The organism is Limisphaera sp. 4302-co, assembly GCF_049537155.1.
In the GTDB taxonomy this organism is placed as follows: domain Bacteria; phylum Verrucomicrobiota; class Verrucomicrobiia; order Limisphaerales; family Limisphaeraceae; genus Limisphaera.
Genome location: NZ_JBMVQZ010000007.1, coordinates 114,935 through 172,328 on the forward strand (window position 1 = coordinate 114,935; position 57,394 = coordinate 172,328).

49 protein-coding genes, 1 tRNA gene and 1 other RNA gene (2 of these 51 cut by a window edge) are annotated in these 57,394 nt (G+C 66.3%); 26 read left to right on the top strand and 25 right to left on the bottom strand.

Annotated elements, in window-relative coordinates:
• On the bottom strand, positions 1-184 hold the 5' portion of the coding sequence (locus ACPDIX_RS08810) for an LptF/LptG family permease (protein WP_423431417.1). Its footprint begins 932 nt before the window's first position; the window shows 184 of its 1,116 coding nt (coding positions 1-184); the start codon lies at positions 182-184; its stop codon lies off the left edge, out of view.
• A 70-nt stretch (positions 185-254) separates the two neighbouring features.
• Positions 255-1,256 carry a deoxyhypusine synthase family protein gene (locus ACPDIX_RS08815; protein WP_423431418.1) on the bottom strand — a complete coding sequence of 334 codons (1,002 nt, stop codon included), beginning with the start codon at positions 1,254-1,256 and terminating at the stop codon, positions 255-257.
• A gap of 295 nt (positions 1,257-1,551) precedes the next feature.
• On the opposite strand from ACPDIX_RS08815, the gene ACPDIX_RS08820 reads away from it, so the two are divergent.
• The 4 genes from ACPDIX_RS08820 (at position 1,552) to ACPDIX_RS08835 (ending at position 5,718) form a co-directional block, all read left to right on the top strand.
• Positions 1,552-2,364, top strand: a complete 813-nt coding sequence (locus ACPDIX_RS08820; protein ID WP_423431419.1) for a TSUP family transporter — start codon at positions 1,552-1,554, stop codon at positions 2,362-2,364.
• A gap of 32 nt (positions 2,365-2,396) precedes the next feature.
• Positions 2,397-3,689, top strand: coding sequence for a cellulase family glycosylhydrolase (locus ACPDIX_RS08825; protein WP_423431420.1), 1,293 nt, complete (start codon positions 2,397-2,399; stop codon positions 3,687-3,689).
• 302 nt (positions 3,690-3,991) lie between these two features.
• The gene (grpE, locus tag ACPDIX_RS08830) at positions 3,992-4,897 is read left to right on the top strand and encodes a nucleotide exchange factor GrpE (protein ID WP_423431421.1); all 906 of its coding nucleotides are present in this window, start codon (positions 3,992-3,994) and stop codon (positions 4,895-4,897) included.
• 17 nt (positions 4,898-4,914) lie between these two features.
• Positions 4,915-5,718, top strand: coding sequence for a WecB/TagA/CpsF family glycosyltransferase (locus tag ACPDIX_RS08835; protein ID WP_423431422.1), 804 nt, complete (start codon positions 4,915-4,917; stop codon positions 5,716-5,718).
• Between the two features lie 36 nt (positions 5,719-5,754).
• On the opposite strand, the gene lipA is transcribed toward ACPDIX_RS08835, so the two are convergent.
• From lipA to gcvH, 3 genes are all read right to left on the bottom strand, one after another.
• Positions 5,755-6,699, bottom strand: a complete 945-nt coding sequence (gene lipA / locus ACPDIX_RS08840) for a lipoyl synthase (protein WP_423431423.1) — start codon at positions 6,697-6,699, stop codon at positions 5,755-5,757.
• Positions 6,700-6,705: 6 nt separating this feature from the next.
• Positions 6,706-6,969, bottom strand: a complete 264-nt coding sequence (locus tag ACPDIX_RS08845; protein WP_423431424.1) for a glutaredoxin family protein — start codon at positions 6,967-6,969, stop codon at positions 6,706-6,708.
• A gap of 69 nt (positions 6,970-7,038) precedes the next feature.
• Positions 7,039-7,425, bottom strand: a complete 387-nt coding sequence (gene gcvH / locus ACPDIX_RS08850; RefSeq protein ID WP_423431425.1) for a glycine cleavage system protein GcvH — start codon at positions 7,423-7,425, stop codon at positions 7,039-7,041.
• A gap of 268 nt (positions 7,426-7,693) precedes the next feature.
• Here gcvH and ACPDIX_RS08855 point away from each other — a divergent pair, with 268 nt between their 5' ends.
• From ACPDIX_RS08855 to ACPDIX_RS08905, 11 genes are all read left to right on the top strand, one after another.
• The gene (locus tag ACPDIX_RS08855; RefSeq protein ID WP_423431426.1) at positions 7,694-8,398 is read left to right on the top strand and encodes a carboxypeptidase regulatory-like domain-containing protein; all 705 of its coding nucleotides are present in this window, start codon (positions 7,694-7,696) and stop codon (positions 8,396-8,398) included.
• Between the two features lie 76 nt (positions 8,399-8,474).
• Positions 8,475-9,671, top strand: coding sequence for a COX15/CtaA family protein (locus tag ACPDIX_RS08860; protein WP_423431427.1), 1,197 nt, complete (start codon positions 8,475-8,477; stop codon positions 9,669-9,671).
• Positions 9,672-9,682: 11 nt separating this feature from the next.
• Complete coding sequence (cyoE, locus tag ACPDIX_RS08865; protein WP_423431428.1) at positions 9,683-10,606, top strand: heme o synthase; 924 nt, start codon at positions 9,683-9,685, stop codon at positions 10,604-10,606.
• A 27-nt stretch (positions 10,607-10,633) separates the two neighbouring features.
• Positions 10,634-12,442 carry a cytochrome c oxidase subunit I gene (locus ACPDIX_RS08870; protein WP_423431429.1) on the top strand — a complete coding sequence of 603 codons (1,809 nt, stop codon included), beginning with the start codon at positions 10,634-10,636 and terminating at the stop codon, positions 12,440-12,442.
• Between the two features lie 39 nt (positions 12,443-12,481).
• Positions 12,482-13,258, top strand: a complete 777-nt coding sequence (locus tag ACPDIX_RS08875) for a cytochrome c oxidase subunit 3 (protein WP_423431430.1) — start codon at positions 12,482-12,484, stop codon at positions 13,256-13,258.
• A 4-nt stretch (positions 13,259-13,262) separates the two neighbouring features.
• Positions 13,263-13,598 (top strand): hypothetical protein, encoded by a 336-nt coding sequence (locus ACPDIX_RS08880; protein ID WP_423431431.1) that lies wholly within the window; start codon positions 13,263-13,265, stop codon positions 13,596-13,598.
• Positions 13,599-13,602: 4 nt separating this feature from the next.
• A complete protein-coding gene (locus ACPDIX_RS08885) occupies positions 13,603-13,812 on the top strand; it encodes a hypothetical protein (protein ID WP_423431432.1) in 210 nt (69 codons plus the stop codon).
• Positions 13,809-14,087: a hypothetical protein gene (locus ACPDIX_RS08890; RefSeq protein WP_423431433.1), complete on the top strand. Its 279-nt coding sequence runs from the start codon at positions 13,809-13,811 to the stop codon at positions 14,085-14,087. The genes ACPDIX_RS08885 and ACPDIX_RS08890 overlap by 4 nt, the downstream gene beginning before the upstream one ends.
• Positions 14,084-14,836: a cytochrome c oxidase subunit II gene (locus tag ACPDIX_RS08895; protein WP_423431434.1), complete on the top strand. Its 753-nt coding sequence runs from the start codon at positions 14,084-14,086 to the stop codon at positions 14,834-14,836. Before ACPDIX_RS08890 ends, ACPDIX_RS08895 begins: the two co-directional genes overlap by 4 nt.
• 394 nt (positions 14,837-15,230) lie before the next feature.
• Positions 15,231-16,736, top strand: a complete 1,506-nt coding sequence (locus ACPDIX_RS08900; protein ID WP_423431435.1) for a hypothetical protein — start codon at positions 15,231-15,233, stop codon at positions 16,734-16,736.
• A 318-nt stretch (positions 16,737-17,054) separates the two neighbouring features.
• On the top strand, positions 17,055-18,425 hold the full coding sequence (locus ACPDIX_RS08905) for an esterase/lipase family protein (protein ID WP_423431436.1): 1,371 nt from the start codon (positions 17,055-17,057) through the stop codon (positions 18,423-18,425).
• A gap of 57 nt (positions 18,426-18,482) precedes the next feature.
• On the opposite strand, the gene ACPDIX_RS08910 is transcribed toward ACPDIX_RS08905, so the two are convergent.
• From ACPDIX_RS08910 to lgt, 3 genes are read right to left on the bottom strand one after another with little or no spacing between them, the layout of a single operon-like run.
• The gene (locus ACPDIX_RS08910; RefSeq protein ID WP_423431437.1) at positions 18,483-19,064 is read right to left on the bottom strand and encodes a thioredoxin family protein; all 582 of its coding nucleotides are present in this window, start codon (positions 19,062-19,064) and stop codon (positions 18,483-18,485) included.
• 51 nt (positions 19,065-19,115) lie between these two features.
• Entirely contained in the window at positions 19,116-20,084 is a 969-nt protein-coding gene (miaA, locus tag ACPDIX_RS08915) for a tRNA (adenosine(37)-N6)-dimethylallyltransferase MiaA (protein ID WP_423431438.1), read from the bottom strand.
• A gap of 23 nt (positions 20,085-20,107) precedes the next feature.
• A complete protein-coding gene (gene lgt / locus ACPDIX_RS08920; RefSeq protein ID WP_423431439.1) occupies positions 20,108-20,899 on the bottom strand; it encodes a prolipoprotein diacylglyceryl transferase in 792 nt (263 codons plus the stop codon).
• A 490-nt stretch (positions 20,900-21,389) separates the two neighbouring features.
• Here lgt and ACPDIX_RS08925 point away from each other — a divergent pair, with 490 nt between their 5' ends.
• Positions 21,390-26,603, top strand: coding sequence for a beta strand repeat-containing protein (locus ACPDIX_RS08925; RefSeq protein WP_423431440.1), 5,214 nt, complete (start codon positions 21,390-21,392; stop codon positions 26,601-26,603).
• A 235-nt stretch (positions 26,604-26,838) separates the two neighbouring features.
• A complete protein-coding gene (locus ACPDIX_RS08930; RefSeq protein ID WP_423431441.1) occupies positions 26,839-28,197 on the top strand; it encodes an SGNH/GDSL hydrolase family protein in 1,359 nt (452 codons plus the stop codon).
• 136 nt (positions 28,198-28,333) lie between these two features.
• On the opposite strand, the gene ACPDIX_RS08935 is transcribed toward ACPDIX_RS08930, so the two are convergent.
• Together ACPDIX_RS08935 and ACPDIX_RS08940 are read right to left on the bottom strand one after the other, a co-directional pair.
• Positions 28,334-29,224, bottom strand: coding sequence for a CbiX/SirB N-terminal domain-containing protein (locus ACPDIX_RS08935; protein WP_423431442.1), 891 nt, complete (start codon positions 29,222-29,224; stop codon positions 28,334-28,336).
• A 229-nt stretch (positions 29,225-29,453) separates the two neighbouring features.
• Complete coding sequence (locus ACPDIX_RS08940) at positions 29,454-30,599, bottom strand: pyridoxal phosphate-dependent aminotransferase (RefSeq protein WP_423431443.1); 1,146 nt, start codon at positions 30,597-30,599, stop codon at positions 29,454-29,456.
• Between the two features lie 464 nt (positions 30,600-31,063).
• Between ACPDIX_RS08940 and ACPDIX_RS08945 the strand changes: the two genes are divergently transcribed.
• From ACPDIX_RS08945 to ACPDIX_RS08955, 3 genes are all read left to right on the top strand, one after another.
• Positions 31,064-31,140 (top strand) — tRNA-Asp (locus ACPDIX_RS08945).
• Between the two features lie 298 nt (positions 31,141-31,438).
• Positions 31,439-32,809, top strand: coding sequence for a 3-isopropylmalate dehydratase large subunit (locus tag ACPDIX_RS08950; RefSeq protein ID WP_423431444.1), 1,371 nt, complete (start codon positions 31,439-31,441; stop codon positions 32,807-32,809).
• Positions 32,810-32,906: 97 nt separating this feature from the next.
• A complete protein-coding gene (locus tag ACPDIX_RS08955) occupies positions 32,907-33,746 on the top strand; it encodes an alpha/beta fold hydrolase (protein ID WP_423431445.1) in 840 nt (279 codons plus the stop codon).
• A gap of 19 nt (positions 33,747-33,765) precedes the next feature.
• Here the strand turns inward: ACPDIX_RS08955 and ACPDIX_RS08960 are convergent, their stop codons facing one another.
• The 4 genes from ACPDIX_RS08960 to argH all read right to left on the bottom strand — a co-directional run bounded on the left by ACPDIX_RS08960 (position 33,766) and on the right by argH (position 38,240).
• Complete coding sequence (locus ACPDIX_RS08960) at positions 33,766-34,110, bottom strand: DUF2752 domain-containing protein (protein ID WP_423431446.1); 345 nt, start codon at positions 34,108-34,110, stop codon at positions 33,766-33,768.
• A gap of 411 nt (positions 34,111-34,521) precedes the next feature.
• Positions 34,522-35,442, bottom strand: a complete 921-nt coding sequence (locus ACPDIX_RS08965) for a radical SAM protein (protein ID WP_423431447.1) — start codon at positions 35,440-35,442, stop codon at positions 34,522-34,524.
• 223 nt (positions 35,443-35,665) lie between these two features.
• Positions 35,666-36,682 (bottom strand): phytoene/squalene synthase family protein, encoded by a 1,017-nt coding sequence (locus ACPDIX_RS08970; RefSeq protein WP_423431448.1) that lies wholly within the window; start codon positions 36,680-36,682, stop codon positions 35,666-35,668.
• Between the two features lie 145 nt (positions 36,683-36,827).
• Positions 36,828-38,240, bottom strand: coding sequence for an argininosuccinate lyase (gene argH / locus ACPDIX_RS08975; RefSeq protein WP_423431449.1), 1,413 nt, complete (start codon positions 38,238-38,240; stop codon positions 36,828-36,830).
• 490 nt (positions 38,241-38,730) lie between these two features.
• Here argH and ACPDIX_RS08980 point away from each other — a divergent pair, with 490 nt between their 5' ends.
• Together ACPDIX_RS08980 and ACPDIX_RS08985 are read left to right on the top strand one after the other, a co-directional pair.
• Positions 38,731-39,885: an outer membrane beta-barrel protein gene (locus tag ACPDIX_RS08980; protein WP_423431450.1), complete on the top strand. Its 1,155-nt coding sequence runs from the start codon at positions 38,731-38,733 to the stop codon at positions 39,883-39,885.
• A gap of 102 nt (positions 39,886-39,987) precedes the next feature.
• Positions 39,988-40,344, top strand: a complete 357-nt coding sequence (locus ACPDIX_RS08985; protein WP_423431451.1) for a glycogen-binding domain-containing protein — start codon at positions 39,988-39,990, stop codon at positions 40,342-40,344.
• A gap of 205 nt (positions 40,345-40,549) precedes the next feature.
• Here ACPDIX_RS08985 and dnaE read toward each other — a convergent pair whose 3' ends face one another.
• Positions 40,550-44,224, bottom strand: coding sequence for a DNA polymerase III subunit alpha (gene dnaE / locus ACPDIX_RS08990; protein ID WP_423431452.1), 3,675 nt, complete (start codon positions 44,222-44,224; stop codon positions 40,550-40,552).
• A 271-nt stretch (positions 44,225-44,495) separates the two neighbouring features.
• Here dnaE and ACPDIX_RS08995 point away from each other — a divergent pair, with 271 nt between their 5' ends.
• Positions 44,496-44,897 carry a YlbF family regulator gene (locus ACPDIX_RS08995; RefSeq protein WP_423431453.1) on the top strand — a complete coding sequence of 134 codons (402 nt, stop codon included), beginning with the start codon at positions 44,496-44,498 and terminating at the stop codon, positions 44,895-44,897.
• A 75-nt stretch (positions 44,898-44,972) separates the two neighbouring features.
• On the opposite strand, the gene ACPDIX_RS09000 is transcribed toward ACPDIX_RS08995, so the two are convergent.
• The 3 genes from ACPDIX_RS09000 to ACPDIX_RS09010 form a co-directional block, all read right to left on the bottom strand.
• On the bottom strand, positions 44,973-46,007 hold the full coding sequence (locus tag ACPDIX_RS09000) for an NAD-dependent epimerase/dehydratase family protein (protein WP_423431454.1): 1,035 nt from the start codon (positions 46,005-46,007) through the stop codon (positions 44,973-44,975).
• Between the two features lie 4 nt (positions 46,008-46,011).
• Positions 46,012-47,076 carry an N-acetylmuramoyl-L-alanine amidase family protein gene (locus tag ACPDIX_RS09005; RefSeq protein ID WP_423431455.1) on the bottom strand — a complete coding sequence of 355 codons (1,065 nt, stop codon included), beginning with the start codon at positions 47,074-47,076 and terminating at the stop codon, positions 46,012-46,014.
• A 175-nt stretch (positions 47,077-47,251) separates the two neighbouring features.
• Positions 47,252-48,727 (bottom strand): MiaB/RimO family radical SAM methylthiotransferase, encoded by a 1,476-nt coding sequence (locus ACPDIX_RS09010; protein WP_423431456.1) that lies wholly within the window; start codon positions 48,725-48,727, stop codon positions 47,252-47,254.
• Between the two features lie 331 nt (positions 48,728-49,058).
• Here ACPDIX_RS09010 and ACPDIX_RS09015 point away from each other — a divergent pair, with 331 nt between their 5' ends.
• The 3 genes from ACPDIX_RS09015 to rnpB all read left to right on the top strand — a co-directional run bounded on the left by ACPDIX_RS09015 (position 49,059) and on the right by rnpB (position 51,069).
• Positions 49,059-49,382, top strand: coding sequence for a glycogen-binding domain-containing protein (locus ACPDIX_RS09015; RefSeq protein WP_423431457.1), 324 nt, complete (start codon positions 49,059-49,061; stop codon positions 49,380-49,382).
• Between the two features lie 165 nt (positions 49,383-49,547).
• Positions 49,548-50,558, top strand: a complete 1,011-nt coding sequence (locus tag ACPDIX_RS09020; RefSeq protein WP_423431458.1) for a lipid A deacylase LpxR family protein — start codon at positions 49,548-49,550, stop codon at positions 50,556-50,558.
• 67 nt (positions 50,559-50,625) lie between these two features.
• Positions 50,626-51,069, top strand: an RNA gene (gene rnpB, locus ACPDIX_RS09025) — RNase P RNA component class A.
• Positions 51,070-51,800: 731 nt separating this feature from the next.
• Here the strand turns inward: rnpB and ACPDIX_RS09030 are convergent.
• The 7 genes from ACPDIX_RS09030 to ACPDIX_RS09060 form a co-directional block, all read right to left on the bottom strand.
• Entirely contained in the window at positions 51,801-53,999 is a 2,199-nt protein-coding gene (locus ACPDIX_RS09030; protein ID WP_423431459.1) for a multiheme c-type cytochrome, read from the bottom strand.
• A 589-nt stretch (positions 54,000-54,588) separates the two neighbouring features.
• The gene (gene rplI, locus ACPDIX_RS09035; protein WP_423431460.1) at positions 54,589-55,176 is read right to left on the bottom strand and encodes a 50S ribosomal protein L9; all 588 of its coding nucleotides are present in this window, start codon (positions 55,174-55,176) and stop codon (positions 54,589-54,591) included.
• Between the two features lie 26 nt (positions 55,177-55,202).
• Positions 55,203-55,634 carry a single-stranded DNA-binding protein gene (ssb, locus tag ACPDIX_RS09040; protein ID WP_423431461.1) on the bottom strand — a complete coding sequence of 144 codons (432 nt, stop codon included), beginning with the start codon at positions 55,632-55,634 and terminating at the stop codon, positions 55,203-55,205.
• 25 nt (positions 55,635-55,659) lie between these two features.
• Positions 55,660-55,968 carry a 30S ribosomal protein S6 gene (locus tag ACPDIX_RS09045; RefSeq protein WP_423431462.1) on the bottom strand — a complete coding sequence of 103 codons (309 nt, stop codon included), beginning with the start codon at positions 55,966-55,968 and terminating at the stop codon, positions 55,660-55,662.
• The gene (gene pth, locus ACPDIX_RS09050) at positions 55,965-56,573 is read right to left on the bottom strand and encodes an aminoacyl-tRNA hydrolase (protein WP_423431463.1); all 609 of its coding nucleotides are present in this window, start codon (positions 56,571-56,573) and stop codon (positions 55,965-55,967) included. Before pth ends, ACPDIX_RS09045 begins: the two co-directional genes overlap by 4 nt.
• A gap of 48 nt (positions 56,574-56,621) precedes the next feature.
• Positions 56,622-57,332: a 50S ribosomal protein L25 gene (locus ACPDIX_RS09055; protein ID WP_423431464.1), complete on the bottom strand. Its 711-nt coding sequence runs from the start codon at positions 57,330-57,332 to the stop codon at positions 56,622-56,624.
• Between the two features lie 26 nt (positions 57,333-57,358).
• Positions 57,359-57,394: the final stretch of a ribose-phosphate diphosphokinase gene (locus ACPDIX_RS09060; RefSeq protein WP_423431465.1), read on the bottom strand. Its footprint extends 909 nt past the window's final position; the window shows 36 of its 945 coding nt (coding positions 910-945); its start codon lies off the right edge, out of view; the stop codon is at positions 57,359-57,361.

Here is a 57,394-nt window from a genome sequence, read left to right on the forward strand (position 1 = left end):
CGAGGAATTCCGGCATGCGCCAGCCGTAGTACGCCAGCACCTGCTGCCAGGAAAGGTGCCGGCCTTGAAAATCTTCCATGCGTCCGAGCAGGTCGGCCGTGATCCAGACCAGCAGAAAGCCGGTCAGACAGGCCGCCAACGGCCCCGCCAACTCGCGAAGCAGATACCGATCCAACAGACGCACGGGCGCCCAGCCTACGCGGCGCTTTGTCCCGGGCGCAAGCCCCCCACCGGTAGGGACCGGGTCGGCCGGCTCACCAACCCAGGACCCGCGCAAAGATGAGCGGCGCGATCACCGTGGCGTCCGACTCGATGATGAACCGCGGCGTTTCCGGTGCCAGTTTGCCCCAGGTGATCTTTTCGTTGGGGACCGCCCCCGAATAGCTGCCGTAGCTGGTGGTCGAGTCGCTGATCTGACAGAAGTAGGCCCACAGGGGGACGTTCGTTCGTTTGAGGTCCTGTCGCAGCAGCGGCACCGCGCAGATGGCGAAGTCGCCGGCGATGCCGCCGCCGATCTGGAAGAAGCCGACCGGGTGCCGGGCCGAGGTTTCCTCGTACCACCGCAGCAGTTCCAGCATCGCCTCCAACCCGCTGCGGATGATCCGGACCTCCCGGAGGGTGCCGTCGGCCACGCGGGCCACGAACAGGTTTCCCAGGGAGGAATCCTCCCAGCCGGGTACGAAGAGAGGCAGGTCCTTCTGAGCCGCCGCCAGCATCCAGCTGTGCCGCGGATCGGCCTGGTAGAGGGGCTCCAACTCCCCGCTGCGCAGCAGATCGTAGAGGTACTCGTGCGGGAAACGCCGTTGCCCGGTCTTTTCCGCCGCCTGCCACCGGGGCAGCAGGCGATCGTGAATCTCCATCATGACGCGCTCGGGGATGCAGACGTCCGTGACGCGGTTCAGGCCGCGCCGCATCAGTTCCAGCTCGTCGGCCGGCGTGAGGTCGCGGTACTCGGGGACCTGCACGTAGTCGCGCTGCCCGATGAGGTTGAAGAGGTCCTCCTCCAGATTCGCCCCGGTGCAACAGACGGCGTGGATTTTGTCGCGCCGGATCATCTCGGCAAGCGAACGGCCCAGCTCGGCCGTGCTCATGGCCCCGGCCATCGCCAGGAACATCCGGCCGCCCCGCTCCAGCAACTGCACGTAGGCGTCGCTGGCGCGTTTGACCACCGCGGCATTGAAGTGCCGAAAATGTTCCTCGATGAACGTGCTGACCGGTCCCTTCGTAGTTTTCAAGCCGCTCTGATTGTCTGCCATTTCCGCTTCCCTGTGAGCGTGACTCGTTGTTCAGGTCATGGCGCCCGCAGCGAGGACGCCGCGCCGAGGATGCGGTGGAATTGTTCCAGATCAACCGTCGTTTGTGAATCAAAAGTGTCGCTGGCGCACAAAGAATTTCTGGTGCTGCCGTCGGGCCCGCCGATTTGTCGTCCCGGCCGTCCCGGAGCTGACGCGGTGGAGCAGGCAGAGGTTGGAACGCATGGGGCGCGTGAGGTCTGTCTGCACGTTGTGCACTGGCGGACCGGCCGAACTCGTCGTTAGCCTGCCGCGACGGATGGAACCGTGGACCTGGATCGCGTGTGTGGCTGCCGCAGGCGCGGCCGGCTGGGTGGACGCGATAGCCGGTGGCGGCGGCTTGTTGACCGTGCCGGCGCTGCTGGCCGCAGGCGTACCTCCGCATGAGGCGCTGGGTACGAACAAGCTTCAGGCGGTGGCGGGCTCCGGCATCGCTGCCGTCCAGTACGCCCGCGCCGGTTTGGTGAAGCCCGGCGGTTGTCTGCCCGGCATGCTGCTGGCCGGGACGGCCGCCGCGGGAGGGGCCCTTGCGGTGCAGGCCGTGGAACCCGTCCTGTTGCGAAAGCTGATCCCGCTGCTCTTGCTGCTGGTCACGCTGTGGACGGCCCTCCGTCCCCGGTTCGGCCTGCATCCCCGCCCGCAGCGGCGGGTGCCATCCGGGTTCGAACCGCTGGCCGCCGTCTTGCTCGGGTTCTACGACGGGTTCTTCGGACCCGGCACCGGCACGTTTTGGGCGGCCGCCCTGGTGACGGGGGCCGGACTCGATCTGGCCCGCGCCACCGCCCGCACGAAGTTCATGAACTTTGCCAGCAACGCCGGCGCGCTTGCGGTGTTCGCGGCCGGCGGGGCGCTGCACGTGCCGCTGGGTTTGTCCATGGGCCTTGCCCAGGCTTGTGGGGCGCGGCTGGGCGCGTCCATGGCCGCCCGCGGCGGTCCACGCTTCATCCGACCGGTGTTCCTTGCGGTGGTCGTCGCGTTGATCGTGCGACTGATCGCGGAGACCTGGCAGTCCGGGCCCGCAAGTGACACGCATGCGGACCTCCCGGACGGCATCCGCGCAGCCCGGTCTTGACAACAGAGGATCCCCCCGCCTTGGGTGGGGTCATGAAACCGGTCGTCGTCTCCCTCGGCGTGGCCCTGGGGTTGCCGTGCATGGTGGCTGGACAATTGCCCGCGCTTCGGCTGCCCGAGGGCGTGGGCGTCAATATCCACTTCGTCACCGGCCACGAACGGGACCTCGACCTGATTGCAGCGGCCGGGTTTCGATGGGTCCGCATGGATTTCACCTGGGAGGCCGTGGAACGGCTCCGGGGCGAGTACGATTGGCGCGGCTATGACGAACTGACGCGAAACCTTCGCCGGCGCGGTTTGCGCGCCCTCTTCATCCTCGATTACTCTCACCACCTTTACGAGGAGAGCGTGCAGACGACCAACCCCATCACCGGCCGGCCCGAAACCAACGTGGCGTCGCCCCGCAAACCTGAAAGCGTGGAAGCGTTTGCCCGATGGGCCGCAGCCGCCGCCGCGCGATACGCGCGCCAGGGCGTGGTCTGGGAGATCTGGAACGAGCCCAACATCTTTTTCTGGCGGCCGCATCCGAACGTGGACGATTACATTCGGCTGGCCCGTGCCACCTGCCGGGCCATCCGGGCAGCCGAACCTCAAGCCGCCATCATCGCTCCGGGGATCTCCGGCTTCGATCCCCCGTTCATGGAAAGGTTCCTCGCCTCCGGGATCCTCGAATACCTCGACGGCGTCAGCGTGCATCCGTACCGGTTTCGGCGACCGCCCGAGAGTGCCGCGGCGGAGTACCGCCAGCTGCGCCAGCAGGTGGACGCGCACACCCCTGCAGGCCGCGCGGAACCCATCCCGATCGTCAGCAGCGAATGGGGCTGGTCCACCGACGGCAAAGACGTCTCGCCCGATACCCAGGCCGCCTTTCTGGTCCGGCAACAGCTTTTCAACCTCTCGATGGGAGTGCCGCTCTCCATCTGGTACGACTGGAAAAACGACGGTCGTGACCCGCATGAGCGCGAGCACAATTTCGGGGTGGTGGACGCGGATCTGAATCCGAAGCCGGCCTATCGGGCGGTCCAAACCCTGGTGCGTGAACTGGCTGGTTACGCGGTGGCCGGACGGTTCCCTCTGGAACGTGGTTCGGACTGGGTGTTGGTCCTCACCAACGACGCGGGCATGACCCGGCTGGCGGCCTGGTCGGTGGAACCGCCCTCCACCGTGACGTTGCAGGTGGAGGGAAAACCGCCGCCGGAAGGCTGGCGCGTGGTGGCCGGGGACGGTCAGGAAAACCGCCTGCCTGCGACGAGCCGCGGCCTGACTCTGGAACTGCGGGCCCTGCCGCAGTACGTGGATCTCGGCAAGGGCCGGCTGCTGCGCTGAACCTGCGTCCCAATCCGGTTTAGCCGCACCGTGCGGTCCGCGCCTCTCGAGAGGCTGCGCCAAGAAGTCCGTGCCTGGGTGGATGTCAGAGTGGCCGGGGCCGGGATCCTGCCGGTCACGCGACTGTCCCGCTCCCTCGTGGTCGGGCCGGGCGCGTCTGACATCCGTGTCCGCTGTGCGACCGGCTGAGCTGACGGTGAAGTCCCGGGAACCATGAGCCACCGGCTTGCAGACGGGTGTGCAGCCGGGGCGCCGGGCCTGGACCCTTGAAACGGCTGAGGGGGACGGGCAGACTGCGCGGCATGGACGCATCGGAAGCTCCACGGATTCGCCTCTGGCCGTTTTTGCTGGGCGACGCGGTCCTGTTGGCAGCGGCGGTGTACTGGGTTGCGCAGGCGAAGTTCCCGCTGAGCGCGGCGGTCGTTTGGGGCAGCACCATTTGTCTGGTGACGGGCGCGGCACTGGGTGTGGCGCCTTTCTGGCTGGAGTACCGGGCGCTGTGCCGGCGCCTGGAGACGGCCACGCTGGCCGAAGGACTCCTGCAGGCGCGTCATGCCGAGGCGGCCGCGCGGCGGATCGCCGAGGCCACCGACAACTGGCAAATGATCCAGGACCAGGCCGCGCGCACGGCCGCGCAGGCCAGGGAGATCGCCGAGCGCATGGCTGCGGAAGTCCGCGAGTTCACCGCCTTTCTGGAAAGGGCCAACGATACCGAAAAGGCCACCTTGCGGTTGGAGGTGGAAAAACTGCGCCGGGCCGAGGGCGAGTGGTTGCAGGTCCTGGTCTGGATCCTCGACCACGTGTACGCGCTCTACACGGCCGGGCTGCGCTCCGGCCAGCCCCGGTTGATCGAGCAGCTCACACAGTTCCAGAACCATTGTCGGGACGCGGCACGACGCCTGGGCGTGGTACCGTTCGAAGTCCCGCCGGGCGAGCCTTTTCAGCCCGAACGCCACCAGACACCTGACGGCCAGACGCCGCCGGAGGGATCGGTGGTCCGGGAAACGCTGGCCACCGGCATCCTGTTCCAAGGACGGCTGGTGCGGCCGGCGGTGGTGGCGGTGGAACCTCCGGCGTCTGATCAGACCGCCCGCCCCGACGCAAAGCCGCCAGCCACCGAACAGCCCGAGCTGACCGCCCCTGCCGGAACGCCGAACAACCCCCTGCAGCCGGACCCGGCGTCGGACAGCCCCGCCACGGGCGGTTGAATGAGGATGCTTCGCTCATGAGCGGATCCCTCGGCCAGGCCCGTTACGTGCATGTGCTGGGAGCGCCGCTCCTGGTCACCAGCTATGCCGACCTCACGAGGCGGTGCGTGGATTGGGCGGGGCGGACCCGGCCGACCACGGTGGCGTTCTCCAATACCCAGATCGTCACGCTCATCCGACACGACCCGGCCTTCCGGCGGGTGATGGAGACCTTCGACTGCCTGGTCTCCGACAGCACGCCGCTGACCTGGTGCATGAATCTGGCCGGGGCGGGCCTGCGCGATCGCGTGTACGGGCCGGCGTTCATGCGCTACTTCCTGGAGTGCGCACCGGCGGGCAGCACGCATTATCTGGTGGGCGGGAGCGAGGAATGCGCCGAACGCCTGTGCCGGCGCTTCACGGCAGCCAATCCCGGCCTGCGTTTCGTGGGCGGCTATCACGGTCGTTGCCTGCCGGACGGATCGCTGGACCCGGCCGACGAAGAACGGGTGCTGGCGGAAATCAACGCCCTGGCGCCGGATTATCTGTGGATCTGTTTTGGCGCGCCGAAGCAGCAGCGGTGGGCCGCCCGGTACAAGCCGCACCTGCGCCGCGGGGTGGTGTTGGTGGTCGGGTTTGCCTTCGAGGCCAACGCCGGGCTCAAACCCGATGCACCGCTCTGGATGCAGCGGGCGGGATTGACCTGGCTGTATCGGATGGCGACCGAGCCGCGCCGGTTGGGACCGCGCTACGTCAAATACAATTCGCTCTTTCTGTGGTACCTCGTGTGGGACGGGGTGCGCGGCCGTGCGTGGGGTTCCTGGCCGGCCCCATCCTCCTGAGCGGGCCGGCGTGCCCGTGCCGCGGTGGCCATCGGCTCAGTGCGGTGCACCCGGGCCGGCCGAAGCTGCGGGTTCCACGTGAAAATCATCCGCGTGATAGGAGCTGCGAACCATGGGCGCGCTGGCAACATGGCGGAACCCCAGGGCCCGTGCCTGCTCGCCGTACCACGCGAATCGGTCGGGCGGGACGTATTCCATGACCGGCAGATGGGCGGGTGTGGGCCGCAGATACTGCCCGAGCGTGACGATGTCGCATCCCACCGCGCGCAGGTCCCGCAGTGCGCCCAGCACTTCCTCGGCCGTTTCGCCCAGGCCGAGCATCAGGCCGGACTTGGTCCAGAGCGGGCCTCGGGCCAGGCGCCGCGCCAGCTCGAGCACCCGGAGGGACCGATCGTAGGTGGCGCGGTGTCGGACCGCCGGTGTCAACCGCCGGACGGTTTCCAGGTTGTGATTGAAGATCTCGGGTCGCGCCGACAACACGGTGGCCACGGCGTCCGGGTCCCCGTTGAAATCCGGTGTGAGGACCTCGATGACCGTGCCGGGATTCCGCTCGCGCACCGCTTCGATGGTGCGCCGGAAATGGTCGGCACCCCCGTCGGGCAGGTCGTCGCGGGCCACGGCGGTGATGACCACGTGTCGCAGGCGCAGCCGGTGCGTGGCCTCGGCCACCCGCCGGGGTTCGTCCGGGTCGAGAGGCAGCGGTTTGGCCGTGGTGACGGCGCAAAACCGGCAGGCGCGTGTGCAGTGGTCGCCGCCGATCATGAAGGTGGCGGTGCCACGGCTCCAGCATTCCCAGTGATTGGGGCAACGGGCACTCTCACACACCGTGTGGAGCCGCAGCTCTTCCAGAAGGGCACGCGTCCGGCCGAACACCGGACTTGTGGGCAGTGCACGGCGCAGCCAGGCCGGCAGCCGGGTGGGGGGCGCGGCGGCGCCTGAACCGCCGCAACCGGTCGGAGGGGGATGAATCTTGATGGCCATCGGGCGTCAGGAAGTTTGGCGCCCCCCGACCTGCTCCTGCCAGAACGCGGCCAGTTCCTCCGGACCAAAATCCGCCAGAACGGCTCCGTCCACCTCGATCACGGGCGCCAGGGTCTGTCCGGAGAGCCGGACCATTTCATCCCAAGCCTGACGATCCCGTGTGACGTCGAGTCGGTCGTAGGTGATGCCGCGAGCTTGGAGCCAGGTCTCGGCCCGCTGGCACCAGGGACACCACGGTTTGACAAACAATCGCACCCTTTGCGGTTGCACGGTGAGGAGAGTAGCCGGCGCCGGGCGCGGCTGCAAACAGCCGGAGCCCGTCAACTGTCCCGGAGGACATCAGCCCTCGCCCAGTTGGGCGCGGTATTGATCGGGGGTCAGGAGTTGCTCGAGTTCCTCGGGTCGGCTGGGCGCCAGCTTGAACAGCCAGCCCTGGCCGTACGGATCGCTGTTGATCCAGCCCGGGTTGTCCACCAACGGTTGGTTCACCTCGGTCACCCGACCGCTGAGGGGACTGTAAAAGTCGCTGGCGGTTTTGACTGATTCCACCACGCCGCAGGCTTCACCGGCCTGAACCTCCCGGCCCACGGCGGGCAGTTCCACGAACACAATGTCGGTCAACTCCTTTTGAGCATGGTCGGTGATGCCCACGGTGGCCACGCCGTCGGTCAACCGGACCCATTCGTGGGTTTTCGTATAGCGCAGGTCCCCAGGAATGTTTGACATGGTCTCATTTGGGCATTGCGCAGGATCCCGGTCAATGGGTTTCTGCACAGGCGGTTGGGTTCTTCCGGCAGGCGGTCCGATTGGTCTCGGACCGCCGAAACGAATGTCCATGAAGCTGCTGGCTGGCGGGCCGGACTCCCGGAACGGCAGGGAAACCCCCGTCGCGCCTCCCCTCCCATGCGGCGGGCCGCGTGGTTCCCGGCCCCGGTGCTTGACCCGTGGTCCGGTCCGGGTACATTGCGTGTCCAAAAGGGTTCTGATGGGGTATATGAAAGCGAAACATCTGGGTGTTGTGGTGGCAGTGGCGACGGGCATGGCCTTGTCTGCCGTTGCCGGGGAAATTCGGGGCAAGATCACGCTCAAGGGAACGCCGCCGGCCAATCCGGTGGTCAAGGACCTGGCTGCTGACCCGAACTGCAGCAAGTTGGTCAAGGAAGCCGTCAACGTCCCGATGTACCGCGTCGGCGCGGACGGCGGGTTGGCCGACGTGTTCGTGACGCTGGCCGGGATCACCGGCAAGAGCACCGGCGCCAGCGCACCTCCGGCGGTGCTGGACCAGAAGGGTTGCCAGTACGTGCCCTACGTGCTGGCCATCCAGACCAAACAGACCCTGCTGGTGAAGAACTCCGATCCGCTTCTGCACAACGTACACGCCACACCCACGGCACCCGGAAACAAGGAGCGTAACGAGGCCCAGTTGGCCGGGGGTCCGGACCTGAAATTCAGCTTCGACGCCCCGGAGAAGTTCCTACGCTTCAAATGCGACGTCCATCCGTGGATGTTCGCCTACGTGTGCGTGGAGGACCATCCCTGGTTCGCACTGAGCAGCGAGGACGGGACGTACGTGATCAAGGACGTGCCGCCCGGCAAGTACACGTTGGAGGCCTCGCATCGCAAGCTGGGCACCTTGAAGAAGGAGATCGAGGTCACCGACGGCGTGGTCAACGTGGACTTCGTCTTCGAGGTCAAGTAACCGCCACCCAAGGGCGACGGCGGACGCGGTCCGGGGTGAATGTCGGGTGTGGGAACGCGGTCGCCGGTGTGGGAGCGTGGAAGTGTCGGGTGCGTCATCCAGTGCGTTGCACCGCTTTGCGGTGTTGACGGCCTGTGCCGTGCTGGTGCTCATCGGGGCCGGTGGTCTTGTCACCAGCCATGGCGCCGGCTTGGCTGTCCCCGATTGGCCGAACACGTACGGGTACAACATGTTTTTCTTCCCCGTGTCGGCCTGGATCGGGGGCATTTTTTACGAGCATACCCATCGGCTGCTGGGCGCGCTGGTGGGGCTGCTGACGCTGGTGCTCGCCGTCTGGATGCATGGCGCACCGGCCCGGCCGTGGCTGATGCGCGGCGGGTGGGTGGCGCTGGTCCTCGGGGCCACTGTCCTCCTGCTGGCCCCGGCTCGCTGGCAGGACGCGGTGGTGTTGGGGGGCTCCGGCCTGGCGGCGCTCATCGCGTCCCGGTTTTGGCCCCGGTGCGCCCCCCAGCCGACCCGGCTGCGCAGGCTCGGCCTGTTGGCGCTTGTCCTCGTGGTTGTCCAGGGTGTCCTGGGCGGGCTGCGGGTCGTCTGGCTCAAAGACGAGCTGGGCATCGTGCATGCCACGACGGCCCAGCTTTTTCTGATCCTCATGGCGGCACTGGCGCTTTTCACCTCGCGCGCATGGCAGAGGTTCCAGTCGGGTCCACTTGCGCAGCGGTTGCGCCCCTTGCGGCCGTGGTACACCTGGACCAGCGCGTTGATCCTGGTTCAGTTGATTCTGGGCGCCACCATGCGGCATGAACATGCGGGTCTGGCCGTGCCGGACTTCCCGTTGGCGTACGGGAGGCTCTGGCCGGCGACCGATCCCGAGTCGGTGGCGCGTTACAACCGCCAGCGCATGGAGACACGGGCCTACAACGACATCACGGCGACCCACATCCATGTGCACATGGCGCACCGTCTGATGGCGTTGGTGGTGACCGGTGCCATCGGTGCGGCGTGGTGGCAAACGCGACGGCGGCTGGAGCCCGGACATGCCCTGCGGCGGGTGACGGGTTTCTGGCTGCTGCTGGTCTGCGTACAGTTCGGCCTCGGGGCTTGGACGGTCTGGTCCAACAAGGCTGCGGATGTGGCCACGCTCCATGTGGTTGTCGGGGCACTCACTTTCGTCACCGGCGCCCTCTTGGCCATCGCGGCTCACGCACCGAATGTGCGCCAGAGTGCGCCATTGCCCCGGGCGGTGCCGGCGGCGATGGCGACCGCTTCCTGAGGTCCCGGCCCATGCAACCCGGCTTCCCCACCAAAACAGCCGAACCGACCCTGGCCCGTGTGGCGGGTCGGGAGAGATCCGGACCGTGCGCCGCCTGGGCCGAGTTGGTCAAGGCCCGCCTGACCTCGCTTGTACTGCTGACGACCGTGGTCGGGTATTACCTGGCCTGCGCGGGTCCGGTGGACGGGCCGGGTCTGGTGGCCACTTTGATCGGTATGGCGCTGCTGGCGGGAGGCGGGGCGGTCCTGAACGAGTGGATGGAACGCGAGGTGGACTCGCGCATGGAACGGACCCGACATCGCCCGTTGCCGGCGGGCCAGATTCGCCCGGGCACCGCCCTGGTCACCGGGATCCTCATGGCCGCCTGGGGATTGATCGTGTTGGGGGTGGGCTGCAACCGGTTGGCTGCACTGTTGGGGGCGGTCGCTCTGGTGAGTTACGTCGGTGTTTACACGCCGTTGAAACGGCGCACCTGGTGGAACACATGGGTGGGTGCCATTCCGGGGGCCCTGCCGCCGGTGGTGGGTTGGGCCGCGGCCCGGGGTGAGCTTTCCGCGGCGGCATGGTCCCTGTTCGCCATCGTGGCCTGCTGGCAGATGCCGCACTTTTTCGGCATCGCCTGGATGTACCGTGACGATTATGCGCGGGCCGGCTTCCGCATGCTGCCGCAGGTGGACCCCGACGGGAGCCGCACCGGCCGACAAGCGCTGCTCTGGACCCTGGCATTGTTGCCCGCCTCCTTGTTGCCCTGGTGGCTGGGAATCGTGGGCCCCCTGTACGCCACGGCGGCAGGGGTCCTGGGTTTGGCCTATCTGGCCACGGCGTTGCAGTTTTACCGGCTTCGCACCGACCTTGCGGCGCGGGTGCTGTTCCTTGCATCCATCGTGTATTTGCCGCTTTTACTGGTGTTTCTGACCATTGACAAGGTGCGATAGGACCGGGCGAAAACGAGGTTCGAGACCATGGTACAACCCACGACCAAGACCGTAACGACGCCCCCGCACGGGGCTCACGCGCAGGAGCCCGGGCTCGGGTTCTGGCGTAAATACGTTTTCTCCACCGATCACAAGGTGATCGGAATCCAGTACGGATTGACGGCGCTTTGTTTCCTGTTGCTGGGCTTTTTCCTGATCCTCACGATGCGCTGGCAGATTGCCCATCCCGGGGAACCGGTTCCCTTGGTGGGCTGGTTCCTGGAAAAGGTCCTCGGCAGTCCGGCCAGTAAAGGGGTGATGTCGCCCGACCTTTACAACATGTTCGGTGCGATGCACGGCACGATCATGGTCTTTCTGGCAATCGTGCCGCTGGCGGTGGGTGCGTTCGGCAACTATCTGGTCCCGCTGATGATCGGCGCCAACGACATGGCCTTCCCGCGCCTGAACATGATGAGCTACCAGTTCTATTTCCTGGGGGGCGTGGTGATGCTGGCCAGTTTCCTCATCCCCGGCGGGGCGGCCCAGGCCGGTTGGACATCCTATTCACCTCTGGCCACCATCATCCCGACCGACGGCCAGACGTTCTGGTTGATCGGCATGGTGCTGCTCATCACCTCGTCCCTCCTGGGCTCGGTGAACATCATCACAACCATCGTACAATTGCGGGCGCCGGGACTGACGTGGATGCGGCTGCCGTTTTTCGTGTGGGCGCAGTTGGCCGCCTCCTTCCTTCTGCTGCTGGCCTTTCCGCCGCTGGAAGCCGCGGGGATCCTGCAGTTGATGGACAAGGTGGCCGGCACGAGCTTCTTCCTGCCCACCGGCCTGGCGGTGGGGGGAGCCACGGCCAACATCAGTGGTGGCGGCAGCCCGCTGTTGTGGCAGCATCTGTTCTGGTTTCTGGCACATCCGGAGGTGTACGTGCTGATCCTGCCGGCCATGGGCATCGTGGCGGAGGTGATCGCCAACAACATCCGGAAACCCCTCTGGGGTTATCGCACCATGGTTCATGCGGTGCTGACGCTGAGTTTCCTTTCCTTCATCGTGTGGGCGCATCACATGTATCTCACCGGCATGGGGACACGGATCTCCACCTTCTTCCAGACGACCACCATCATCATCTCGATCCCCTCGGTGATCCTGCTGACCTGCCTGCTGATCTCGCTGTGGGGCGGCAGCATCCGCGTGCATACCCCCATGTTGTTTGCGCTGGCGTTTCTGCCCATGTTCGGCATCGGCGGGTTGACGGGGCTGCCCCTGGGATTCGCCGCCAGCGACATCCAGTTGCACGACACCTACTACGTGATCGGCCACTTCCATTACGTGGTGGCGCCGGGCACCATCTTCGCGCTGTTCGCCGGCATCTATCACTGGTTCCCCAAGCTGACCGGACGGAGAATGAACGAATTCTGGGGGCGGGTCCACTTCTGGTGCTCACTCTTGTTCATGAACGCGGTGTTCATGCCGATGTTCGCCCAGGGATTCGCCGGCATGCTGCGGCGCATGTCGGATGGCGGACTGAGTTACTCCACACGCATGGGGCCGGGCATCGAAGGGACCCTGAGCGACACCATTCTGGGCCTGAACAACTTCATCCTCTGGGCGGCGCTCGGACTTGGTCTGGCTCAGATTCCCTTCATCATCAACCTGTTCGCCAGCATCTGGCGGGGTGAACCGGTGAAGAGCGACAACCCGTGGGAGGCGACCACTCTCGAGTGGCAAACCCCCACACCGCCCCCGCACGGCAATTTCATCGAGCCCCCGAAGGTGTATCGGGGTCCCTACGAATACGGCGTAACCGCCGGGCAGGCCGATTACGTACCCCAAAACGCGGCCTAGGAGAGCGCGACAAACGAAACTGCAGGTTGGGATTCATCCATGGAAATCGCCTACACAGTTCGACCCCGCCCCGACACTGGTGTGTACAATGCCAAGCTGGGGATGTGGTTGTTCCTGGCGTCGGAAGTCATGTTGTTCGGCGGCCTGTTTTCCGCCTACGTGTTCCTCCGCGTGGGCGCCCCACCCGAGACGTGGCCGCACGGCTGGTTGAGCGTTCCCCTGGGCACGCTGAACACGCTCCTTCTGGCTTCCTCGGCCGTGACCACCTTCCTGGCCTGGGCGGCCTGTCGCGCCCGGCGATTCGACCAGTTCAAACTGCACATGGGGCTGACCCTGCTGCTGGGCACGGTGTTCCTCGGGATCAAGGGCTACGAGTACCATGACAAGTTGACCCACTACGAGGTGCGGCTGAAAGACGGGCGGATCGCCGACGGCCACCTGGTGAGGAACCGCACGACTGATGAGGTCGTGGTGTTGAAGGGTCGTTGGGTGGAGGACCGCCGCGAGTTGTTGGACGGCCGGCGTGCCCACGGTGCACACGAGGAGATCCGCATCCCGCGAGAACAGATCGAGCGCATGCAGAACTACGCCCCGCGGCACAACACCTTCCTGGCCATTTACTTCACGCTGACCGGCCTGCACGGCTTGCATGTCCTGGGCGGGCTGGTGGTGTTTGCCTACCTTTGGGGACCGGGCAGCCGGCTGTGGCACCTGGACCCGGAACATTTCACCAACCGGGTGGAGGTGGCCGGTTTGTTCTGGCACTTTGTTGACCTGATCTGGATCTTCCTGTTCCCGCTGCTCTATCTGACCTGAAGCCATGAACGAGACGACGAATCCCGGAGAGGTGTACCGGACCGCGGTGGCGCGCGGGCGCACGGTGCTGTTGGTGGTGGCGGTCGTGACCCTCTGCATGGTGGGGGTGGCCTACGCGCCCCTGCCGGATTCCGGCTGGCGCATCGCCCTGATCCTGGGGGCCGCGGCGGTCAACGCCTTCATCGTTGCGGGGCACCTGATGCATTTGCTGCAGGAACGGCATGTGGTTTATTTCCTGCTGGCGTTTACGGTGCTGTTTTTCGTGGCATTGATGGGGCTGTGCGTCTGGGCGCACGGAGATGTGCCCAAGCCCGGAGCGGTCCCCGCGGCGAAAGGTTGAGACGATGTCGCTGAAGACGGTCCATTTGGTGTTTGTCACGGCGCTGAGCCTGCTGTGCTTCGGCACCGCAGGGGCGCTCCTGGCCCGTGCCGCCGGCGAGGCCGGGTCACGTTCCGACTTGTTACTGGGCCTGGCCAGTGCCGGGATGGGTGGTCTGGTGGTGTTTTACGGCCGTTACTTTCTGAAAAAGCTCAAGAAGATGGCGTACCTATGAAGGGCTCGACGATGCAAAGCCGGCGGGTCGGGGCGGCGGCCGCTCTGGCGGCGGCCATGCCCCTGCCGGCCGCGGCTTGTGCCGTGTGTTACGGCGATCCGGGCGCGCCCGCCAGCAAGGGGCTGGCCTGGGCGGTGGTGGCGCTGGTCCTGGTGGTGGCCGTTGTGCTGAGCGGCGTGGTGGCGTTCTTCGTGCATGCCATCCGCCGGGAATCCCGGCAGGCCGGTGCCGACCAGGGGGGACGAACGAGTTCGACGACGGAGGAACGGTCATGACCAGATGGTTGGGGTTGCCGGAGGTGGCGTCGGCCCACGGAGTGGGCATAGACCGGTTCATCGGATATGTCCACTGGCTGATGGCCATCCTGTTCGTGGGCTGGCTGATCTATTTCGTTTACGTGCTGTGGCGCTTTCAACAGCGGCGCCATCCGCGGGCGGACGCCGTCGGTGCCCGCAGCCACGTCTCGACCTATGCGGAGGTGGCGGTGGCAACGGTGGAAGGCCTGCTGCTGGTGTTCCTGGCCGTGCCGATCTGGGCCCACATGAGCGAGGAATTCCCGCCCGAGGACCAGTCCACGGTCGTTCAGGTGATGGCCCAACAGTTCAACTGGAACTTCCGTTACGCCGGTCCGGACGGGCGATTGGGTCGGCAGGATCCGCGCTTCGTGAGCGAGACCAACCTGTTCGGGGTCGATCCGGACGACCCCGCCGGCAAGGATGACGTGACGTCGCTGAACGAACTGCACGTGCCGGTGGGCAAACCGGTGATCGCCTATGTCAGTTCCAAGGACGTGATTCACTCGTTCAAGATCCCTTCCATGCGGCTGACGCAGGACGCCATTCCGGGCATGCGCGTACCGGTGCATTTCACGCCCACGCGCGAGGGACGCTACCGAGTTTATTGCGCCCAGTTGTGCGGGAACGGCCACGCCGCCATGGCCCAGGGGGTGTTGGTGGTGGAAAGTCCGGAAGCTTTCCAGCAGTGGCTGGCCTCGCGATCGGGGGGCAGTGTGAGCTACGAGTAAACGGGCCGGTGGCCCACACCGCGGCCCGGCGCGGGCCGCCGTGTGTCCGGTTCGTCGGGATTTGAGGATAAACCCGGCCTGACCGCATCCCGACCGGAAGGGCGAACAACGCCGGTAGAAGGGTGCCCCTTTGGGTGGGCTTCTGTGCACATTTTGGAAGCGGGATCCGTCTTGTGCCGGAGACCGCCGGGCCGGGTGCAGTCGCGGCGGAAGAGTTCCGAGGCCACGGCCTCCCGATTGGCTGAGGTAGTCCGGCCCGTCCCTGCGGGAACGTGGCCCGGCCCGGCCGGACGGCTCCGGAAGGGTCCCAACAGGTACATCCTCCATGTCAGCTCCGTCCAGGAACATCACCGCTTGGAAAGGGCTCCTCCTCAGGAGCCGACGCCGCCTTCGGATGGCGTGGTGGGCGACCGCACTTGTGCTGGCGCTGGTGCTTCTGCGGTCCTGGTACGCCTTTCGCGATCGTACGCCGGGCTATCGCCTGGAGGTGCGACTGCCTCCGAATCCGTCTCCGGCAGCGGAATTCCGGGCGGGGTTTGGTCGGGTGCGTATCACGCCGGACCTGGCGTCGGGGCGGCCGGTTTATCTGGCCGGATTCGGTCAGAACCGTGTGGCGGAACGGGTGCACGACGATTTGTGGGCGGTGGCATGCGTGCTCGACGATGGAGACCGTCGCATCGGGGTGGTGGCGTTGGATGCCATCGGGTTCTTTCACGACGACGTCGTGCGGGTGAGGCGACGCCTGCCAGCCGAGTGGCGGCTCGATTACGTCATGATCTGCAGCACTCACAACCATTCAACGCCGGACCTGATGGGCTTGTGGGGACCGCGCATCTGGCGCAGCGGCGTGGATCCGGAGTACTTGGAGCGTGTGCGCCGGGCCTGTGTGGAGGCTCTGGGAGCTGCGGTTGACAGCCTGCAGCCGGCGCGACTGGTGACTCACCATCTGCCGTGCGATCCGGTTGGTCTGGTGACGGACACCCGGCCGCCCGAGGTGTATGACGCCGACCTGCGGATCCTGCAATTCCTCTCGCCTGAGACGGGGCGCACGCTGGGGAGTTGGGTGAACTGGGGCAATCACCCGGAGACGCCGTGGTCGAAAAACCGGGACATCACGGCCGATTTTTGCGGGGTGTTGCGGGACGCCTTGGGACACGGGGTTCGTGACGGGGACGTGGAACGTCTGCCGGCGCTGGGCGGGGTGCACCTCTTCCTGAACGGTGCCGTGGGCGGCCTGATGACCACGGCGCCCGGGGTGACCGTTCGCGATCCGTGGACGGACCGGCCGTGGCGGGAGCCCTCGCACGAAAAGTCGCGTGCACTGGGGCATCGGTTGGCGGCCCGAATCTTGCCCGTCCTGCGGGCGGCCGAGGGAGGGTCCGGCAGCAAGGCGACGATCGGTGTCTGGGCGCGCACGATCGAAGTGCATGTGACCAACTGGCGCTACTGGCTGGCGGGTTGGTTGGGCGTGCTGGACCGCGGTTACGTGAGTTGGCCGCCCCGTGTCCGGAGCGAGGTGGCCCTGCTCCGCGTGGGCGATGCCACGGTGGCCTGCGTGCCGGGGGAATTGTATCCGGAAATTGCCAACGGCGGTGTGGAAACGCCCGAGGGAGCCGATTTCCCGGGGGAACCGATTGAGATTCCGCCCTTGCGCGAGGGGATGCCCGGCCGGCTGAAGCTGGTGGTGGGGCTGGCCAATGACGAACTCGGTTACCTGATACCCCGGACCCAGTGGGACGAACGTCCGCCCTTCACGTACGGGCTTTCGCGTGCGCCGTACGGGGAGATCAACTCTTGCGGGCCGGACGCCGCTGCGACGGTCCACCGGGCCCTGATGGCCTTGTGCCGGGAGGCCGCAGCGCAAGGCGGGGACAGCAACCGGACGGGGTCGCCCCGGTGAAGAAGTTCGACCGGCGGGGTGCACCGCCGGGCTTCCGCGAGCGGGTTCGGCACGAGGGGCCGGAATGGTCTACTCAGGTTATCCTTGGCTCCGTGCGCTGCGCGGGTTCGAATGTGGGAGGGCCGCAACCCCGGGCAGTGCCCACGGGAGCGCGCAGGGCCGGAGGGAACGGGTTTGTCCGGCCGGAGGAACGCTGCACGGGCGGTGCGGGCGCCCCTCGAACGGTGTGGCCTGGCAGGCCCACACAAACGACCCATGCTGCCAGAAATCACGGTCCTGCTGCACGGCTGGAGCGATTGTTCTGCATCGTTCCGGCGAATGAAGGAGTTCCTGATCGCCCGGGGGCTTGGGCGGGTGGAATCGGTCTATTATGCAGACTACGAGTCGCGTGAGGACAACCTCACTTTTGCCGATGTGGCGGACGGTTTGAACGACCGGTTCCGGGAGGAGGGGTTCATTGACGAGCATGGGCGGGCCCGGTGCAGGATGAACGTGATCGTGCACTCGACCGGTGGACTGGTGATTCGCCACTGGCTGTGGCGGTATTACTTGCGCGAGGGACGGCCCCGGGCCGAGTGCCCCGTTCGGCGGCTGGTGATGCTGGCACCGGCTCATTTCGGTTCGCCCCTGGCCCATCGGGGCAAGTCGTTCCTCGGCGCCCTGTTCAAAGGACGTTGGAAAATTGGCGATTTTCTCGAGGTGGGCCGTCAACTGCTGGACGGCTTGGAACTGGCGGCGCCTTATCAGTGGTGGTTGGCCGAACGGGACTTGTTACGCGAAGATCCGCCCTATCGTGCGGATGCGGTCCATACGACCGTGCTCGTGGGCATCGAGGATTACAAGGGACTCCGCGGGTGGGTGAACAAGCCGGGGACCGACGGGGTGGTGGTCATTGCAGGGACGAACCTCAACTGTGCAGCGTTGCGTGTGGATGGTTCAGGCACGAACGCGGGGCCGGGACAGGGACCGGTGCGATGGGTTCGCTCCGATCCACCGGAGGACTTTGCCTGGGCTGTTTTGGAAGGGGTGGACCACGGCAGCATCGTGGACGTCGTGGCGCCCGGCAGGGAGAATGCCGTCACGCGTGCATTGTTGCGGGCGTTGGGGACGCAATCTGCTGAAGACTTCCGCGCCCATCAGCAGGAGCTGGCTGCAATCACCGAGCAGACTTACCGCCGCACGAAAAAACCGCGCTACCAGCAGTTCCTGTTGAGAGCCATGGATGATCAGGACGTGCCGGTGCGGGATTGGACCGTCGAGTTTTTCGTTTTCCGTCGTCCTGCGCGCGGCCGTCCGGAGGTGATCCGCCGGCAGACCCTCCGTCCCGAGGAGCTCGAGGCGAGCGAGCGCATCCATCGCCTGCTGACGGCGGAGTTTCACACCCACAGTGTGGATCCGGTGTATCGGCGCATGCTGGTGGATGTGGATGCGGTACGGGACGAACTGGCGCGGATCGAACGCCGGTGGGGCACACCCCCGGTGCTCAGCGCGAAGGTCCACGTTCCACGGGTGGATCGGGGCATCGAATACCGGTTGGATACCCTGCAAAACGTGGTCCTGTACGATCCCCTCGATCCGCGACGTGGCGGACTGAGTTTCTTTTATCCGAACACGACCACGTTGGTGGAACTGCGTGTGGACCGGCTCACCCGGTACGTCCGCTTGGGTACCGAGCCCGTGAAACATTGAGCGGCGGACTCGACGCCGGCCCGAACGTGGGTGCGGACCCGCCCCGGCGGTTCCGGATCACTTGAAGTAATCCGGCTCGTTCCCCGGTTTCCATTTGATGTTGCAGCCCACGCTGGGTTTTTGGTCGGCCGGGACCGGTCGGCCCGCCAGGACCGCGTCCAACGCGGCGCGGAGATCGCGGCCGGTGACCGGAATGCCATTGCCGGGGCGGCTGTCGTCGTACTGCCCCCGGTAGACCAGTTTCCGATCCCGATCGAACAGGAAGAAATCCGGCGTGCAGGCCGCCCGATACGCCTTGGCGACCTCCTGGGTGGCATCGAACAGGTACGGAAAGGTGTAACCGGCCGAGCGAACCTCCTCCTTCATCCGTTCCGGGCTGTCATCGGGGTATCGTTCGACGTCGTTGGAGTTGATGCCCACGATGGCCACTCCCTTGGCCTGGTACTCGCGACACAACGCCGCGAGGCTGGAACGGATGTGTTTCACGTACGGACAATGGTTGCAAATGAACATGACCAGGTAGGCCGGTGCACCTGCAAAATCGGAGAGCGAGACCATCCGCCCCTCGGTGTCGGGCAACCGGAAATCCGGCGCCACGGTGCCCAAGGGCAACATCATCGTCGAAGGTGTCAGTGCCATGAGCCGGAATATGGTGCGGCCCGGCCCGGCTGTCCAGCAGGAGGGCGCGCTTCAATCCGAATTGTCAGGGGCCACCGGTTGCGATTCTGCCGCCAGCCAGCGCTCCGCAAGCACGCGCGCGACCGTTTCGGGTCGGGCATCGGGCTCGACCTCGATCCATTCCAGCGGCATCTGATGGCGGAACCAGGTCATTTGCCGGCGGGCGAACTGACGGGTCCGAACCTTCACCTCGGCCACGGTCGCTTCCAGCGACCGGGCACCCTTGAGGTATTCCCGCACCTGGCGATAGCCCAGCGCCTGCAGGGCCGTGGCGTTTTCCGGCACGCCGCGGGTGAGGAGGGCCCGGGTTTCTTCGATCAATCCGTCGCGAAACATTTGGTCCACCCGTTGTTCGATTCGCCGGCGGAGGTCATCGGGACGCCGGCGCAGGGCGAACATGCGGCCGCGCCAGGCCGGCGGCCATGCCCCGGGTTCCCAACTGGCCCGCTGGGCCGAGAACGGGCGGCCGGTCAATCGGATCACCTCCACGGCGCGGATCACCCGCCGGGGATTGCGACGGTCTATGCGTTCGTAAGCGAGGGGGTCTTTCTCGGCCAGTTCGCACAACAGCTCGGGCAGGGGCGTGGCCTCCAGTCGGGCGCGCAGGGCGGGGTCGGGCGCGGGTGCGCGTCCCAGGCCCAGGGCCAGTGCCTTGAAATACAGGCCGGTGCCCCCACACAGGACGGCCGGGCATCCCCGGCCGGCAATTTCTCTCAACGCCGCGCGCGCCAGTTCCACGAATCGGGCTGCGTCGAAAGGTTCCGCGGGATCCGCCACGTCCAGCAGATGATGACGCACGCGGGCGCGGTCGGCCGGCGTGGGCTTGGCCGTGCCGATGTCCATGCCGCGGTAGACCTGCATGGAATCCACCGAGACGATTTCCCCACCGATGCGTTCGGCCACATGAAGGGCCACCTCGCTTTTGCCCGAGGCGGTTGGCCCGGCCAACACCAGCACTCGCGCAGGCGGCAACGGTTCCATGGCCCAACCGTCCTTGGCAGCTCTTACGCGGCGCGGTCAGCCGTGGATCCGCCGTGGCAGCGCTTCCGGGCAAGGAGAATGGCCAGCCCCCCGAGGAAGACCCAGACGCTGACCCATTGGCCCGGCGTGAGCCCGAAGTGAATGTGCCCGGGTGGATAGTCCCCGCGGAAACATTCCACCACCGAGCGACTGACCGCGTATCCCACCAGGTAAAGACCGAACACTTGTCCGTCGAACCGGCGTCGCCGGAAAAACCAGGCCAGACCGGCGTACAGCGCAAGGGACAAGAGGGAATCGTATACTTGCGTGGGATGGACGGGGAAGGTGGGCGGGCCCAACGGGTTGTCCGGTGGGTAACGCACCGCCCAAGCCAGGTCACAAGCCCGGCCGTAACAACACCCGTTGAGCAGGCAGCCCCATCGTCCGATGGCGTACCCGAGAGCAGCACCCGGCGCCAGCACATCCGCCGTCCGCCATACCGGCAGGTTGCGACGGCGGATGAACAGCAGGCCGGCCAGCACCGCACCCATCAGTCCGCCGTAGTAGACCAACCCGCCGTGATGCACCATGAAGACCTCCCACCACGGTGCTTGGGCGAATTGTTCGCGCCAGTAGGTGATCACATAGAGGGTCCGGGCACCCACCACCGCGCCCACGATGAGCCAGGGACCCATGTCCGCCACCGCCTCGGCCGGGATGCCCGCCACGGGGGCCCGACGCGCTGCGTTCCAAAGCCCCACCAGGAACCCCGCCGCCACGAGGATCCCGTACCAGTGGACTGTGAACGGACCGAACTGGAACGCCACCGGATGCATCGCATCGAGAGAGTATCCGGCCGCCCGGAGCAGGGAAGGAAATTTGCCGGCCGGTCTCGAACCCTGTCACCTGATCCGGTTCGTGTGCTCCGGCGGCCGCAAGCGCGGTTTTTGCCCACGTCCGCCTGATCGGCTGCAGGGTTGCCCCGCCATGGCATGGATGCCCATGTGTCCGTCGTTTTCTTCCCCCGTCCCGCCCGGGTTCCGGAGCGCCGTGCGGGCCGCCGGGCTGTCCCCAGAATTGGCCATGCCCTTGGAGCGACGAATGGGCTAGACTGGGCCTCGCAATGAACCCGAGTTTTGTTCGGATCCGAAGGATCGGGACGCACAGCGCCGCCTCGTGGAGGCGTTTTGCTTGCCCGGCCCGGCCGGGATCCGAACCGGAGCCAACCCTGCCAACGGAGATATGAAGCCTGTGAAGCACTCTGTCCTGCACCTCTTGGATGTGCGCACTCGACCCGGCCGTCGTGCGACGGTCTGGAGCTATACGATGGCAACCGCAGCGGCCGTGGGTCTGACGCTGCAGGCCTGGGGCCAAAGCGGCACCTGGTTCAGCACCGTCAACGGTTTCTGGACCGATCCCAACAACTGGGTGGACGGCATCGTGGCGTATGGCCCGGACCAGACGGCGCTGTTCCGGGCGGATCCCGGGACCGGGGTGACCATCAGTGTCGGGGTGGACGCGCGCAACGGTGTGGAACCGGTGGTCATCGGGCACATCACCTTCGAGGATCCGGATCCGTCCACGGTGGACAATTGGTCCCTGGACAACCAAGGGTGGCCGCTGGTGCTGAGCAACAACACCTCGCCGCAGACGATCGTGCGCGTCAACCTGGCGCAGGGGACGGCGGACAACCTTTTGAGTGGCTGGGGGTTGGCCACCATCACGGCCAACCTGGTGACCACCAACACGTTCGTCAAAGACGGTCCCGGCACGTTGGTGCTGAATCCCGCCCCGGACGGTGCCCTGGCCGGCATGAACCAGTTCAGCGGAGGGACCATCATCAGCAACGGGATGTTACAGCTCGGCCCGACCGCTCGTGACGACTCTCGCAATCCGATCAACGGCATGGCGCTCGGCGGGGCGGCCGGTGGACCGGTGATCTTCCGGGGTGGGATCCTCAGGAGTTACCTGGCGGCCATTCCCGGCAGCAACCCAAGTACGACGCCCACCGTCAACGGCCTGCCCAACGACCTGGTGATCGAGCCCGGTCAGACGGGCACTCTCTACCTGTCGCCGCGCGCCTTCCCCGCATTCAGCGGCAGTGTGCACGGCGGGGGCACGCTCAACCTGTTCGTGGATTTCGTGCGCGACAATCTGGGCGGCAACTGGAGCGGGTTCACCGGCCGGGTGGTGGTCGCGGCCTCGCCGCGCGGCAACGGTGATTTGCGGTTCACGGACGAGTTCGTGAACAACGGTGGCTGGGCCAACGCACGCGTCTACATCACCACCAACGGCATCAACAACAGCATCGTCAACGTGTACAACAACGGCACCGCCGGGAACCAGGTGGTGATCGGCGAGCTGGCGTCCGATGTGCCCGGTATCGCCAACCTGTTTGCCAACAGCACGGGAGCCGGTGCGGGGGCGTCGTTGCCGTTCGTCTTGCGGGTGGGCGGATTGAACACAGACGCCACCTTCAGCGGCAACTTTGCCGCGCCGGGGGTTGCCAACGGCGTGGGCATCATCAAGGAGGGAACCGGCACCTGGATCCTGAGCGGGCCGGTGATTGAGTACAACGGCATCACCGTGGTGAGCAACGGCGTGCTGCAGTTCGGCAGCGGCACCAGCGGCAAGCCGGGTCGCACGCCGGTCATCACCAACTACGCCACGCTAGCCTTTGGGCGGAGCGATGCTCTCGTGGTGACCAACCTGATCAGCGGCCCCGGCAACGTGGAACAGCGCGGCAGCGGCACGCTGTTCCTCGCACCGGCCGGCGGGGCCAACCCGTACACCGGTCGCACCATCGTGCGCGCCGGTTTCCTCAGCATCAGCAACGAGGCCGCACTGGGTCCCACACCCGGCAGCTTCCGTGCCGACGCCATCACCCTGGCCGGAGGCGGACTCCGCGCGGTGCACGATCAAACGCTGGGCGAGGCCAATCGCGGCATTCAGGTGGACCCGGCCGGCGGTTCGTTGGCGGCTGATGCAGGTGCCACACTGACCGTTGGCAACGTCATCTCCGGAACGGGCCCGCTGCAAATTGTCGGCCCTGGCGATGTCCGCCTGACCGGTGCCAATACGTTGACGGGACGAACGATCCTTTCCGGAGGTGCGCTGCTGTTGGACAGCGAATCCCGACTGGGCAACGCCCCGGCCGGTTTCACCGCCGACCAGTTGACCTTCAACGGCGGCACGCTGCGTTCGACGGCCTCGTTTGCGCTGGATGACGCCAACCGGGGCGTCACCGTTGCGGCCGGTGGCGGCGTGATCGCCCCCGAGGCCGGTACCACGCTGACACTCGCCACGCCCGTCACGGGTCCGGGTGACCTCGTCAAGAACGGTCAGGGCACCCTGCGCCTGGCGGCGCAGGACGATCGCACGGGAGCCACGATGGTGGAAACCGGCACGTTGGAGATCGTCGCCGGGGGCAACCTCGCCGCGTCCTCGCCGATCACCGTGGCCGCCGGGGCCGTTCTCGACGTGAGCGCCGCCGGCTACACCTTGAACAACGGCCAGACTCTCACCGGCTCGGGCGAGGTCCGCGGTCATCTCACCGCCGGCAACGGCAGCACGATCAGCCCCGGCGAAAGCGTGGGCACCCTGACGATCAGTGGCGACCTGGATCTGACCGGCGGTGCCACGCTGCAACTCGACGTGGGTGCCACCAGTCGCGACCGGCTCGTTGTCAGCGGCAACCTTGGGTTGGCGGGCGCAAACACCCTCAGCGTGAACCTGCTCGAGACGCTGCCTCCGGGTTCCTACCCGCTGGTCACCTACGGCGGGACCCTCAGCGGCGGGGTCGCGAACCTCACGTTGGCAGGATATCCGCCCTCGCGCCTGGTTCCCACGATCACCCACGATGCCGGGGCCAGGGCCCTTGCTCTGACCATCAGCGGCGAGGTCGCACAGTTGGTCTGGCAGGGCGGCCTGGCGGGGAACGCCTGGGACGTCAACACCACCGCCAACTGGCTCAACAACGGCAGCCCGGACGTCTTCCTCAACGGTGACGTGGTCCGGTTCGACGCCACCGGCGCCGCCAACGCCCAGGTGAACCTGGTGGGCAACCTCTCACCCGGTCAGGCCATCGTGGACGCGGCGGCAAACTACACCTTCCAGGGCACGGGCAAGATCACCGGTCTGGCCTCGCTGACCAAACGCGGCAGCGGCACGCTGACCGTTTTGACGGACAACGACTATACGGGTCCGACCGTGATCGAGGCGGGCACGCTGCAGGTGGGCAACGGCTCCACGGGCGGTTCGCTAGGTACGGGCCCCATCACCAACGGTGCCTCGCTCGTGTACAACCTGCCGGACATCCGCACGGTTTCCTCGGCCATCCATGGCACCGGCCAGTTGAGTCTCCAGGCCGGCACGCTGGTGCTGACGGCTGACAACACCTGGTCCGGTGGTGTCACCGTGGCCAGCGGTGCGCGATTGCAGGTGGGCGGCGGAGGGCCGACCGGTTCGTTGGGTACCGGCCCTGCCCAGGTGCAGGGTGAGCTGGTCTTCCAACGCGACGGCGTCCTGACCAACCATGCTCCCCTCTCGGGTGCGGGGAGCGTGACGGTGCGCGGACCCGGAACGATCGCCCTGGCGGCCGACAACAGTTGGTCCGGTTCCACCACGGTGGACGGCGGCGTCCTCCAGGTGGGCGTGGGCGGCCCCAACGGCACGCTCGGTACGGCCGGTCAGGTCACCCTCACCAATGGCGGTACACTGGCCTTCAGCCGGAGCGACACCGTGACCAACACGGTTGCCCTGCTTGGTGACGGTACCCTGGCGCAACTCGGGCCGGGCAAGCTGGTGCTCCTTTCCGATGCCAACCAGTACGGTCGCACCCTGGTCTCCGGCGGGACGCTGGAGTTGGGCGACGGCGTCAATGCGGTGGGCCAACTGGGCACGGGCCCCGTCACACTGGAAGCTCCCGGCACGCTGGTCCTGAACCGGGCCCCCTACACATTGACCAACCTGGTCGAGGGCACCGGCAGTCTGGCGATCCTGGGCAGCAGCAACCAGATCAGCACCGTGGGCGGGCCGAACACCTACAGCGGTGGCACGCTCCTGAGCAACACCTACGTCACACTGGTCCCGCCGGTGACCAGCCCGGCGGTGGATGGGTACGTCAGCGTCAACAGCGGCGCCTTCGGCACGGGCACCCTCACCGTCGCCGGGAGCAACGTGGTGGAGATGGCGGCCGCCACGGTGAATGACCTTTCGGGAGCCGTGGCCTCGGGCAACTTCGGCGTGCCCGTCCACGTGCCTGCGGATGCACGGATCCGATTCGAGTTGCCGGGCCGGTTTACCTGGTCGTCCACCGTCACCGGCAAGGGCACCGTGGACCTGGCCGTCAACTATCTCCGTGGAGATATCGCAGGTGACTGGACCGGGTTCGAAGGCGTCCTGAACGTGGTCACCAACTCGGTGAACCCGACGCCGTCGGCCTGGGACTTCCGGGTGGCCACCGCCAGCGGGTTCCCGCGCGCCAAGGTGCATCTGGCCGACAACGTGACCATGTACTCACGGGCACCGGCCGGCTCGGCCATCCCGTTTGGCGAGCTGACGGGTGATCCGTTCTCCACCATCCGTGCCGCGTCGGCCGGTGGCAGCTCGGCCGGCCAGACGGTGACGCTGGTGGTGGGTGGTCTCAACACCGACGCCACCTTCTCGGGCACGATCTATGACAACGTGAGCATTGTGAAGGTGGGCACCGGCACCTGGACACTCACCGCCCTTCACAACCACACAGGCGGCACCACCGTCAGCAACGGCGTCCTCGCCCTGGCCATGTCGCCCGACGGCGTCAACGGCGACATTGGTTCGTCCGAGGTCATTACCGTGGCGGCACCGGGCGTGCTGGACGTCACGGGCCGATCCGACCGACTCCTCGATGTCGGAGCGCTGGCTCTCCAAACCCTGCGCGGCAACGGCACCGTGCGGGGCAACGTGCAGATCAACTTCTCCGGCACGTTGGCACCCGGGTTCCCGCAGGGCCACGGCACCCTTACCGTGGAAGGAACACTGACCCTCCTCGGCAACACCACGCTGCGGATCAGCCGGACCCTCGGACCGCAGAGTGACCGGGTCGTCTGCACCAACGTCGTGGTGCAACCCGGCGCCACGCTCACCGTCACGCAGTTGGACACGAACAACCTCGTCACCGGCGACGTGTTCCAACTCTTCTCCGGTCCGGTGGCAGCGCAGAACTTCAGCCTCATTGATCTGCCGATGATGAACGCCGACGGCACCGTCCAGTATGTCTGGACCAACATGCTGGCCGTGGACGGGACCATCCGGCTCCTGCAGGGCGGCGAGCCCAGCGTCAACACCACACCGACCAACATCACCGCCGTGGTCAGCGCCGGACGGCTCGAGCTCTCCTGGCCGGCCGATCACACCGGCTGGCGGCTGCTGAGCAACTCCGTCAGCATCACGGCATCCGACCAGTGGTACCCGGTGCAGGGTTCGGAAACGACCAACCGCGTGATCATCGTGCCGGATCCGACCCGTACCAACGTGTTCTACCGCCTGGTTTATCCGTAACCCATCAGCAGGCGTGAGCAGCACGCGGGGGACGCCACCCGACGGCGTCCCCCGCTTTCCTTTCCCGGCGCATCGCTGACCTCCATCGGAGCCTTCCCGCAGGCGGGACCTCTGCCGGATGGAACCACACCGGACCGCACGATGCGTCCGCGGGCCGGGGCGCTGACCTTTCCACGGCCGTCGGCCGGCGCGGTCTTGACCGGGCGGGCTGAAGATTTGGAGCATGCCCCTCGCCATGCGCTCGAAATCGCTTCTCTTGATCCTCGGCCTTTCACTGGGGTTGATCGCCTGTCAGGCGCCCCGGGCGGTGTTTCAGGAACCCGCTTTGCCCGGGTACGTTCCCCTCCCGGCGCCGCCACCCTCGCGCACGTGGTTGCAACCGGGCGACCGTCTGGCCATCTGCGGCGACTCCATCACCGAACAACGCATGTACTCCCGGCTCATCGAAGATTACCTGACAGTCTGCGTGCCCCAGTACCGGGTGTCGGTCCGGCAGTTCGGCTGGAGCGGGGAACGGGCTCCGGGGTTCCTCCGGCGAATGACCAATGACTGCCTGCGGTTTCAGCCCACCCTGGCCACCACCTGTTACGGGATGAACGATCACGAATACAGGCCGTACGAGGAACGAATCGGCCGCACCTACACGGAAAACCTGACGGCCGTGGTCCGCGCCTTCCAGGCCCACGGTGCACACGTGATCGTGGGATCGCCGGGTTGCGTCGGCAAAATGCCGCACTGGGTCAAATCCGCCAGCGGGACGGTCGAGGATCTGAACCGCAGCCTGGGCACACTGCGCAACCTGGCGTTGCAGGTGGCCCAACGCGAGGGCGCCGGATTCGCCGATGTCTTCCTGCCCATGCTCCGGGCCGGCGAAGTCGGCCGCAGCCGGTTCGGAACCAATTTCATGATCGCCGGCGCCGACGGCGTGCATCCGGATTGGGCCGGGCACGGTGTCATGGCCTACGCCTTTCTCAAGGCCATGGGATTGGACGGCCACATCGGCACGTTCACCGTGGACCTGAGCGACAACTCCATCCGCGTCTCGCCCGGGCACGAGGTGGTGTCCTCGGTGGCTCGCACCTTCACCATCCGCAGCCGTCGTTATTCTTTTCCGGCCTGTCTGTCGCAGGAGCTGATTCCCGATGGGCCGCGGCCCGCTTATCCGGCCTGCGAGATGCCCCCGGGCAACGAGACCGCCAGCCTGCGCGCGGCCTTCCAGCTGGTGCCGTTCCACAGGGAGTTGAACCGCCTGATGTTGGTCGTCAAAAACGGCACGGCCGACCGCTACCGTGTGCGGTGGGGCGCTGCCAGCAAGGTCTTCACCACCGCGCAACTCGCCCAGGGGATCAATCTGGCCGAGGAATTCGAAGTGACGCCGTTCGCGGCTGCCTTTGCCCGTGTGGACGCCGCCGTGGCGGCCAAACAGGCCTTCGAAACGCGGCAGGTCAAACAGATCTTCCACGGCCCCGAAGGACGGGCCGACATGGAGAAAGCCGTCCGCGAAACGGAGGCCGAGCGTGAACGGCTCGTGCAAGCCATCCGGGCAGCATTCGTCCCGGTGACCCACACCTTGAGCATCCTGCCCGCCGACTGAGCCCTTCCCCCGCAGGCGCAGCGGCGAGGGGCTTGCGAGCGATCCGGGCCCGCCGGCTGCGGCGCGGCCCCGGAGGCCGGCGCCACACTGCGAGTGCCGGCGTCGCCCTGCACCGAACGACCGGCCGGGTGATGACTCACGACGGGCGGCGTTCCGGCCGGAGATGCTCCGTGGCTTCGCGGATCCGCTCGAGAATGATCTCCTGCAGGGCCGGTTCCGACCCGAGCGCCGGCGTGTACCAGACCCACCGGCCGTGTCGTTCCGTGGGATTGCGCCAGGGGAACTGGCCCGACTCGAGCCGCTGCTTCACCACTCGCTCAGGTTCACCCAGCAGAACGGGGATGTCCTCCATGGTGTGCAGCCCGTCGCTCATGAACGCGGGCACCACCACCATCCGACGCGTCACCGCCCGTTCGTAGCATGCCGGGATGCGCGGTTCTTCGTCCAGGAACACCGCGCCCACGCAGGCATACCGCCCCAGACCGGCGATTCGCTGCGCCAGCTCCTCCACGGAGCGCCTCGACTGCGCCTCGCGTTCCGTGCCGTGGCCGGCCAGGAACAGACTGATCTCGTCCGGCCGGGGCAGTCTCGGGAACGGATGCGCCCGAACCACGCCCTCGGCCCGGGCCAGGACCACCTCCATCAATCGCGGATGCGTCCCCACCGGCGCGCAGTACACCAGCGTCCGGTCCGGACCGAAGCGAATCCTGGGCCAGGCGGGCGACGGCTGCGTGGGTGTGGGCAGACCGAGGCTCTCAGGAATCACGCGCGCGGCGAAGTACCCCTCGGCCATGAACAGCGGCACCACGAAAACGACCGGCGCGGTCAACTCCGCCAGGACGTCCTGCACCTGCGGTGCCTGCTTCCAGAAGGCCTCGCGGACATCGGCGAACCGCCGCTTTTCGCGCAGCCACCGGACGTGCAGCCGCACCGCTCCGGCCGACCCGGCGTTCTCCTCGGTGCCATGCCCGAGGAGCACCACCGTGGCGCGCCGCCAGATGGATGGTTCGATCGCCTTTTCGTTCATAACGCGGCCTGGACGGGCTGCACGTTATCCGGTTTCGGAGTCGTCGCAACTGCGGTCGGGCGCCCGTTGCCCGGGCTGCATGCCGGACCGGATGCGTCTTCACCGGTGTGGTCAACCCGACCCCACGGGCTGCGGTGCCGGCCGGGTGGCGGTAACCATCCGGTCAAGGCCGGGGAATTGCGGAGCGGTCCTCCGGCGAAGGCGCGCGCACACCCGGCGTCGAAGATCTTCAGGCGGTACTTTTTAACAGTCGTTTGGCCACGCGCACCAGCGTTTCCATGTCCCCGGGGGTGCCGATGCTGATCCGGAGGTAGGCGGCCAGATCCGGCGTGTCGAACCATCGAACGAGGATGTTGTTCTCGCGCAGGCGCCTGAACCATTCCGATGCCGGCGGTCCCGGCGGACGGGCCAGGACGAAGTTCGTCTGGCTGGGCAGTACCAGGAAACCGAGCCGACGCAACTGATCCGAGGTCCATTCCCGCGTTTCAGCGATCTTGCGGAAGTTCTCCCGGTAGTAGGCGGGATCGTCGAGGGTGGCCTCGGCCGCCACCTGGGCCAGCCCGTTGACGTTGTAACTGTCCCGCAGCTTGTGCATCGCCTGGATGAGCGCCCTGGGCCCCACGGCGTAGCCGATGCGGAGGAAACAGAGCGAGTAGGCCTTGGAAAAACTCCGGCAGACCATCACGTGGGGGTGTTTCAGCGCCAGTTCCATGGCATGTTCCGGCGCGAACTCCGCGTAGGTCTCGTCCAGGAGGACCACTCCTTTCGTCCGGGTGCAGATGGCCTCGATCTCGCGCCTGGTGTAGCCGCGGCCGCTGGGTGCGTTGGGTGTCGTGATGATGGTGAGTGCGGCCTGGGGTTGCCACTGCTTGAGGTGCTTGAGCTGCCCGGCGTCGGGTAGCGCAAATTCCATTTGCAGGGGCACGGGGTTGAACGCCGCCCCGTGCTGGGCCGCCAGGACGGGATACAGCGAATAGCTGGGGACGAAGCTCTGGACCGTGGCCGGCGCCGGCGGCACGAAATACCGCCGGCTCAATGGCCCCCGCTGCGCGGCCAGCGGTTCCACGAAGGTGTGCACCGCCAGGCGCAGGATCTCGTCAGCTCCGTTCCCCACCAGGATCTGATCGGGATCGCAGTTGTGAAGGTGCGCCAGCTTCTGCCGAAGCCGTTCTGCGGTCGGGTCCGGATACAACCGGAGCCGCCCGTCCACGGCTGCGCGCACCGCCTCGAGAACGCGCGGCGAGGGCGGGTAGGGGTTTTCATTCGTGTTCAGCTTGATCAATCCCTTGGCGCGCGGTTGTTCGCCCGGCACGTACGGTTGCAGGGCGCGCACCAAGGGGCGAACCAGTTGTTCGGACGCTGTTTCCCTTGCCATGGCCAGCGGGAGGATAGTGAACCCCGAGTGCTGTCACAAAAGCAATCGCGTGCCCGGTGGGGGAGCCAGGGCTGGGTCTCCGGGCGATGCCTGCAGGTAGGATTCGGCCAACCTTCGCGGTGCTCCGGTAGAATCGAGCGTGTCCGGAGCGGACGGCACGGTGCGGGAGACGATCGTCGGGGATTCCCCCCGGTGGGGGCTTCCGCGGACGTTGTCGTGCGCGCGAACGGCGGTGTGGGAAGCCCCAATCGGCCCGGACGGCAGGGGATTGACAGGCCCGGGCCAAAACCTATAATGAGAGGCGTTCGGGTGGCAGCACGTTTCTTCAGCGGGGTTCCCCACCCCCACCTCCTTGGCGTCTGCCGCCCGAACCGATTTTTTTACCTGCAAAACCGTACACAAAGGTGTTGCGGGGCCTTGACGGCCCGGGCCCGGTTCACTTAGTTTGGGTCCGTTCGAGACGCGGGGGCGTAGCTCAATTGGTTAGAGCGCTGCCCTGTCACGGCAGAGGTTGCGGGTTCGAGACCCGTCGCTCCCGCCACTCTTCTTGATTTCCTCCCTGGCGCTTGCAGCGTGGCCGGCACAGGTTTGCGGCCGGGGTCCGGCATGTCGTTGCCTCACGCCGGACCCGTCCCGGCTGGCGGGCAGGATCGTGGCGCGACCCTCCTTCCGGGCGATTCTCGCACGGCCCGCCGAACCCTGCCGATTGCAACCGATGGAGGGAAGGCGGCGATTCGGTCCGGTGCCTTTCCCGGCACGCCGGTGGGTTCGTTGCGCAACCCCGTTTTGCGGCACCGGTCATTGCAGCGGCGGGGAACCTCGACTATTTTCGGGCGTCTATGACGCTGACGGAAAAAGTGTTGGCGCGCGCCGCAGGCAGGGCGCGGGTGCAGGCCGGCGAGAACATCTGGGTCAGGGCCGACATCCTGATGACCCACGATGTGTGCGGGCCGGGCACCATCGGCGTGTTCAAACGTGAGTTCGGTCCGAATGCCCGGGTCTGGGATCCGAAGGCGATCGTCATTATTCCGGACCATTACATCTTTACGGCCGATTCGAAGTCGAATCGGAACGTGGACATCCTGCGCGAGTTCGTGAAGGAGCAGGGGATCGAGTACTTCTACGACGTCATTGACGATCCCAACGGGGTGTGGCGGTTCGATCCGTCCAAGGGGATGTTCCGCCGGCAGTACGGCCGGCGGTACGCCGGGGTCTGCCACACCGCGCTGCCGGAAAAAGGGCACACCCGTCCGGGCGAGGTCCTCTTCGGCACGGACTCTCACACCTGCATGGCCGGCGCGTTCAACGAGTTTGCCACGGGCATCGGCAACACGGACGCCGGCTTCGTCATGGGTACGGGCCGCTTGCTCCTGAAGGTTCCCGAGACGATGCATTTCTATTTTGAGGGCCGGTTGCAGCCGGGGGTGATGGCCAAGGACGTCATCCTGCACATCATCGGTGAGATCGGCTTCGACGGGGCCACCTATCGCGCCATGCAGTTCGACGGCCCCGGGGTGGCGTCCCTGTCCATGGACGACCGCATGACCATTGCCAACATGGCCATCGAGGCCGGTGCCAAGAACGGCATCTTTCCGTTCGACGCCCGCACCGCCGAGTACGTCGAGGCACGCACCCGGCTCAACAACACCAAGCAAACCTACGAACCGGTGGAGTTGGACAAGGACCAGAAGTTCGTTTACGAGCTGGTGGTGGACCTTTCCCAATTGGAACCGCTGGTGGCCTGTCATCCCGACCCCGGCCGCCGCAAGAAGGCCAAGGAACTCGGTCACATCCGGCTCGACCGCGCCTACATCGGTTCGTGCACCGGCGGCAAGGCCAGCGATTTCGTGGAGGCGGCGCGCATCCTGCGAGGGCGCAAGGTGGTGATCGACACGTTCGGCGTGCCCGCCACGCCGGAGGTCGTCCACGCGCTGCAGACGACATTCTGGGGACGGGAAAGTGTCTGGGACGTGCTCGTGAACGCCGGGGTGCAAATGACCGAGAATGCCAGTTGCGCGGCCTGCCTCGGCGGGCCGGTGGACACCTTCGGCCGGATCAACCGGCCGGGCATCAAGTGCATCAGCGCCACCAACCGGAACTTCCCCGGCCGCATGGGAGACAAACAGTCGGAGGTCTACCTGGCCAGCCCGGCCACCGTCGCAGCCAGCGCGCTCACCGGACGCATCACCGACCCGCGCGAGTTTTTGTAAAAACCCCGTCCGGCGGCGCACCAGAAGAGGGTGCGCGGGCTGCTCATCCATCTGTCGCCCGGGCGGTGCCGGCCGGGCAGCCTTGCCGACCTGGCTCATGATTGTCTGTCAGTTCGCCGGGTTGACCGTTCGCCGGCATCATCCGGAAGGCACGCCGCGGCTGTTGTATCTCCCGGGGATCCACGGCGACTGGACCCTGGTCACCAGTTTCCGGCATGCCGTGGCGCCTCCGGCGGAGTTCGTCGAGCTGGCCTACCCCGACACCACGGAGTGGCGCATGCCCGACTACGCGAACGCCGTGCGCCAGGTGGTGCAATCCCTCGGCCTGTCCCCATGCTGGTTGCTGGCGGAGTCGTTCGGATCGCTTGTGGCGTGGGCACTTCTGGAACAATGGATGGACCCTGCCGGCCGGGCGCGCCTGGTGCCGGATGACCGTTTGCCGGTCCGGGGGCTTGTCCTCGCGGGCGGGTTCGTCCGGCACCCCTGGCCCCGAAGGGCACGTTTTTTGGCTGGGACACTGCGTTGGATGCCCCGATGGCTGCACCGTTCCCTCCTGGGGCTTTACCTTGCCTACGCAGGCTGGCGCCACCGTCATGCGCCTGAAACACGTGCCACCGTGCGCGAGTTCGTCGAACGCCGCACCCCGCAAAACCGCCGCGCCATCCAGGCCCGGTTGTTGCTCGTGGCGCAGGCCGACTACCGGCCGGTGGCTTGCCGCATGCACCTGCCGGTGTTCATGCTGGCCGGAGGTATGGATCCGGTGGTCCCTTGGTGGCACGTGCGGCCTTGGCTTCGGCGGCATTGCCCGGGTTTTCGCGCCGCCCGCATCTTCCCCTGGGCGGACCACAACGTACTGGGGACGGCCCCGCGACCCGCGGCTGCGCAGATCCTGGCCTGGATCTGCGCCGCCTCTTGTCCGGCCCGGGATCTGCCCTGAGCGCCGGTCCCGGCCGGGCTCAGACGAGGTTCCGCAGCAGCCCGAACAGGACCAGCGCCGCCATGGCGATCCGGACAAGGACTGAAACACGGTTCCACGGAACCTCCCTCCCTCGGAGCCGGTACCAGCCCAGGGTTGCGGCACTGACGAGCAGCAGCGGCAGCGCCAGCAGCGGAATGGGATTGTACCGCCAGGACTCGCCCCATCGGCCGTGCAACAGCGCATGGGTGGCCCGTAACCCGCCGCAACCGGGGCATTGCCAGCCGGTTACTTCATGGAACGTACAGCGCGGATACAACCCGTAGCGCGCGGGATCGAAATGCCACAACACGGCCAGCCCCAGCAGGACCGGAAGAGCGACCATCCACAGGTACCGCCGGTCCGGGCGTGGCTGCTGTCGCGCCGGAGCGCTCAACACCGGGGGCACGGCCGGCCCGGATGTCCCGGTGACATTTCTTCGGAGGGCCGGGGCCTTGTCCGCAGCGGGAGACTCCTCACCCGCCGCGTCCGGGCCGTGGCGAGACGGCGCGACCACAGGATCTTCCCCCGGCCGGGTTGTTCCCAGCGGCCTGTCCGAAACGCGAACCTGTGCCTTTCCGGCCCTGTTCACGGCCGTGAAGGATGCCACCGGCCGGGCGCCCCTGCCAGCCCGGGCCTGCGCCGCTTGCGGGCCGGCGCGGCAGGGATCGGCGTGTGCCTTCAAATGCCCCGTGCGACGGTTGTGCGGCCCAGAACGGTGGTTTCCCCACCCGGCGCGGTTCCGGTATGCCGGACCTCAAAACACCTCGGCTTTCAACCCGGCCACCAACCGCACGGTCTGGGCGATTCGGGACAGCGACCGAAGCGGGAGATGACCGTAGTCCGATTTGGGCGAGGGCCGCGTCGCGGAGTAGATTTGCACCAGTTCGATCTGAGCGCCTCCCTCTTTCAGCTCCTTCAGCCGTTGGGCGAAGGCCAGGATCTCCTCCTCCGGCGGTTCCTCACCGCGGATGGAAGGGAACAGGCTCTGGATGATGACGGGGCGTTGGCGGCCGAGCGTCAGGATGTTGTTCAGGATCTTTTGCAACGGGACATGCACGCCGCTGACCCGGTCCAGATAGCCCTGGGTGCCGCCGTCCAGCTTGGCCCAGATCTCGTCACTGCGCGTGAAATGCCGCAGCCCGGCCTGGACGGCGGGCCGGTCCAGTTCGGTGGCGTTGGTGATGAGCACCAGTTTGAAGAACTCACGCAGCGCGCGCACGTGGACCACCTTTTCGACCGCCTCGGCGAAGTTGGGGCAGAGGGTGGGCTCTCCGTCACCGCTGAGCGCCACATGCTTCAGTTGCAGCAGTTCCTCCGGCAGCCCCCGGTAGAGTGCGCGCCGACGGAGTTCTCCGCTGCGCACCAGGTCGAGTGTCCGCTGCAGCTCCGCCGCCATCACGTCCACGTCCAGATGTGTCTCCCGCGGCGGGAGGTTCCGCTGCACTTCGCAGTAGAGGCAGTCGAAATTGCACAGCTTGTCGGGATTCATGTTGATCCCGACCGACAGCCCGCGGGCCCTTGGCGAGATCACCACGTAAACGAACCGGTTGTCCAGAAAGTCCCGGGGTGCACCAAAGGCCGTCTCGGCCCCCGGCGGGATGGAACGGGATTCCGCGGGCCGCGTCGTGCCGGCCGCATCGGCGGCCTCCTGGGCTTTGTTTGTGTGGGTGCGCACGATTGACAGGGCCAACTTATTCAGTGGGTAAGCCCGTTCCTACACCGACCTTGTCAAAAAGCGCGCATATTTTGACGGCCTGCGGCCGGGCGATGCGTGATCGTCCATCCGCCGGCGCGGCGCGGGGTGCCGAGGCCCGCATCAGGCGGCCGGGGCCGGGCACGCGATCGCCGGGGAGGGATGGGATGCGGGGTTCGGCCGGGCCCGAGGGTTTGCCGCTCTCCTACCTGCGGCGGGCTTCTTCGAACAGCCGCGCCCACGCGCTCGGCACGGGCAGACGAACCAGGCTGCGGAGCATCCATTCGCGCACCTCGCGGCGGGAGACCTTGATTCGCTGCGCCGGTTCCAGAGGGTTCACCCTGCCCAGCTCCTGCAACGTCCGTACTCCGATCAACAGCGGCCAGGCACAGGCCAGGCGGAGTCGCCATTGGCCGGGTGGGATCGCCAACGTATACGACCAGCCTGCCTGGAGATGGTCCAGCGCAAGCCGGCGCCAGCGTTCGTAGCAGGGCCGGACGCGCGGCCAGCAGGCGGGATCGCGCAGTTCTTCGGGACGCACCCCGAGAGGTTCCAGCTCCGTCGCCGGCAGGTAACAGCGGCCCAGTCGGATGTCCTCGGCACAGTCGCGCAGGACGTTGACCAGCTGAAGGCCTTTGCCGAACCGGACGGCCTGCGTCAGCCAGCTCGTCTCGTCCAGTGGATGACGCGGAAAAAGGTGCCTGCGGCAGAGGCGGCTCCAGAACTCGCCCACGCTGCCGGCCACGTGGTACGTGTACTGGTCGAGTTCTTCCGCTGTGGCGAGGGCCGTCACCCGCGAGGACGCCGGTGCGGGTGCGCCGAACCGGGTCAAATCCCGGGTTTGCCCCTCCACGATGTGGCCCAGCACGGTTCGCACCTCGGCCCGATCCTCCTCGGCGAGGCAGGAGAGAGCGGTCAGGCTCTCCGCCCAGGACCTGGCAAGTTCCTGCTCTGGGGCGGGGCCGACCAGATCGCCGCGGGCGATCTCCGGGATCGGTCCGGGAGGTGCCACGCCCAGGATCTGCAGTCGCATCGTCTCCAGCAGCCGCAACCGGTTGGCCACCGCGATTGTGCCGGCGTCGGCCACCGTGTCCGTCGTCCGCGCCAGCAAATACGCCACGGCAATCGGTTCCCGGACCCGCGCGGGCGACACCCGCAGGCTGAGGTAAAACGACCTCGAGGTGGCGCGCAACAACTGCCAGTGACGGGCGGTCATGACCATGGATGCCGCAGGCGGCTCTGCGCCGGGACCGGACCGGACTGCCCTGCCGTCCGTCGCCGGCGGGGCACCGCCTGGTGAAGCTCCACCGGTCCTGACCGGACCGGTTGCACGGACTGTTGCGGACCGGCAGCCGATGCAGGGCCCATCAAAACAGCCGTCGTTTCCATGCCTTCAGTTGCCGCGCCACCTCACGGGGACCGGGCGAGCCTGGCAGGGTGCGACGGGCCATGGCTCGTGCCAGATCGAACACGGCCAACACCTCCGGATCGAATCCCGGCCAGATCCTCTTCCATTCCTCCGCGGGAAGTTCGCGAAGGGTGCAACCCAGTTGCTCCGCGCGTGCCACGGCGGCGCCCACCCGGTGATGAGCCTGCCGAAACGGAACGCCCCGGCGCACCATCTCCTCCGCAAGATCCGTGGCCAGCAGGTTGGGATCCGCCACTGCCGCGGCACATCGTTCCGGCTGGAAAGCCACCTGGTCCAGCATCCCGGCAAAGATCTGGGTGCAGGCCCGGACCGTGTCGGCGGTGTCGAACAGGCGTTCCTTGTCCTCCTGCAGGTCGCGGTTGTATGTCAGCGGCAGCCCCTTCAACAGCACCAGCAACGCGGTGAGATTGCCGATGACCCGACCGGACTTGCCCCGGACCAGTTCGGCCACGTCGGGATTCTTCTTTTGCGGCATCAGGGAGGAACCGGTGGTGAAGGCGTCGCCGATGCGGATGAAACCGAACTCGGCGCTGCTCCAGAGGATCAGGTCTTCCGCCAGCCGCGAAAGATGCACCGCCAGCAGGGCCGCGTGGGCACAAAACTCCAGAACGAAATCGCGGTCGCTCACAGCGTCCATGGAATTGCGGGTGATTCGGGGACGACCCCGCTTGTCCACAAAGCCCAGTTCTCGGGCGACAAACTCCCGGTCCAACGGCAGGGTGGACCCGGCCAGCGCACCCGACCCCAGCGGACATTCGTTCAGTCGCTCCCGGCAATCCTCGAACCGGCTCCGGTCGCGGTCCAACATCTCCACGTAGGCCAGCAGGTGATGGGCGACCGGGACCGGTTGGGCCCGCTGCAGATGGGTGTAACCGGGAATCCAAATGTCCGCCGACCGCTCCGCCAGGCGGATCAGCGCCCGCATCAGCTCGCAGATTTCGTCCAACAGGCGGTCAATTTCATCCCGAACCCACAGCCGCAGGTCCAACGCCACCTGATCGTTCCGGGAGCGGCCCGTGTGCAATTTGGCGCCGGCCGGCACCCGCCGCGTCAACTCCGCCTCGACGTTCATGTGGACATCCTCAAGTTCCGGCTTCCACACGAACCGGCCCGACCGGATCTCCTCGGCGATGGCCTGCAAACCTGACCGGATCTGCCGATACTCCTGCGCACTCAGCAACCCTACCCGATGCAACATGGCCGCGTGCACCTGGGAACCGAGAATGTCCTGCGCCCACAACCGACGGTCAAAGCTCACCGATTCGGTGAACCGGGCCACCGCCTCGCTCGGTCCCGAGCGAAAACGGCCGCTGCGCGAGATGGGCGAACTCGACTGACGCTTTGTATTCACGAGCCCGGCACCATGCCGCACTCGGCCGGCAAAGTCACTTCCAAAGCCACGACCTCCAAACTCCAGCCTCCGAACCGTCCGGCTCCAACCGGGGGCGCCCATGCCCGCCGCTCGGACACCGCCGGACCCGTGCGGCTTGGGTCGAGAGCCCCGCCGCCCCAGCTCGATTGAGCCCCTGGAGAAATGTTTCAGCTCGGGCAGCCTGGGTGGCGCGTTTTGATCAGGCGGGGCGTTTCGCGGCAGGCGAAAACGCAAACCACCGGCGGGGTTCTGCGCAATGTACTGATTTACAACTTGATGTGAGCATTCTGACGGACAGGCACGCGGTTTGCTCCCCTCCGGTTTGTGTTGAAAAACGTTGCGCGCGCAGCCCGGGCAGGGAAGCCAACCGCCGGTGCTCTACCGGAGGGTCAACATGGTTCCTCCGTCCTGCGAAACGGGTTGCGCGCGCCGACCCAACCCAGAAGGGAAACGAAGAACTGCAAAAGGCATGAAGAAAGGTGACATGAAGCTTGCGACCTACACGCGAACCTTGATGGCGCTGGGAGTGATCAGCGCCGGGGCGGTGGTGAATGCCGAGGAATCGGCCGTGCCCCTGCTGACCGGTGTGGCATCCACCACCCTCAGCGGCTACGTGGACACTTCGGCCATCTGGTTGCCCGGTCCCGGTGGTGCCAACAACCTGCCAGGCCGGTCGTTCGACGGCGCCGACAAGCAAAACGGCTTCAACCTGAACGTGGTATCGCTGGCCTTGGAAAAGCCGCTGGATGAGACCGACTGGGCGGCCGGTTACCGGGTCCAGTTGCTCTTCGGCCCGGACGCCAACACACTGGGTTCACTCTCCTCGTTGGGGACTGCCTCCGGCGATTTTGCTGTCAAAAACGCCTATGTGGCGCTGCGCGCCCCGGTGGGGAGCGGTTTGACCCTCAAAGTGGGTGTCTGGGACACCATCATGGGCTACGAGGTTTTCGAATCCGGAAACAACCCCAACTACAGCCGGTCCTACGGTTACTTCATCGAGCCCATCATTCACACCGGTGTGCTCGCCTCCTACGACTTTACCGAGTGGTTGTCGGTCTCGGCGGGCGTGGCCGACGGCGGCGGACTCAACAGCATCAACTTCCGATCCGGCGTGGATTCTGTGCTGAGCTACGTGGGGTCCATCGTCCTCACGGCTCCCGAAGAGTGCGGCTGGATCTCGGGTGGGAAATTGTACCTGGGTGCCATGGATTCCGGCATTCAGGGGGCCAAGGACATGGTCAACTGGTTTGCCGGGCTGACGATCCCCACGCCGGTCGAGGGCCTCTCGGTGGGTGCGGCATACGATTATCGCGCCAACGGCCTGTTCGACAGTTCGTACGAGAATGCCACGGGGCTGTACGTGGTTTACCAGGCGACCGACAAGTGCCAGCTCAGTGGCCGTGCCGAGTACGCCACCGGCTCGGCCGGTGCCTACGGATACACCGGGCCTGAGGCGGTTCAGCTTCTTGGCCTCACCGGCACCGTGGCCTGTCAGATCTGGGATCATACCCTGAGCCGGTTGGAGGTCCGGTGGGATCACGACCTCAACAGCCGCGGGGAATTCCTCAACGGCAACGCCAACAACGCCTTCTCGGTGGCATTGAACGTGATCTACCAGTTCTGATTCGGTGTGTGGCAGTGCGCAGCCCGGGCCGGACTTGCAGGGCACCTCTGGCAAAAAGCCGGCCCGGGCTTTGCAAATCTCCAAACACGCATACCTTTCCTCATGGCTCGCAAAAAAACCACCACCAGGAAAACTGCACCGGTTCCAACACCGGCCCCGGCCGAAGCGGCCGCGGCAAAACCGGCGGCCCCCGGCGGGGGCGGAGTGCCCCAAACGTTCCGGTTCACCGCGCCGGATGCGATGAGCGTGCTGTTGGTAGGCGATTTCACTCACTGGCAAAATGCCCCCATCCCCATGCACAAGGGGCCTGGCGGCGTTTGGGAGGTGACCGTCACACTCCCTCCGGGCATTTACCACTACCGGTTCCTGGTGGACGGCGAATGGCGGGACGATCCCGAATGCACCCTGCGCGTCCCGAACCCGTTCGGTTCCCAGAACAACGTCCGGTTCGTCAGTTGATCTCCGGGCGGTGGGGCGGCAGGCCCGACCTGCTTCCCGTTCCGCCTTCGAGGCGCGTCGGGCGGGTTCGGGCCCGGTTGCCCGGTTCCGGTCCCGAAAGGCGCGCCCACGGCCGGCTCCGCGCCAGCCTGTTCCCACGGAAAGCCCCCCGGAGCGCGCATCGCGCGCCCGAATTGACGGGTGAGACACCGCGGCGGCGCCGGGCTCAGGATCGTCGGATCCGGCCATTGCCGTTGGACGCAACCGTGGCGTTGCCGTTCCGTTTCGGCCATCGTGCCGGCCGCTCGGGCGGGTCCCGGTCCACCTTGGCGTAGTAGCTGTTTTCGCCCAGCAGCTTTTCCACTGCTTCCTGCAACTGGAGCGAGGGCCGGACGAAAAACCGTTCATGGGTTTCGAGCACCACGGTGGCGTCGTTGGGGCGGACGAAACAGAGGTACAGCGGACAGCGGCCGGGATGGGCTTCGACGATTTGACGGATTGCATCCAGCGTCTCCGGTTTGGCCGCCCCCGGGTAGATGCGGAAGTGCACGGCCTTGGTGAACCGGGCCGGCGCCTCTTCCAGCGGAAACGCGTCCCAGACGAACAATTTTGCCGAACCCTCCTCGGTGCCGGTCTCGCCGAGGACCATGACCGCGGCGTTCGGTTGCAGCACGGGCCGGCATCGTTCGGCAGCCTCCTCGAAACACAGCAGCTGAACCGTACCTGTGAGATCTTCCAGCACGGCGGTGAGATAGGGCCTGTTGGATTTGCGGCTGAGGCCTTCCTGGACGGAGACGACCAGTCCACCCACCCGCGTGAGAGTGCGCGGGGGCAACCGGGCCAGACCGGCGGCGTCGGCCAGTGCATACTCTTCCAGCAACCGGCTGTAGGGGGCCAGGGGGTGCCCGGTGAGGTACAGGCCCAGCAGTTCCTTCTCGTAGGAGAGCAGCTCGTGCACGGGCCATTCGGGCAGCTGAAGAGAGGCTTCCGCCGGGACGTTGGCTTCCTTGCCCAGGAGGCTGAAGAGCGAACGCTGACCGCGCTGGCGATCGGCCTGGAGGTGTGAAGCCCGGGTGAGCGCCGACTCGATCTGGGCGGTGAGCGTGGCGCGGTTCGGACCGAGCCCGTCACAGGCCCCCGCCTTGATCAGCGCCTCCAGGATTCTGCGGTTGACCGCGCGCGTGTCCACCCGCTCGCAGAGATCGTAAAGGGACCGGAACGGTCCGCCCTGACGCCGGGCCTGGAGGAGGCTCTGGACGGCGGCGGTGCCCACCCCCTTGATGGCAGCCAGCCCGAAACGGATGGCCCGGGGCGGCCCGGTTTCATCGCCAAGCCGCACCGGGGTGAAATGCACATCGCTTTCGTTGACGTGGGGCGGGAGGACCGAGATGCCAAAGGACCGCGCCTCGGCGATGTATTCGGCCAGTTTTTCCGTGTCGGCCATGTCGTTGGTCATCATGGCGCAGAGGAATTCCACGGTGTAATTGGCCTTCAGGTAGGCGGTCTGATAGGCGGTGACCGCGTAGGCTGCGGCGTGGGATTTGTTGAAACCGTATCCGGCGAACTTTTCCAGCAGGTCGAAGATCTGGTGGGCCTTGGCCGCGGGGATGTTGTTCTTTTCCATGCAGCCCCGCACGAACGTGTCGCGCTGTTTGGCCATTTCCTCGGGCTTCTTCTTGCCCATGGCCCGGCGGAGCAGGTCGGCCGCCCCCAGCGAGTAACCGGCCAGGACCTGGGCCGCCTGCATGACCTGTTCCTGGTAAATCAGGATCCCGTAGGTCTCGCGCGCGATGGGTTCCAGCAGCGGATGCTCGTATTCGATCTGCACCTCGCCGTGACGGCGGCGGAGGAATTCGGGGATCAGATCCATCGGGCCCGGCCGGTACAGCGCGATGAGCGCGGTGATGTGTTCGATCGAGCTGAGCTGGAATCTGCGGCACAACTCGCGCATTCCGGCCGATTCGAGTTGGAACACACCCAGGGTCCGGGCCTTGTTGAGAAGCTCGTAGGTCTTGGGATCGTCCAGCGGCAGTTGATCCACGTTGATCTCGATGCCGCGCGTCTGCCGCACCAGTTCGCAGGTATTGCGGATGACCGTGAGGGTCTTGAGACCCAGGAAATCCATCTTCAGCAGGCCCAGATCCCCCACCGGTCCCATGGCGTACTGGGTGACCAGCGCACCGTTCTCGTCGGCCTTCAGCGGGACCAGGTTGACCAGCGGTTCAGGGCCGATCACCACGCCGGCGGCGTGCACGGAGGCATTGCGGGCGATGTCCTCCAGGATCTGTGCCGTGTCAATCAGTTCGCGCGTGACCTCCTCCGTCTCATAGGCCTGGCGAAGTTCGGGGGAGAGCTCCAGCGCACGGGCCAGGGTAATCTTGGGGTCGTTGGGGATCATCCGGGCCAGCCGGTCGCATTCCCCGTACGACAGGCCCATGACACGGCCCACGTCGCGCACGACGCTCTTGGCACCCAGGGTGCCGAAGGTGATGATTTGCGCCACGCAATCCCGGCCGTACTTCTGCCGCACGTACTCGATGACCTCGGCCCGACGATCGTCCGCGAAGTCAATGTCAATGTCGGGCGGGTTCACCCGTTCCGGGTTCAAGAACCGCTCGAACAGCAGTCCGTACCGAAGGGGGTCCACGTTCGAAATGCCCAGCAGATAGGTCACCAGCGAACCGGCGGCCGATCCGCGCGCCGCGCAGGCGATGCCCTGTTCGCGGCTGTGTTTGACGAAATCCCCCACGATGAGGAAGTAGCTCACGAAGCCCGTCCGCCGGATGACCTGCAGTTCGCTCTCGAGCCGTGCCAGGACCTCTTCGATGGCCCGGCGCACCTCCGGCGCGTCCGGTGCCCAGGCATGGCCGGGCGGGGCCGGTGGCAGCCCCGGCAACAATTCGGGCCGTTCCACCCCTTCCACGACGAAGCTGTTGTCCTCGACACGGGCATGCAGCGTGTACCGGCGCCGGAGTCCCTCGGCAATCCAGACCCGCAAGTACTGTTCCTGGGTGTACGGCGGGGGCGGATGGAAAACCGGGTAATGAAGCCGGCCAAACTCGATCTCCACGTTGCACTTCTCCGCAACCTCCAGGGTGTTGCGAATGGCCTCGGGCACCTCGGCAAACCGGGCCTTCATCTCCTCCGCGGCGCGCAGATGGAACTGTTCCGGCGCGTACCGCAGCCGTCTGGGATCGTCCAACGTGGTCTGCGTGCCGATGCAAATCAGGCAGTCGTGGGCCCGCCAGTGATGCTTTTCCAGATAATGCACGTCGTTGGTGGCCACGACCGACAGACCGAATTCGCGCGCCCAGGCCAGCAGTTGCCGGTTCACCACGGCCTGTTCCGGCAGCCCGTGATCCTGCAGTTCCAGATGGAAATGCTCCGGTCCGAACACCTGCCTGTACCAGTCCAGCGCGTCGCGTGCCCGGTCCAACTGCCCCTTCACAATCAGGTCCGGGATCTCCGCCGCCAGACAGCCGGACAGCACCACCAGCCCCTCCCGATGCCTCTCCAGCAGTTCCTTGTCGATGCGCGGTTTGTAGTAGTAGCCCTCCAGATGCGCGGCGGTGCTGAGCCGGATCAGATTGTGATAGCCGGTCTCGTCCCGGGCCAGGAGGGTGAGATGATGGTAAACATCGCGCCCGCCGGAGGTGGTTTTCTTGTCGAAGCGGCTTCCCGGCGCCACGTACATTTCGCAGCCCAGGATCGGCTTGATCCCCTTTGCTCGGGCCTTCTGGTAGAAATCAATCACCCCGTACATCACGCCGTGATCGGTGATGGCCAGGGCGGGAAACTTGAGGGCATGAGCACGCTCCACCAGCCGGTCGAGCCGGCAGGCACCGTCCAACAGGGAGTACTCAGTGTGGACGTGCAGATGAACGAAGTCCGCGTGCTCCATGGGATCGAAGGTAGCGGCCGGAACGCGAACCGGGCAAGCCGGGCTTGTTCACAGGCCATTTGCGCCGGAGGCCGGGACGGGACAAGGGGCCGCGTTGCCCGCCGAAAGGCGGGTCCGGAGGCGCCACGACAGAGCTCGCACCGGTTCGCTCCCCCGGGGATTGTGCCGTTGCGTTTCGTTTGAAGTGCTCTATGTTTGGGGACCAATTGTCGTCGGGCAGAGGGTCCGGCGGCCGGAATGAGTAAAACCATCCATCGAGCGAAACGATACCATGAGCCAGAGCGAAGCGATCGGGCAAAAGACCCGCGAGCTGTGTGAAACCATCCTGGAGGACGCGGGCTTCAAGTCCGCTCAGCAGCGCATTCAGGCCTTCCTGGAAGACGAAAAGGCGCGGACCCAGTACGAGGAGGTGGTCCGGCTGGGGCAGGCCCTGCGGCGCAAACAACAATTCGGAGAGCCGTTGAGCGAGGAAGAGATCCAACAATTCGAAAAGGCGCGTGAAGAACTGCTGGCCAACGAGGTCGCACGCGGTTTCCTGGACGCGCAAACGGAGCTGGAGGAGATGCGGCAGGCCATCCAACAACAGGTGGCCCTCACCATGGAGCTGGGGCGCATGCCCACGCACGAGGACATGGACGGTTGCGGTTGCGGCTCCGGCTGCGGCTGTCACTGACCCGTCCGCCCGGCGCGGCACGCCGGGTCAATCGCAGACTTTGCCCGACCCTGCACGGCGACGTCCGTGCAGGGTTCATTCTTTCGAGCGGCGGCCGGCGGGAGGATCGGCCCGGACAGAAGAGCCGGGGCGGCCGGGAACCGGGCCGTTCGAGGCGGCCGTTCGAAGGATGATTTCCCGCAGGGGCGTGCGCGGCCGGAACCCGGTGTAACGCACCAGCTTCGTGATCCGGGGCCGGCGCCGCTGCATGTCTTCGAATCCCGGTGCGTAGGCCCTGGCATAAGGGACCATCTCGATCCGCGACGAGGACCCCAGCAGGCGGATCACCATCTCGGCCAGACGGCGGATGGTCACCTCCTCGGTGCTCCCCACATTGAAGATCTGCCCCTGCGCGCGCGGACAGCGAAAGAGCCGGACCAGGGCCTCGACAGTGTCCAGCACCCAGCAGAAGCAGCGGCTCTGCCTGCCGGTGCCGAACACCCGCAGGGGCGCACCGGTCCGGGCCGCCTCGATGAAGCGGGGCAGGACCATCCCGTACTGGCCGGTCTGACGCGGGCCCACGGTGTTGAAGATCCGCGTAATGATCACCGGCAGCCGGCGTTCATGCGCATAGGCCATGGCGAGGAACTCGTCCATCAGTTTGGAACAGGCGTAGGTCCAACGCGCATGGGTGGGCGGCCCGATCAGGAGATCGTCGTCTTCGGCAAACTCGCGTTTCGCGCTCCGCCCGTACACCTCGGACGTGGAGGCCAGCAACACCGGTGTTTGCCGGCGTGCCGCCAGTTCGAGGACCACCTCGGTCTCCCGCAGGTTGGCGCGGCAGACGTGAATGGGTGCGCGCACCACCAGTTCCACCCCCACGGCCGCCGCCAGATGGAAGACGCCCTCCGCCCGCGCCATCCAGCGGGGCAACCGGCGTGAATTCGACACGGAGGCGATCTCCACCTCCAGCCGGGGATCGTTCCGCACCGCCTGCAGGTTGGCCAGCGTGCCCGTGGACAAGTCGTCCACAACCGCCACCCGATGGCCGTCGGCCAGCAGCCGCTCCACCAGATGCGAGCCGATGAATCCGGCCCCGCCCGTGACCACCAACAGACCGCCCGCGCGCATGGGATCAGGGGTTCGAATCCGCGGCCAGGGAGAGTAACGCCCGGGCCACCGCCTCGGCCAGGCGCTGCCGGAACTGCGGGTTGGCTATCTGTCGCGCGTCTTCCGGATGACTCAAATAACCGCCCTCCAGCAGGACAGCGGGCCGGTCCTGGCCCTGCAGCACGGTCATGAACCGTGCACGGCGCACGCCGCGGTCCGGCAACCCCGTCTCTTCGAGCAGCGCCCGGTGCAGGCGCACGGCCAGTTGCAGGTTCGCCGTGTCATGGGCGTTGTTGGGGTGGACCACCGTCACCGTGTCGTCATATCCGCGCGTGAGGGTGGAGGGCAGCCCCACCGGGGTCAGGCAGTAGGTCTCCAGCCCGCCGGTGTGATTGGTGCCATTGACCGAGTTGAAGTGCAGGCTCACGAACAGGTCGGCCCCGACCTTTTCGGCCAGGGCCACCCGTTGAGAGAGGGAAACGTCCGTGTCGGTCTTTCGCGTGAGGATCACGTCCCAGCCCTGGGCACTCAACAGTGCGGCCAGGCGCAGGCCCCAGTCGAGGGTGAATTCTTTTTCCCACCGGCCGTCGAGAACGCTGCGTGCGCCGGTGTTCGAACCGCCGTGCCCGGGATCAATGACCACGCGCGGCGGGTTGCTCAGCCGCAGACGAACCGGTTGTCGGAGGGCCTCGATGTGCTTGGCGAGGTCCAGGGCATGCAACCAAAGTTGGTCATCGCGCCACTCCGGTGCGTGTCCGAGCCGGATCTCCAGCCCGTTCCACTCCGCGGCCGTCGTCGCTGCGCGCAACCGCCAGAGGTCCGAACCCACCGACCATTCACAAGTGACCGGGTTGGTCGACAATATGCGCGGGGGCGGCAGCGCATGATCGGCAGCCCATTTGTGGAGAGAAACCCACGTGTCCGAAACCGCCGGAGGCGGGAGGCGAACGGTTGGTGCGGTCACGGTCGCGGGTGCCGGACCGGGACGGGTCGGTGGAACAGTGGCAAACTGCGGTGCCCGCGGTCCGGCGCAGCCGGTCAGCAGGCCGATCCATACCCATGCCGTCCGCGCGCCATGCCGTTTCAACATGCCGGCCATTGTGCGGCGGGAACCCCCCGGCTCAAGCGGTTTGTTGGCCCGGAGGTTGCCCGCGGGGGCACACGCCGGGGTGCGTCGGCCCCATCACACCGCTCGAGGATCGAGGTGCACGGGTACGTCGGACCGGACCGCGTCCGGGCCCGCCGGTGGAAGGCCGGGACATGAATTACCCGGCCGGCACACCTGCCGGCTCCGGTCCTGCGGGGCTCGAGGCGGACACGGGCGCTCCGGAATCGAATCCCACGATGGCCGGGTCGCCGTACAACGTGTAATTGCCCGCGCGCACAATCCGGATGTCCAGCAGCTGCCCGCGATGCCGCGGCGAACCGTCGAAGACCACGATCTTGTTGCACCGCGTCCGGCCCATCATGCGGTGCGGGTTCTTTTTGCTGGGACCTTCGACGAGGATCTGCACCGTGCGCCCGACCATGGCGGCGTACCTGCGCCGGGCAATGCTGTTGATCAGTTCCAGCGCCCGGGCATGCCGTTCCTCGATGACTTCCTCCGGCAGCGCGCCCGGCATGGTGGCGGCCGGGGTGTTGCGCCGGGGCGAGTACTTGAAGAGGAACACATTGTCGAACTCGACCTCGCGGCAGAGTTCCAGCGTTTGCTGGAAATCCTCCTCGGTCTCCCCGGGGAAACCGACGATGATGTCGGTGCTGATCCCGATGCCGGGCTGCACGGCGCGCAGCCGGGAAACGATTTCGAGGAACCGTTCCCGGGTGTAACCGCGCCGCATGAGTTTGAGAATCCGGTTGCTGCCGCTCTGGACCGGCAGATGAGCGCTCTCGACCAGCTTGGGCAGCCGGCCGTAAGCCTCGATCAGGTCCTCCCCATACCCCTTGGGATGAGGCGCGGTGAACCGGATCCGTTCAATCCCCTCGATCTCATGCACGGCTTCCAACAGCCGGACAAACGGCGAGCGCTTCGGGGCTGACTCCGGCTCCGGCACCGGCCACGGCTCGTCCGGTGCCAGCCACCCGGGCCGGCCGTCAGGACCCGGACGCCGGCCGTAACTGGTGACGATCTGACCGAGCAAGGTGATCTCCTTCACGCCGCGTGCGGCCAGCTCGCGGCACTCGGTCACGATGTCCCGGATGCTGCGGCTCCGTTCGGGGCCGCGGGTCTGGGGCACGATGCAGAACGTGCAGTGCTGGTTGCAGCCCTGCATGATGCTCACATAGGCCGTGACCGGGCCGGAGCCGTCCCCGGCCGGCAGATGCTCCCGAATCGCGGACTCGCTTCCCGGTTCGGGCGCCGTGTCCACCACCCGCGTGCGCCGGCCGCGCAGCAGATCATCCAGATACTCCGCCGTGCGATGGAGCTTCTGGGTGCCAATGACAAGGTCCACACCGGGCAGTTGGCGCAGCAGTTCCTCACCGCGGCTCTGCGCCATGCAGCCCAGAAACCCCAGCACCACCTCCCGGCCGCTGCGACGGAAGTCGGCCGCCAGCGCCCGCATCTTGTTCAATGCCGTCTGCTCGGCGTGATCCCGCACACTGCACGTGTTCAGCAGGACGATGTCGGCCTGGTCTTCCGACGGCGCAAGGGTGTACCCGCGGGCCAGCAACTGCGCGGCCACCGCCTCGCTGTCCCGCACGTTCATCTGACACCCGTACGTTTTGATGTAAACGCTCGGCATGCTTCGTCGGATTTTGTCCGGTCCACAACCTAGGTCAGAAGCCGCCCTTTGAAAAGGCCGGGCCAACATCCGCACCGGCCCCCCGGGCGGCCGGCGCGCACCGGCCCCCGGCCGGTCCTGTTGAAAGTCCCCGGGAACCCTTCCTACCGGCGGCACGGGCCGCCCCCGCGTCCCGGTGGGCCGCGCCGTCACCGGATCGTGGCACGTCCACACTTGCCGCCCGGCCCACAACCGTTCAAGCTGGCCACGTAGGGCAGATGGGCGGGTGCGCAAAGTGGCACCGCCCTGGTGCATGCCCGTGTGAAAACCAAAGGGGAAAGGGAGGGTGTTTATGGCAACAAAACGGGCCCGCAAAACCACGGCCAAGACGGCCCGGAAAGAACCAGCGCCCGCTGCGCCGGTCGGCCAGACGTTCCGCTTCAATGCGCCCACGGCGATGAGTGTACTGCTGGCAGGTGATTTCACGCACTGGCAGCAGCAGGCCATCCCCATGCACAAGGGGCCGGACGGAATCTGGACGGTCACGGTACAACTCCCGCCGGGCACCTATCATTACCGCTTCATCGTGGACGGCGAGTGGCGCGATGACCCGGAGTGCACCCTGCGGGTGCCCAATCCTTTCGGCTCGGAAAACTGCGTGATCAAGGTCTCCTGAGCGGACACCGATACGCCCGGCCCCGGCCGGAAATGACAGGGTCAAACACGGCGCGGTCTGTCGGGCCGCGAGACCGCCGTTGCGCCAGCGGCCGGAACGGGAGGGTTTGCTCCAACCGCGGCAGGGCCGGGGACGCCGTGCCGAAGTGGGTTTCGTGTAAAGGCCATGATGTGCCAGGCTACATTGCGCCGGCTGCTGACCGGAACGCTGGCCCTTGCGCCTCTTTTCGGGGCAGGGGCACAGTCGGTCGGCCCCGCCGAGCCGGGGTGGTCCTTGTCCGTTCGTTGGGAAAACGACACTTTCGGTGGCACCGACCGCTTCTACACCGACGGGATCTCGCTAGCACTGTTCCGAATCGAACCCGGCTGGCTCCGATCCTGGTCGGACCGGCACGGTCGGGCGGCCGATCAGGTCTCGGTCAGCTTCGAAGCGGGCCAGATCATGGTCACACCCGCAGACACGCGACGCGCGGTGCCGGATCCGATGGACCGACCCTACGCCGGTCTTTTGTACGGCGCCGTTTCCTTCCACTTCCAAGAGGGCAGGGCCTATCACGGTCTCAAACTGATCAGCGGGGTGGTGGGGCCGTGGTCCTTGGCCGAGGACACCCAGAAATGGGTGCACAAACGAATCGGCAGCGGCATCCCTCAGGGCTGGGGCAGTCAATTGCACAATGAGCCCATCCTCAATCTCGTGTACGAACACCGGCGCAAGTACCGGCTCTGGACCGGGCCCGGAGAAGGCGCTCTGGAACTGCTGCCGATGGCGAACCTGATGCTCGGAAACGTGCTTACCCAGGGACAGTTGGGTGCCCAGGTCCGACTCGGTTGGCGGATCCCGGATGACTTTGGGACCACGCTGATGCGCGGCATGGTGCATCTTCCGCCGGCACCCCGGCGAAGCTCCAACGGCAAACGGACCGGCGGGTGGGGCGCCTACCTCTTCGGCGGCATCAGTGGCAATCTCGTGGGCCGCAACATCACCCTCGACGGCAACACTTGGAAGGACAGTCCATCCGTGGACAAGGAATGGTGGGTTCCCGCGGTCGAGGTTGGGGCGGTGTGGGAATCATCACGTTGCCAGTTGGCCTTCGCCTATGTCTTCTGGGGACGCGAATTCGAAAGCCAACAGGACTTCAGCGAGTTTGGCGCCCTCACCTTCAGGTGGCGCTTTTGAGCCTCCCCGCCGGTCGCGGCCCGGCGTTTGAACTCCGAACCGTTCCCGCGTAGATTCTCTGTGGGTTCGGAAAGAGCGGAGCATCGCTTCCGGAACCTGGTTCCGGGGGAGGAAAGTCCGAACACCACAGGGCACGATGCCGCGTAACCCCCCGGTTCCCTCGGGAACCGGCGCGGGATACACGCGGGCGGCGACGCCGCGAGGCGTCCCGACGGAAAGTGCCACAGAAAACAGACCGCCTGTGTGCCACCCGGTCGGATTTCCGCCGGGCCGGCGCACCGGCAAGGGTGAAAAGGTGGGGTAAGAGCCCACCGCTCGTTCGCGCAAGCGACGAGGCACGGCAAACCCCATCGGGTGCAAGGCCAAATAGGGGACGTACGAAGTGGCCCGCTTCAGTTCCGCGAAAGCGGAACGCGTCCCGGGTTCTGGCCGCGCAGATAAATGATGCTCTCCTCCGGGCAAGCAAAAGGCCCGGAGCAGACAGAATTCGGCTTACAGCTCTTTCCGAACCCGTTTCTTTTCCATGGAGCGCCGCTCGGTTCGGTCCCGGGCCCGGCTGCCGCTTCGCGGACCCGGGATGAAGGCCGCCCGCAGCGCGTTTTCCATCCTGCACCGCTCACGCCCGGCAGTGTCGTGACAGCGACCAGCTTTTCGGGACCGCCAGACCTGAACACGGATGCCCGCCGGCAGTGTGGCCTGCTCCTCGCCGGATCGCGACCACGCCCCCGGGTTTGGCGGAGGACCGGTCATGAATTTGGGAAGCGACACGCGTTCGAACCGGCCCGGATCCGGTCGCCCGGCCCTGCGCCCGGCCGGTTCCCGTACCCGGCCCGTTGTGTCAACGGTTTGCGCGGTTTGGGGGGCGATTGACAAAGCACCGCCGCCAACCGGCCGCAATCCCGCATGTCAGGCCGGCCCCCGCGCGGACAAGAAACGATTTTTCCCTGACCTTGGCGGGGGTGCTTCCCGTTTGCCCACCCAGCCCTTCGGCGGGGGAACCTTGTCGGCCCGACCTGGGAATGCCGACCTGGGCATGGGACACCTGACATGCGCGGCCGTCCGATTCTTCACCCGGATTTCCCTTCGACCGTTCGATGGGATGCTGGCTGCGGGCCGCATGCTGAGGTTCCATCCCCTCGGGACGAGGTGTCCATGCTGTCCCGTTGCCCAAAAAGAAGCACCCCTTCCCGGAGGCCAGGAAGGGGTGCTGTTGCGGTCGGGTGTGTGGTGCGTGGAAGCCCGTTAATCCAGCTCGATCACCCGGTAGTACTGCTGGACGTTGCCGCGTGTGGGCGTCAGGTAGCTGACAGGCTGGCCGGTGCCCTGGATGGGCTCGCCGATGTTCTGCCAGCCGCCGCCCAGCGTGGAGACGACCTGGATCTGGTACCGTTTGTCAGGCTTGGTGTCGAAGGTGATCTCGGCCGCTGTGTAGATCCGGACCTTCTCGTCCCCGCCACCGAGGTTCTTGCCCTGGACGAACACCACACCGTCGGGCAGGGTCATGCCGGGCACGCGCGGATCGAGGCCGAGGGCAAACTTCAGCCAGTTGGGCACACCGTCGCCGGCAGGGCTGGCGTTGGGGGCGGCCATCGGATCGTTGATCCCTGCAAAGTAGGCCCGCTGCCACCAATCGGGCAGGCCATCGTTGTTGGCATCACCGTTCAGACTGGCGATGGACGCCTTCAGCAGCCCCACGGCATAGCTGAGATTGTGAATGCCGTAGCTGCCGTCCTCCAGCACGAACAGGTAGTTGTACAGGGCACGCAACTGTTCGCGGGTGAAGGTGCGGAGGGTGGCATCGTCGCTGGCCACCACCGGTTGGCCGATCGGCGGCAGCATCATGGCCAGTTTCTCCAACAGACCTTTCACCTCCGTCTGCACGCCCTCGATGATGCCGTCTCCGTCGTAGTCCTGCCGCGGGAAATCAAACGTTTCGATCTCGCCGTGGCACTGCACGCATGCCCGGACCAGCTCGACACGGTTGGTCCCGGTGTCCCAGGCCATCTTCCAGGTGTGCCCGCCGACCTGGAGATGGGCCGGATCCGTTCGCTCGGTGTCCTGCATGTGGCAGGTCACGCAACTGTCGCCCACCACCTGGTAGTGTGCCGAGCTCGGGATGACCTGGCCGTAGGTGACCGCGTTGGCGCCCACCAGCATGTCCGCCTGCGGTCCGTGGTGCGGGCCGAAGAGGCGACTGCCGGCGGTGACCTCCACGTAGTTTGTGGCGTTCCGCCGGGACATGTGACAGTTCATGCAGAGCAGGCCCTTGCCGCCTTTGTCCACGACCGTGGAACCGTCGGCCAGGGTGACCGGACCCATGCCACGCAGTTGATGCGGATTGGTGGCGTCGTGCGGGTCGTGGCAGGCGCTGCAGTTGATGGACTCATACTGCGTGCGCCGCAGCCCTTCCGGCACACCCTTCATGCGGTCGATGAACCCGATGCCCTGATGGCAACCGGCGCAGGCGGTCCGTTCCTCGCGCACGGCCACCGCGTGCTTCGAATTCGCCCACTGCAGCGGGTACACATGATAGGGTTCCTCGGAATGGCACTGGGCGCAGTCGCCCGCGCTGTAGCTGACCGTGATGCGCGGCCAGTTGAACAGGTTCGTCTGGCCGAGCGCCAGGGCGTGCTCGCTGCCGGCCCCGTGGCAGTTCTCACACTGGATGTTGGCGAGGTTCTTCAACTGCTGGGGCAGGGCGTCCCAGTTGGTCGGACTCAGCCTGGCCGGGAAGGTCCAGCCCAACTGCGCGGCCACATCGTCAAACCCGTTGTTCACCGCCGCCGGATCCGTGTCATAGCCCACCACATGGCATTGGATGCAGGAGGCACGGTAGTAGGGGGCTTCCTCGCCGTTGATGGCCCGTTGGAAAAAGGTCGCATGGGCGGTTTGCTGCCACTGCTGATACTTGTTCTGGGCAATGGCGCCGCCACTGTGGCAAAGGGCGCAGGTCTGGGCGCCCAGATACGTGCCCACGGAAACGTTCCGCTGCAGGACCAGGTTCGTCTCCCCCAGATTGACCGTCACTTGGACGGTGTACTGGCCGGCTGCGGTCGGCTTGAACAGGCGCCGATCGGCCACGTTGTAATCCAGTTGTGCGCGTGGGTCAAACGGCGGCACCTGCGGGCCGAGCGGACTTTTCACCAGGCTGTCCGTGCTGCCGACCGGCTTGAGTGTCAGCTCCCACGTCAAGCCCACGACATTCGTCATGCTCTTCGGCAGGAGCACCTCCAGGTAAACCGGCTGGCCGATGCCCACCGTGTCCAGCCCGCCCGAGACCTGCAGGTTTTCCGGCAGACCGTAGTCGTGAATGTCCTGATGGGTGAGCGGACGGGGCACCAGCATGGGCGACTGGGCCGGGACCGACACGGCCCACAAACCCAACAGACCCGCCACCACGCCCGCCAAACCGCCGCGGGGGAAACCAGTGGATGCTTTCATAAGCGCTCTCGAGTTGCCATGGTTGGCCGACCGACCTTTCATGCTGCCGGCATTCTCGACCCACACCCGTGGGGCGCCTACTCATGTTTTGCCAAAAAAGCAACTTAAGTTGCCCCGTCGCTTGATTTGGATTGCTTCATACCGGACGGGTCGGGCCGGGCGACGGCGAGCGGCTCGTCGGTGTCGCCGTCGGGCCTTTGCCGGGATGACGCGATACATTCCGTTGTTGTCCATGGAGGCCGTGGACGGCAACAGCGGGCGAAGAAGAGGGAGGGTCAGGCCGCGTCCCCGGTGGGGGACCCGGTTTTCGCAGGGCGGCGGATAAGGCGAAGAAGATGATCCGAAGGCGGTCGGCGGCCGGGATTCACGCCTGCGTGAAGGCGCGGCTCGGCTGCGGCGGGAAAACGGCAAGGGGCCGACCGGGCTCGGAGGCAAGTGCTCTCGGGTGCAGGGCAGGTGACCGGCCCCCGGGTACGCGTGCCTCCGGTGGCGCCGGCTCAAAAAAGGATGGGGTGTCGAAAATGAACGTCCCGCACCGGGGCGGCGCGGGACGCTCGGCGAAGGGATGTTTGCCGGGCCGCGGCGAGGGTCAGCCGCCCTTCTGACCCTTTTTGGCGGCCTTGGCCGGTTTGGATTCCTTTGCCTCGGCCTGGGTTTCGGCCTCACCGGGCTGCTGGGCTGCCTGGGCCGCGGCGGCAGCCTGCTGGGCCAGGAACATCGGGTTGTTGCTCTCCACGCGTACTTTCAAGACGCCCTTGACCTCCGGGTGCAGCCGCAGTTCGACTTCGTACTCACCGAGGCTCTTGATCGGCTCGGGCAGGTGGATCTGCTTCTTGTCGAGTGCGACATCGAACTGGGTCTTGAGCGCGTCGGCAATGGTACCGCTGGTGACGCTGCCGAACAGCTTGCCGTCGTCGCCGGTCTTGACGGTGATCACGCAGACCAGTTTGGCCAGGCTGCGGGCCAGTTCGCACATGGTGTTGTACTCCTGGGCCTCCCGTTCGGCACGGCGCTGGCGGAGGACTTCCAGCCGGCGCTTGTTGGCAGCCGTCAGCGGAATGGCCAGCCCGCGCGGGAAGAGATAATTGCGCGCGTAGCCCGCGGCCACGGTGACCTGGTCGGACTCGGCCCCGAGTCCGACGATGTTGCTGGTGAGGATGACTTGCATCTTGGCCATAGGAAATTCTCCGGGAAGGTTGGTTCTCAGAACGGGACGTCGTCATCCGGAGGCAGGGGCTCGACCTCCGGAACATCAGCCGGCGCACGGGAGGCATCGGCGCTGGGAGCCGCACCCTCGCCGCGGCCGGAATCGAGGAAGGAAAAGCTTTCGAGCACGACGCTGAGTTTGCTGCGTTTCTGGCCGGTTTGTTTGTCTTCCCAGGTGTCGTATCGCAGGCGACCCTCGATCAGAACGGCCCGGCCCTTTTTCAGATATTGAGCGATGGTTTCGGCGGTCTTGCCGAAGGCGTCCACGTCCACGAACGTGGTTTCATCCCGCAGTTCACCGGTTTCGGTGCGCCAGCGACGGTTGACCGCCAGGCCCAGGCGTGCGACGGCGGTGCCCTTGGGGGTGTAGCGAAGCTCCGGGTCCCGGGTGAGGTTCCCGGCGAGGATCACCTTGTTGAAGCTGGCCATGGCGCACCTCCTGCCGGACGGGATGTCAGGCTGCGGCCGCGGCCGGTGCCTGGGCGAGGGTGAACATGACGCGGAAGACCTCTTCCCACAGGGCGAACTTGTTTCGGAGCTGGGCGATGGCCTCCGGCGGCGCTTCGAAAATGAAATTCACATAGAAGCCGGAGGTCACCTTGCGATTGGCGACCCGGGCGAAACTGTGCCGGCCCATCTTCTGGATGGTTTCGACCCGGCCGCCGACGGCTTTGATCTCGGCAGTGATCCGGTCCAGGATCTCGTTGAGTCCTTCTTCCTGACCGGCCGTGTTGAGGATGAACAGACCTTCGTACCGTTTCACGTTGCTTCACTCCTGCCGGACGGGGACTGGACCCATCCGTTGTAAAGGTTCATGGCCCGTGCCAGTCCGTGCTCGAGCCAACACTCCACTTGTTCCGCTGCCCGGTCGAGGACCGCCTGCAGCCGCTCCCATTCTTCCGGGCCGAAGGGTGCCAGCACATGGGCGGTGATCTCCCGGGCACCGGGCTGGCGACCGATCCCGATGCGCAGCCGCGGATAGGACGGCGTGCCCAGATGTGCCGTCACGGATTCCAGCCCGTGGTGTCCGCCAGTCCCTCCACCGGGGCGCATGCGAATCTGACCCAGGGCCAGATCTGCGTCGTCCACCACGACCAGGATCCGGTCGGCGGGCACCTGAAAATATCGGGCCACAGCCGCCACGGCCCGGCCGCTGGCATTCATATAGGTTTGCGGCTGGCAGAGCAACACCCGCCGTTCCCCGCGAAGCGCCCGGGCCAGCCGGCTTTCGAAGGCCCGTTCCCAGGACCAGTCCGCCTGCCAGCGCCGCGCCAGCCGATCCGCCAGCAGGAAACCGGCGTTGTGCCGGGTTCGCTCGTACTGCGGACCGGGATTGCCCAGACCGGCCACCAAGTACCACTCGTCCATGAATGCGCCGGTTGGCTGTGGCTGTGAGCGGGATCCGCGGCATGCGGATTACTTCTCTTTCTTTTTTGCCTCGCCCTTTTCCTTGGGTTCGGTTGCCGGTGTCTCCTCCTTCTTCTCCTTGATCATCTCCACCTGACCGGCCTCGGCCGGGGCGCCGGCCTCGGCGGCAGGTGCGGCCGCTTCCTCGGCCTCACCCCGAGGCACGGCCACGGTGATCACCGGGGCGGTCTTTTCACCCAGCACCTCCACCCCGGGGGGCACCGGCAGCTCGCCAATGTGAATGCTTTGACCGGCCTGCAGATTGGTGACATCCACCACGATCTGCTCCGGCAGGTCGCGGGGAAGGGCACGCACCCGGACCCGGAAAAGCACGTGCTCCAGAATGCCGCCGCCGGTCTTGACCCCCACGGCTTCGCCAACCGTTTCCACCGGGACGTACACGGTGACCTTTTCGTCCTCGGCCACTTCGTGGAAATCCACGTGGAGCACGGCGCCGCTCAGGGGATGACGCTGGATCTCCTGCAGCAGGGCCAGGCGCCGGGGCTTCTCATCGCCCTCCACGTTCAGGTCCACCAGAACGTTCTCCGCCACGGTGTGATGGAGGAGGTTTTCCAGATCTTTTCGCGGGACCTGCAGCGGCTTCGGTTGAATGTGCCGGCCGTAGATGACGGCGGGCACATGACCGGCGGCCCGCACCTTGCGGGCGCCGCTTCGTCGCGTCTGCACGCGCGGAAATGCTTTCAGCGGTACGGCTTTCATGTCAGTACGTTGCACCCCGACGGCCTTCAACTGGTCCGGCCGCCGTTGAACTCGAAGAGCGA

Coding starts and splice junctions, on each gene's coding strand:
- ACPDIX_RS08815 (WP_423431418.1), bottom strand. CDS start 1,256: ATGGCAGACAATCAGAGCGGCTTGAAAACTACGAAGGGACCGGTCAGC.
- ACPDIX_RS08820 (WP_423431419.1), top strand. CDS start 1,552: ATGGAACCGTGGACCTGGATCGCGTGTGTGGCTGCCGCAGGCGCGGCC.
- ACPDIX_RS08825 (WP_423431420.1), top strand. CDS start 2,397: ATGAAACCGGTCGTCGTCTCCCTCGGCGTGGCCCTGGGGTTGCCGTGC.
- grpE (WP_423431421.1), top strand. CDS start 3,992: ATGGACGCATCGGAAGCTCCACGGATTCGCCTCTGGCCGTTTTTGCTG.
- ACPDIX_RS08835 (WP_423431422.1), top strand. CDS start 4,915: ATGAGCGGATCCCTCGGCCAGGCCCGTTACGTGCATGTGCTGGGAGCG.
- lipA (WP_423431423.1), bottom strand. CDS start 6,699: ATGGCCATCAAGATTCATCCCCCTCCGACCGGTTGCGGCGGTTCAGGC.
- gcvH (WP_423431425.1), bottom strand. CDS start 7,425: ATGTCAAACATTCCTGGGGACCTGCGCTATACGAAAACCCACGAATGG.
- ACPDIX_RS08855 (WP_423431426.1), top strand. CDS start 7,694: ATGAAAGCGAAACATCTGGGTGTTGTGGTGGCAGTGGCGACGGGCATG.
- cyoE (WP_423431428.1), top strand. CDS start 9,683: ATGCAACCCGGCTTCCCCACCAAAACAGCCGAACCGACCCTGGCCCGT.
- ACPDIX_RS08870 (WP_423431429.1), top strand. CDS start 10,634: ATGGTACAACCCACGACCAAGACCGTAACGACGCCCCCGCACGGGGCT.
- ACPDIX_RS08875 (WP_423431430.1), top strand. CDS start 12,482: ATGGAAATCGCCTACACAGTTCGACCCCGCCCCGACACTGGTGTGTAC.
- ACPDIX_RS08880 (WP_423431431.1), top strand. CDS start 13,263: ATGAACGAGACGACGAATCCCGGAGAGGTGTACCGGACCGCGGTGGCG.
- ACPDIX_RS08885 (WP_423431432.1), top strand. CDS start 13,603: ATGTCGCTGAAGACGGTCCATTTGGTGTTTGTCACGGCGCTGAGCCTG.
- ACPDIX_RS08890 (WP_423431433.1), top strand. CDS start 13,809: ATGAAGGGCTCGACGATGCAAAGCCGGCGGGTCGGGGCGGCGGCCGCT.
- ACPDIX_RS08895 (WP_423431434.1), top strand. CDS start 14,084: ATGACCAGATGGTTGGGGTTGCCGGAGGTGGCGTCGGCCCACGGAGTG.
- ACPDIX_RS08900 (WP_423431435.1), top strand. CDS start 15,231: ATGGCGTGGTGGGCGACCGCACTTGTGCTGGCGCTGGTGCTTCTGCGG.
- ACPDIX_RS08905 (WP_423431436.1), top strand. CDS start 17,055: ATGAAGGAGTTCCTGATCGCCCGGGGGCTTGGGCGGGTGGAATCGGTC.
- ACPDIX_RS08910 (WP_423431437.1), bottom strand. CDS start 19,064: ATGGCACTGACACCTTCGACGATGATGTTGCCCTTGGGCACCGTGGCG.
- miaA (WP_423431438.1), bottom strand. CDS start 20,084: ATGGAACCGTTGCCGCCTGCGCGAGTGCTGGTGTTGGCCGGGCCAACC.
- lgt (WP_423431439.1), bottom strand. CDS start 20,899: ATGCATCCGGTGGCGTTCCAGTTCGGTCCGTTCACAGTCCACTGGTAC.
- ACPDIX_RS08925 (WP_423431440.1), top strand. CDS start 21,390: ATGGCAACCGCAGCGGCCGTGGGTCTGACGCTGCAGGCCTGGGGCCAA.
- ACPDIX_RS08930 (WP_423431441.1), top strand. CDS start 26,839: ATGCGCTCGAAATCGCTTCTCTTGATCCTCGGCCTTTCACTGGGGTTG.
- ACPDIX_RS08935 (WP_423431442.1), bottom strand. CDS start 29,224: ATGAACGAAAAGGCGATCGAACCATCCATCTGGCGGCGCGCCACGGTG.
- ACPDIX_RS08940 (WP_423431443.1), bottom strand. CDS start 30,599: ATGGCAAGGGAAACAGCGTCCGAACAACTGGTTCGCCCCTTGGTGCGC.
- ACPDIX_RS08950 (WP_423431444.1), top strand. CDS start 31,439: ATGACGCTGACGGAAAAAGTGTTGGCGCGCGCCGCAGGCAGGGCGCGG.
- ACPDIX_RS08955 (WP_423431445.1), top strand. CDS start 32,907: ATGATTGTCTGTCAGTTCGCCGGGTTGACCGTTCGCCGGCATCATCCG.
- ACPDIX_RS08960 (WP_423431446.1), bottom strand. CDS start 34,110: ATGGTCGCTCTTCCGGTCCTGCTGGGGCTGGCCGTGTTGTGGCATTTC.
- ACPDIX_RS08970 (WP_423431448.1), bottom strand. CDS start 36,682: ATGGTCATGACCGCCCGTCACTGGCAGTTGTTGCGCGCCACCTCGAGG.
- ACPDIX_RS08980 (WP_423431450.1), top strand. CDS start 38,731: ATGAAGAAAGGTGACATGAAGCTTGCGACCTACACGCGAACCTTGATG.
- ACPDIX_RS08985 (WP_423431451.1), top strand. CDS start 39,988: ATGGCTCGCAAAAAAACCACCACCAGGAAAACTGCACCGGTTCCAACA.
- dnaE (WP_423431452.1), bottom strand. CDS start 44,224: ATGGAGCACGCGGACTTCGTTCATCTGCACGTCCACACTGAGTACTCC.
- ACPDIX_RS08995 (WP_423431453.1), top strand. CDS start 44,496: ATGAGCCAGAGCGAAGCGATCGGGCAAAAGACCCGCGAGCTGTGTGAA.
- ACPDIX_RS09000 (WP_423431454.1), bottom strand. CDS start 46,007: ATGCGCGCGGGCGGTCTGTTGGTGGTCACGGGCGGGGCCGGATTCATC.
- ACPDIX_RS09005 (WP_423431455.1), bottom strand. CDS start 47,076: ATGTTGAAACGGCATGGCGCGCGGACGGCATGGGTATGGATCGGCCTG.
- ACPDIX_RS09010 (WP_423431456.1), bottom strand. CDS start 48,727: ATGCCGAGCGTTTACATCAAAACGTACGGGTGTCAGATGAACGTGCGG.
- ACPDIX_RS09015 (WP_423431457.1), top strand. CDS start 49,059: ATGGCAACAAAACGGGCCCGCAAAACCACGGCCAAGACGGCCCGGAAA.
- ACPDIX_RS09020 (WP_423431458.1), top strand. CDS start 49,548: ATGATGTGCCAGGCTACATTGCGCCGGCTGCTGACCGGAACGCTGGCC.
- ACPDIX_RS09030 (WP_423431459.1), bottom strand. CDS start 53,999: ATGAAAGCATCCACTGGTTTCCCCCGCGGCGGTTTGGCGGGCGTGGTG.
- rplI (WP_423431460.1), bottom strand. CDS start 55,176: ATGGCCAAGATGCAAGTCATCCTCACCAGCAACATCGTCGGACTCGGG.
- ssb (WP_423431461.1), bottom strand. CDS start 55,634: ATGGCCAGCTTCAACAAGGTGATCCTCGCCGGGAACCTCACCCGGGAC.
- pth (WP_423431463.1), bottom strand. CDS start 56,573: ATGGACGAGTGGTACTTGGTGGCCGGTCTGGGCAATCCCGGTCCGCAG.
- ACPDIX_RS09055 (WP_423431464.1), bottom strand. CDS start 57,332: ATGAAAGCCGTACCGCTGAAAGCATTTCCGCGCGTGCAGACGCGACGA.